The sequence below is a fragment of the Flavobacterium sp. genome (assembly GCF_024305175.1).
GTDB lineage: Bacteria > Bacteroidota > Bacteroidia > Flavobacteriales > Flavobacteriaceae > Flavobacterium.
The window spans coordinates 1-57,671 of sequence record NZ_JAMWYY010000006.1; the positions used below are offsets into that span (position 1 = coordinate 1).

62 protein-coding genes and 1 other RNA gene (1 of these 63 running past the window's edge) are annotated in these 57,671 nt (G+C 40.5%); 29 read left to right on the plus strand and 34 right to left on the minus strand.

The features are described from left to right. Positions 1-44 precede the first annotated feature (44 nt). Entirely contained in the window at positions 45-398 is a 354-nt protein-coding gene (locus Q0K96_RS02450) for a hypothetical protein (protein ID WP_297332424.1), read from the minus strand. Next, positions 398-883, minus strand: coding sequence for a DoxX family protein (locus Q0K96_RS02455; RefSeq protein WP_297332425.1), 486 nt, complete (start codon positions 881-883; stop codon positions 398-400). Before Q0K96_RS02455 ends, Q0K96_RS02450 begins: the two co-directional genes overlap by 1 nt. Positions 884-1,035: 152 nt before the next feature. Here Q0K96_RS02455 and Q0K96_RS02460 point away from each other — a divergent pair, with 152 nt between their 5' ends. Then, complete coding sequence (locus tag Q0K96_RS02460) at positions 1,036-2,274, plus strand: AraC family transcriptional regulator (protein WP_297332426.1); 1,239 nt, start codon at positions 1,036-1,038, stop codon at positions 2,272-2,274. A 34-nt stretch (positions 2,275-2,308) separates the two neighbouring features. On the opposite strand, the gene Q0K96_RS02465 is transcribed toward Q0K96_RS02460, so the two are convergent. The 13 genes from Q0K96_RS02465 to Q0K96_RS02525 all read right to left on the minus strand — a co-directional run bounded on the left by Q0K96_RS02465 (position 2,309) and on the right by Q0K96_RS02525 (position 10,313). Beyond that, positions 2,309-2,959, minus strand: coding sequence for a hypothetical protein (locus tag Q0K96_RS02465; protein WP_297332427.1), 651 nt, complete (start codon positions 2,957-2,959; stop codon positions 2,309-2,311). Further along, complete coding sequence (locus Q0K96_RS02470) at positions 2,956-3,990, minus strand: D-alanine--D-alanine ligase (protein WP_297332428.1); 1,035 nt, start codon at positions 3,988-3,990, stop codon at positions 2,956-2,958. Before Q0K96_RS02470 ends, Q0K96_RS02465 begins: the two co-directional genes overlap by 4 nt. A gap of 3 nt (positions 3,991-3,993) precedes the next feature. Next, complete coding sequence (locus Q0K96_RS02475; RefSeq protein ID WP_297332429.1) at positions 3,994-4,704, minus strand: NRDE family protein; 711 nt, start codon at positions 4,702-4,704, stop codon at positions 3,994-3,996. Next, complete coding sequence (locus tag Q0K96_RS02480; RefSeq protein WP_297332430.1) at positions 4,691-5,179, minus strand: DinB family protein; 489 nt, start codon at positions 5,177-5,179, stop codon at positions 4,691-4,693. The genes Q0K96_RS02475 and Q0K96_RS02480 overlap by 14 nt, the downstream gene beginning before the upstream one ends. A 3-nt stretch (positions 5,180-5,182) precedes the next feature. Continuing rightward, positions 5,183-5,569, minus strand: a complete 387-nt coding sequence (locus Q0K96_RS02485; RefSeq protein ID WP_297332431.1) for a DoxX family membrane protein — start codon at positions 5,567-5,569, stop codon at positions 5,183-5,185. A gap of 6 nt (positions 5,570-5,575) precedes the next feature. Beyond that, complete coding sequence (locus Q0K96_RS02490) at positions 5,576-6,034, minus strand: YHS domain-containing (seleno)protein (protein WP_297332432.1); 459 nt, start codon at positions 6,032-6,034, stop codon at positions 5,576-5,578. 26 nt (positions 6,035-6,060) lie between these two features. After that, complete coding sequence (locus tag Q0K96_RS02495; RefSeq protein ID WP_297332433.1) at positions 6,061-6,495, minus strand: YHS domain-containing (seleno)protein; 435 nt, start codon at positions 6,493-6,495, stop codon at positions 6,061-6,063. 6 nt (positions 6,496-6,501) lie between these two features. Continuing rightward, positions 6,502-7,395 carry a hypothetical protein gene (locus Q0K96_RS02500; protein WP_297332434.1) on the minus strand — a complete coding sequence of 298 codons (894 nt, stop codon included), beginning with the start codon at positions 7,393-7,395 and terminating at the stop codon, positions 6,502-6,504. A gap of 2 nt (positions 7,396-7,397) precedes the next feature. Continuing rightward, positions 7,398-7,817, minus strand: coding sequence for a DM13 domain-containing protein (locus Q0K96_RS02505; protein ID WP_297332435.1), 420 nt, complete (start codon positions 7,815-7,817; stop codon positions 7,398-7,400). 139 nt (positions 7,818-7,956) lie between these two features. After that, entirely contained in the window at positions 7,957-8,640 is a 684-nt protein-coding gene (locus Q0K96_RS02510; RefSeq protein ID WP_297332436.1) for a Crp/Fnr family transcriptional regulator, read from the minus strand. Positions 8,641-8,796: 156 nt separating this feature from the next. Continuing rightward, on the minus strand, positions 8,797-9,108 hold the full coding sequence (locus Q0K96_RS02515) for a rhodanese-like domain-containing protein (protein WP_223051963.1): 312 nt from the start codon (positions 9,106-9,108) through the stop codon (positions 8,797-8,799). A gap of 14 nt (positions 9,109-9,122) precedes the next feature. After that, positions 9,123-9,734 (minus strand): thioredoxin family protein, encoded by a 612-nt coding sequence (locus Q0K96_RS02520; protein WP_297332437.1) that lies wholly within the window; start codon positions 9,732-9,734, stop codon positions 9,123-9,125. Positions 9,735-9,767: 33 nt separating this feature from the next. After that, the gene (locus tag Q0K96_RS02525) at positions 9,768-10,313 is read right to left on the minus strand and encodes a TlpA disulfide reductase family protein (RefSeq protein WP_297332438.1); all 546 of its coding nucleotides are present in this window, start codon (positions 10,311-10,313) and stop codon (positions 9,768-9,770) included. 138 nt (positions 10,314-10,451) lie between these two features. On the opposite strand from Q0K96_RS02525, the gene Q0K96_RS02530 reads away from it, so the two are divergent. From Q0K96_RS02530 to Q0K96_RS02540, 3 genes are read left to right on the plus strand one after another with little or no spacing between them, the layout of a single operon-like run. Next, positions 10,452-10,904: a MarR family transcriptional regulator gene (locus Q0K96_RS02530; protein ID WP_297332439.1), complete on the plus strand. Its 453-nt coding sequence runs from the start codon at positions 10,452-10,454 to the stop codon at positions 10,902-10,904. Between the two features lie 16 nt (positions 10,905-10,920). Then, complete coding sequence (locus Q0K96_RS02535; protein ID WP_297332440.1) at positions 10,921-11,559, plus strand: NAD(P)H-dependent oxidoreductase; 639 nt, start codon at positions 10,921-10,923, stop codon at positions 11,557-11,559. Between the two features lie 36 nt (positions 11,560-11,595). Further along, the gene (locus tag Q0K96_RS02540) at positions 11,596-12,165 is read left to right on the plus strand and encodes a YceI family protein (protein WP_297332441.1); all 570 of its coding nucleotides are present in this window, start codon (positions 11,596-11,598) and stop codon (positions 12,163-12,165) included. Positions 12,166-12,235: 70 nt separating this feature from the next. Here Q0K96_RS02540 and cysK read toward each other — a convergent pair whose 3' ends face one another. Together cysK and epsC are read right to left on the minus strand one after the other, a co-directional pair. Further along, the gene (cysK, locus tag Q0K96_RS02545; RefSeq protein ID WP_297332442.1) at positions 12,236-13,144 is read right to left on the minus strand and encodes a cysteine synthase A; all 909 of its coding nucleotides are present in this window, start codon (positions 13,142-13,144) and stop codon (positions 12,236-12,238) included. 14 nt (positions 13,145-13,158) lie between these two features. Further along, entirely contained in the window at positions 13,159-13,977 is an 819-nt protein-coding gene (epsC, locus tag Q0K96_RS02550; RefSeq protein ID WP_297332443.1) for a serine O-acetyltransferase EpsC, read from the minus strand. A 294-nt stretch (positions 13,978-14,271) separates the two neighbouring features. Between epsC and Q0K96_RS02555 the strand changes: the two genes are divergently transcribed. Together Q0K96_RS02555 and Q0K96_RS02560 are read left to right on the plus strand one after the other, a co-directional pair. Further along, entirely contained in the window at positions 14,272-14,844 is a 573-nt protein-coding gene (locus Q0K96_RS02555; protein ID WP_297332444.1) for an aminodeoxychorismate/anthranilate synthase component II, read from the plus strand. Positions 14,845-15,029: 185 nt separating this feature from the next. Beyond that, positions 15,030-15,470, plus strand: coding sequence for a hypothetical protein (locus Q0K96_RS02560; RefSeq protein WP_297332445.1), 441 nt, complete (start codon positions 15,030-15,032; stop codon positions 15,468-15,470). 32 nt (positions 15,471-15,502) lie between these two features. Here the strand turns inward: Q0K96_RS02560 and yaaA are convergent, their stop codons facing one another. Continuing rightward, positions 15,503-16,261: a peroxide stress protein YaaA gene (gene yaaA, locus Q0K96_RS02565; RefSeq protein WP_297332446.1), complete on the minus strand. Its 759-nt coding sequence runs from the start codon at positions 16,259-16,261 to the stop codon at positions 15,503-15,505. Between the two features lie 102 nt (positions 16,262-16,363). Here yaaA and Q0K96_RS02570 point away from each other — a divergent pair, with 102 nt between their 5' ends. The 7 genes from Q0K96_RS02570 to Q0K96_RS02600 all read left to right on the plus strand — a co-directional run bounded on the left by Q0K96_RS02570 (position 16,364) and on the right by Q0K96_RS02600 (position 22,962). Next, entirely contained in the window at positions 16,364-17,269 is a 906-nt protein-coding gene (locus tag Q0K96_RS02570) for an ABC transporter ATP-binding protein (protein WP_297332447.1), read from the plus strand. A 25-nt stretch (positions 17,270-17,294) separates the two neighbouring features. After that, positions 17,295-19,502 carry a redoxin family protein gene (locus Q0K96_RS02575; protein ID WP_297332448.1) on the plus strand — a complete coding sequence of 736 codons (2,208 nt, stop codon included), beginning with the start codon at positions 17,295-17,297 and terminating at the stop codon, positions 19,500-19,502. A gap of 45 nt (positions 19,503-19,547) precedes the next feature. Further along, a complete protein-coding gene (locus Q0K96_RS02580) occupies positions 19,548-20,003 on the plus strand; it encodes a response regulator transcription factor (protein ID WP_297332449.1) in 456 nt (151 codons plus the stop codon). A gap of 107 nt (positions 20,004-20,110) precedes the next feature. Beyond that, on the plus strand, positions 20,111-20,638 hold the full coding sequence (locus Q0K96_RS02585) for a DUF4199 domain-containing protein (RefSeq protein ID WP_297332450.1): 528 nt from the start codon (positions 20,111-20,113) through the stop codon (positions 20,636-20,638). A gap of 62 nt (positions 20,639-20,700) precedes the next feature. Next, complete coding sequence (locus Q0K96_RS02590) at positions 20,701-21,291, plus strand: Crp/Fnr family transcriptional regulator (protein WP_297332451.1); 591 nt, start codon at positions 20,701-20,703, stop codon at positions 21,289-21,291. 374 nt (positions 21,292-21,665) lie between these two features. Then, a complete protein-coding gene (locus Q0K96_RS02595; protein WP_297332494.1) occupies positions 21,666-22,394 on the plus strand; it encodes a pirin family protein in 729 nt (242 codons plus the stop codon). 37 nt (positions 22,395-22,431) lie between these two features. Then, complete coding sequence (locus Q0K96_RS02600; RefSeq protein ID WP_297332452.1) at positions 22,432-22,962, plus strand: YceI family protein; 531 nt, start codon at positions 22,432-22,434, stop codon at positions 22,960-22,962. A gap of 129 nt (positions 22,963-23,091) precedes the next feature. Here Q0K96_RS02600 and Q0K96_RS02605 read toward each other — a convergent pair whose 3' ends face one another. The 3 genes from Q0K96_RS02605 to Q0K96_RS02615 are packed head-to-tail and all read right to left on the minus strand — an operon-like array spanning position 23,092 to position 25,931. After that, on the minus strand, positions 23,092-24,225 hold the full coding sequence (locus Q0K96_RS02605) for a M23 family metallopeptidase (protein WP_297332453.1): 1,134 nt from the start codon (positions 24,223-24,225) through the stop codon (positions 23,092-23,094). Positions 24,226-24,280: 55 nt separating this feature from the next. After that, on the minus strand, positions 24,281-25,327 hold the full coding sequence (locus Q0K96_RS02610; RefSeq protein WP_297332454.1) for an RluA family pseudouridine synthase: 1,047 nt from the start codon (positions 25,325-25,327) through the stop codon (positions 24,281-24,283). After that, positions 25,314-25,931: a PASTA domain-containing protein gene (locus tag Q0K96_RS02615; protein ID WP_297332455.1), complete on the minus strand. Its 618-nt coding sequence runs from the start codon at positions 25,929-25,931 to the stop codon at positions 25,314-25,316. Before Q0K96_RS02615 ends, Q0K96_RS02610 begins: the two co-directional genes overlap by 14 nt. A 101-nt stretch (positions 25,932-26,032) precedes the next feature. Between Q0K96_RS02615 and Q0K96_RS02620 the strand changes: the two genes are divergently transcribed. The 8 genes from Q0K96_RS02620 to Q0K96_RS02655 all read left to right on the plus strand — a co-directional run bounded on the left by Q0K96_RS02620 (position 26,033) and on the right by Q0K96_RS02655 (position 35,922). Beyond that, on the plus strand, positions 26,033-27,010 hold the full coding sequence (locus Q0K96_RS02620; protein WP_297332456.1) for a D-alanine--D-alanine ligase: 978 nt from the start codon (positions 26,033-26,035) through the stop codon (positions 27,008-27,010). Positions 27,011-27,024: 14 nt separating this feature from the next. Beyond that, a complete protein-coding gene (locus tag Q0K96_RS02625) occupies positions 27,025-27,246 on the plus strand; it encodes a DUF433 domain-containing protein (RefSeq protein ID WP_348677798.1) in 222 nt (73 codons plus the stop codon). Then, positions 27,243-27,584 (plus strand): DUF5615 family PIN-like protein, encoded by a 342-nt coding sequence (locus Q0K96_RS02630; RefSeq protein WP_297332458.1) that lies wholly within the window; start codon positions 27,243-27,245, stop codon positions 27,582-27,584. Before Q0K96_RS02625 ends, Q0K96_RS02630 begins: the two co-directional genes overlap by 4 nt. Next, positions 27,585-28,040 (plus strand): pantetheine-phosphate adenylyltransferase, encoded by a 456-nt coding sequence (coaD, locus tag Q0K96_RS02635; RefSeq protein WP_223051941.1) that lies wholly within the window; start codon positions 27,585-27,587, stop codon positions 28,038-28,040. Positions 28,041-28,047: 7 nt separating this feature from the next. Beyond that, on the plus strand, positions 28,048-29,778 hold the full coding sequence (locus Q0K96_RS02640; protein ID WP_297332459.1) for a M14 family metallopeptidase: 1,731 nt from the start codon (positions 28,048-28,050) through the stop codon (positions 29,776-29,778). Next, a complete protein-coding gene (locus Q0K96_RS02645) occupies positions 29,775-30,491 on the plus strand; it encodes a hypothetical protein (RefSeq protein WP_297332460.1) in 717 nt (238 codons plus the stop codon). Before Q0K96_RS02640 ends, Q0K96_RS02645 begins: the two co-directional genes overlap by 4 nt. A 120-nt stretch (positions 30,492-30,611) precedes the next feature. Continuing rightward, positions 30,612-35,099: a choice-of-anchor I family protein gene (locus tag Q0K96_RS02650; protein ID WP_297332461.1), complete on the plus strand. Its 4,488-nt coding sequence runs from the start codon at positions 30,612-30,614 to the stop codon at positions 35,097-35,099. 85 nt (positions 35,100-35,184) lie between these two features. Then, the gene (locus Q0K96_RS02655; protein WP_297332462.1) at positions 35,185-35,922 is read left to right on the plus strand and encodes an ElyC/SanA/YdcF family protein; all 738 of its coding nucleotides are present in this window, start codon (positions 35,185-35,187) and stop codon (positions 35,920-35,922) included. Between the two features lie 45 nt (positions 35,923-35,967). Here Q0K96_RS02655 and glmM read toward each other — a convergent pair whose 3' ends face one another. Then, positions 35,968-37,359: a phosphoglucosamine mutase gene (glmM, locus tag Q0K96_RS02660; RefSeq protein WP_297332463.1), complete on the minus strand. Its 1,392-nt coding sequence runs from the start codon at positions 37,357-37,359 to the stop codon at positions 35,968-35,970. Between the two features lie 135 nt (positions 37,360-37,494). Beyond that, a complete protein-coding gene (locus tag Q0K96_RS02665; protein WP_297332464.1) occupies positions 37,495-38,241 on the minus strand; it encodes a hypothetical protein in 747 nt (248 codons plus the stop codon). Between the two features lie 121 nt (positions 38,242-38,362). On the opposite strand from Q0K96_RS02665, the gene Q0K96_RS02670 reads away from it, so the two are divergent. The 4 genes from Q0K96_RS02670 (at position 38,363) to Q0K96_RS02685 (ending at position 42,523) form a co-directional block, all read left to right on the plus strand. Further along, the gene (locus Q0K96_RS02670) at positions 38,363-38,947 is read left to right on the plus strand and encodes an acyl carrier protein phosphodiesterase (protein ID WP_297332465.1); all 585 of its coding nucleotides are present in this window, start codon (positions 38,363-38,365) and stop codon (positions 38,945-38,947) included. Continuing rightward, positions 38,944-39,612: a DNA alkylation repair protein gene (locus Q0K96_RS02675; protein ID WP_297332466.1), complete on the plus strand. Its 669-nt coding sequence runs from the start codon at positions 38,944-38,946 to the stop codon at positions 39,610-39,612. The genes Q0K96_RS02670 and Q0K96_RS02675 overlap by 4 nt, the downstream gene beginning before the upstream one ends. Before the next feature lie 73 nt (positions 39,613-39,685). Continuing rightward, complete coding sequence (locus tag Q0K96_RS02680; protein ID WP_297332467.1) at positions 39,686-41,506, plus strand: chloride channel protein; 1,821 nt, start codon at positions 39,686-39,688, stop codon at positions 41,504-41,506. Between the two features lie 87 nt (positions 41,507-41,593). Then, positions 41,594-42,523, plus strand: a complete 930-nt coding sequence (locus Q0K96_RS02685; protein ID WP_297332468.1) for an NAD(P)/FAD-dependent oxidoreductase — start codon at positions 41,594-41,596, stop codon at positions 42,521-42,523. Positions 42,524-42,630: 107 nt separating this feature from the next. Here the strand turns inward: Q0K96_RS02685 and fsa are convergent, their stop codons facing one another. The 4 genes from fsa to ffs form a co-directional block, all read right to left on the minus strand. Continuing rightward, positions 42,631-43,287 carry a fructose-6-phosphate aldolase gene (gene fsa / locus Q0K96_RS02690; protein ID WP_297332469.1) on the minus strand — a complete coding sequence of 219 codons (657 nt, stop codon included), beginning with the start codon at positions 43,285-43,287 and terminating at the stop codon, positions 42,631-42,633. 25 nt (positions 43,288-43,312) lie between these two features. After that, positions 43,313-44,020 (minus strand): hypothetical protein, encoded by a 708-nt coding sequence (locus Q0K96_RS02695; protein ID WP_297332470.1) that lies wholly within the window; start codon positions 44,018-44,020, stop codon positions 43,313-43,315. A gap of 30 nt (positions 44,021-44,050) precedes the next feature. Then, on the minus strand, positions 44,051-44,857 hold the full coding sequence (locus Q0K96_RS02700; protein ID WP_297332471.1) for an SDR family oxidoreductase: 807 nt from the start codon (positions 44,855-44,857) through the stop codon (positions 44,051-44,053). Positions 44,858-44,926: 69 nt separating this feature from the next. Beyond that, an RNA gene (gene ffs, locus Q0K96_RS02705) (signal recognition particle sRNA small type) lies at positions 44,927-45,025 on the minus strand. 88 nt (positions 45,026-45,113) lie between these two features. Here ffs and Q0K96_RS02710 point away from each other — a divergent pair. Further along, positions 45,114-46,166: a glutaminyl-peptide cyclotransferase gene (locus Q0K96_RS02710; protein ID WP_297332472.1), complete on the plus strand. Its 1,053-nt coding sequence runs from the start codon at positions 45,114-45,116 to the stop codon at positions 46,164-46,166. 3 nt (positions 46,167-46,169) lie between these two features. Here the strand turns inward: Q0K96_RS02710 and Q0K96_RS02715 are convergent, their stop codons facing one another. From Q0K96_RS02715 to rpsA, 4 genes are all read right to left on the minus strand, one after another. Beyond that, positions 46,170-46,403 carry a hypothetical protein gene (locus tag Q0K96_RS02715; RefSeq protein ID WP_297332473.1) on the minus strand — a complete coding sequence of 78 codons (234 nt, stop codon included), beginning with the start codon at positions 46,401-46,403 and terminating at the stop codon, positions 46,170-46,172. 95 nt (positions 46,404-46,498) lie between these two features. Then, positions 46,499-47,056: a fasciclin domain-containing protein gene (locus Q0K96_RS02720; protein ID WP_297332474.1), complete on the minus strand. Its 558-nt coding sequence runs from the start codon at positions 47,054-47,056 to the stop codon at positions 46,499-46,501. 86 nt (positions 47,057-47,142) lie between these two features. Continuing rightward, positions 47,143-47,742 carry a hypothetical protein gene (locus Q0K96_RS02725; RefSeq protein ID WP_297332475.1) on the minus strand — a complete coding sequence of 200 codons (600 nt, stop codon included), beginning with the start codon at positions 47,740-47,742 and terminating at the stop codon, positions 47,143-47,145. A 79-nt stretch (positions 47,743-47,821) separates the two neighbouring features. After that, positions 47,822-49,588 carry a 30S ribosomal protein S1 gene (gene rpsA, locus Q0K96_RS02730; RefSeq protein ID WP_297332476.1) on the minus strand — a complete coding sequence of 589 codons (1,767 nt, stop codon included), beginning with the start codon at positions 49,586-49,588 and terminating at the stop codon, positions 47,822-47,824. Positions 49,589-49,918: 330 nt separating this feature from the next. Here rpsA and Q0K96_RS02735 point away from each other — a divergent pair, with 330 nt between their 5' ends. After that, on the plus strand, positions 49,919-53,224 hold the full coding sequence (locus tag Q0K96_RS02735) for a T9SS type B sorting domain-containing protein (RefSeq protein WP_297332477.1): 3,306 nt from the start codon (positions 49,919-49,921) through the stop codon (positions 53,222-53,224). 147 nt (positions 53,225-53,371) lie between these two features. Here the strand turns inward: Q0K96_RS02735 and Q0K96_RS02740 are convergent, their stop codons facing one another. Then, on the minus strand, positions 53,372-53,566 hold the full coding sequence (locus tag Q0K96_RS02740) for a hypothetical protein (RefSeq protein WP_297332478.1): 195 nt from the start codon (positions 53,564-53,566) through the stop codon (positions 53,372-53,374). A 294-nt stretch (positions 53,567-53,860) separates the two neighbouring features. On the opposite strand from Q0K96_RS02740, the gene Q0K96_RS02745 reads away from it, so the two are divergent. Continuing rightward, positions 53,861-54,103, plus strand: coding sequence for a hypothetical protein (locus Q0K96_RS02745; protein WP_297332479.1), 243 nt, complete (start codon positions 53,861-53,863; stop codon positions 54,101-54,103). Positions 54,104-54,172: 69 nt separating this feature from the next. Here Q0K96_RS02745 and clpB read toward each other — a convergent pair whose 3' ends face one another. Continuing rightward, a complete protein-coding gene (gene clpB / locus Q0K96_RS02750) occupies positions 54,173-56,779 on the minus strand; it encodes an ATP-dependent chaperone ClpB (protein WP_297332480.1) in 2,607 nt (868 codons plus the stop codon). 107 nt (positions 56,780-56,886) lie between these two features. Here clpB and ytxJ point away from each other — a divergent pair, with 107 nt between their 5' ends. Then, positions 56,887-57,300: a bacillithiol system redox-active protein YtxJ gene (ytxJ, locus tag Q0K96_RS02755; RefSeq protein ID WP_363317225.1), complete on the plus strand. Its 414-nt coding sequence runs from the start codon at positions 56,887-56,889 to the stop codon at positions 57,298-57,300. 33 nt (positions 57,301-57,333) lie between these two features. On the opposite strand, the gene Q0K96_RS02760 is transcribed toward ytxJ, so the two are convergent. Next, a protein-coding gene (locus Q0K96_RS02760) for a transglutaminase domain-containing protein (RefSeq protein WP_297332481.1) crosses the window boundary here: on the minus strand, positions 57,334-57,671 show its 3' end. It continues 3,406 nt past the right edge of the window; 338 of the gene's 3,744 nt are visible here — the last part of the coding sequence; its start codon lies off the right edge, out of view — the gene reads right to left on this strand; the stop codon is at positions 57,334-57,336.

Below are 57,671 nucleotides of genomic sequence, written 5' to 3' on the forward strand. Positions count from 1 at the left end.
GAGACAGCTGTTTCGATACTGAAACAGCACTGCTTTAAATTGTGTTATCTTTTATTAAAAACATCTGATACTACGGTGTTACCGCTTTCATTAAATATTACTTCCCTGTTTTCCTGCCCTTCAAGCTCATACACCCCATTAGCAGTATATTTATATTCAGTAAATAAATAGCCTGTATAAAAAGTCACTGTGGCGGTATAATAGCCAGATGTACTGTCATAAGGCATTACAACATCCTGCTCCCAGCTAAGAGGCTTATCTGTACCTTTTATGGCTACTCTACTCCCCTGTGTTATGCCTTCAGCACTTAAACGAAAGGTTACCGTATGCTTTTTTACTTCCTGTACGCATGATGCGGCTACTACAGCAAGCATCATTAAAATAATTATCCTTTTCATTATTTGGTTTTCTTAGTAATTAAGTAATCAACGCCAAGCCTGCCAGAGCCCAGCGCAAATGTATATATGCAGATAAAACCGAAACCAAGCGCAGGCAGCATGTTCCAGTAGCCGTTTTGCAATTGCTGGCAAAAGGCAGCCACCATCATAGTGCAAAAGATAAGAAGTGAAGCGATCCTTGTCTGGAAACCCAACATTAGCAAGAGGCCTCCTACAGCTTCGCTGAAAGCGCCCATCCATGCAAAGAAAGAAGGGAATTGCGCAAAGATGCCGCCAAATTCAGCTACATCAGACGGAAACCAATAGGCCACTTCAAAAAAACCGAGGTTCAGTTTACTGTCAGACCACGGCATACCAAACTTTGCAGCGCCAAAATTAAATGCCATGAAGTATCCGCAGATAAGCCTGGGGATACTAACCATAATATCCTGCCACAGCGCCGGCAACGCAACAGGCTTGGTAAGGCTAAGAATAAATGTTCTCATATTTGTTATTGTTTATGCAGCTAAATTAGCCCGGCACAATGTAAAGCAGGTAGCTAATTATAATATGAAACCAATTTGGCTTTACACAGCAATCAGATAATTTAATACCTTTATTACGAACAGGTTATCTTCGGTGCTTTAATAAGTAGCCTATGCAGTTTAATTTTAGCTTCTACAGCTCGCTGCTGTTAGTATTTCTTGTGCATCTGCTGGTATATAGCGGTATGTGCCTTAGGCGTTATTTAAAAGATGGATATGCATCAGATGGTTGGCTTGGTATTTTCCTGCTGCTATCCTTTTTATATGTATGCCCGTGGATGCTGGGTTTTGCAGGATGGTACAACCAACAGCCATACAGGGATATAATGTTTTACGTGCCATTTCAGCACCTTTTCTTTTTAGGGCCTGTAATGTTCTTTTATGTACTGAGCCTCCTTAACCCCGGTTTCAGGTTCAGGAAAAAGTATCACATCCACTTTCTCCCCGGGCTGTTGTATATAGCATATAGCCTTTTCATGTTTATATATGACAGGTTTATTTATAAAGGCTATTATTTTTTACAGGATGGGCAGGACCGTGATTTTGATGAATGGTATCAGGCTGCGGGGTTTATAAGCATGCTTGTTTACTTTATTACAGCGCTTAGATATTATAACGCTTACCGTAAAGTAACCCTTAACTACCTTAGCAACGCAGATGCTTTTTCATTTGTGTGGATACGCAATTTTTTAACAGCAGTGGTTTTTATCTTTTGCGCATGGTTGGTACTGGAGATATATTCCCTGATTTTTGATGCCAACTATATAGATAACTGGTGGTATTTTATAGTTTTTGCGTTGCTTAACTACTATATTGCTATTGAAGGCTACACGAATACTGAGAGGTCTGTATTACATTTTGAAGGGTGGACACTGGGCAGAATAAAAAATATTGGAGTGCTTAATAACAGGCAACCGGCTTTGCGAGGAGTTGTATCTTCTGCGTTATTGGATTATGTACCACACGAAAGCCAAGATGAAATTACAAAAGAGCATACTACCGAAGATTTTGATGAAGATATCATTATGCTGAACAAAATGATGAAACAGGAAAGGTGGTATGAAAACCCCGAACTGTCTCTACCAGAACTGGCGCACTGTATGAAACTGAATATTCATTACCTGAGCAGGTTAATTAATAAGGGGGTTAATTTAAACTTTAACGATTATATCAATAAATACAGGATTGAGGCTGTAATTGATAAGTTTAAAAACGGGGAGCATAAAGAGAGTACCTTTATAGGGATAGCTATAGACTGCGGTTTTAACAGCAAAGCCACATTTAACAGGGCTTTTAAAAAACATACCGGTACAACACCTAAAGAATATGTAACACGGCTGGTTTTAGTTTAGCAAATAAGGTTTCGTGTAAATAAACATACTTTATTCAGGCTGATATGCTTTTTTGCCTGTAATGCAACTTCAGGAGCTTAAATAACTGGTATGCCGCAAGCGCAATAAAAATAAACGGATAGATATATTGCAGTACCGAAGGGCTTATAATTTTTTCGGGAACTGCGCTTAGTAAAAAAACCAGCGTCAGCATACCCAAAAAGGTACCCGTAACTGCACCGGCAACAAAATAGTGTTTGAGCTTAGCCGTAAAATCTACCGATTTATTGCTTAAAAGATATAAGTTCCATCCTGCCCAAAACGGTATTTGTGTAAAATTAAGGGCGTTAAGCACTAAGCCTGTTAAAAAAGGTATTACAATTATTTTTGCAGGGGCATACTCATCATTTTGGTAGTTTTGCGATGAAGGCCAGTAAAAGAAAGCCAGTAACAAAAGGAATATTATACTTGCGATACTAAGCTTTTTAATGAGTCCGCTTTTTAAACCGACGTCTTTCAGCAGATACAAGATACCATAAAGGTAAACGGCCTCAGCCAAAAGGATACCGCCGAGGTATTCTGTAAGCGCAAGAGCCCCGTACTCTTTATATATCCCATAGCCAATAACATTAAGGTACCCTAATGGCACCGAGCCTATAAAACTAATTATAAATCCTGCTACAGTATTTTTAATTTGCGGCTTCATAGCTTTTCATACTGTTTTACAAGCCTCTTGTGCTGCCTGTATTGCTCCATCCCTTCAGAAAAAGAAAGGTAAGGTATGCCTCTACGATTGTTTTGTGAGCTTATTTTAAACATATAGCCAATATGCCTTATCAGTTCTTTCCATGCAAAAAAGATACTATGTTCAGGGTCGTAAATATGAGTCGGCTCGCTTGCGGCCCCGTTAACTTCTACAACATTAAAGTTTATACCACCTTCAAGCTCCTGCCAGCTATTAAACATTACATCAAACCTACCAAAGTAAAAATCGGGCATCTTAAGCGCGATAGCATTAATTACATCGTTCAGCTTATCTGAAATAAGGTGGCTTGCATCGGTAAATTTTGCGCCCCTGCAATGGTTGCCCAGCGGCACAAGGTTAACCTTCTCGCCTGTTTGTGGTATTTGGCTTAGCCTCCATCCCATTTCTTTTATAAGAGTACTCAACTGCATTTCAAACCGCGGGTCCTGCCTTACAAGCTGCATAATGGTAGATGTACCATCTCCCGTAACGGTAAGCAGCTCTTTGGCAACAATACCTGTAATCCTTCCCCTGTCCTCGCCCGGAAAACGCACAAAAAATATCCCTGCCTCGTTAGGATAAGGTATAAATTCCTGTACAAGATAATCAAACCTTGCTTTTTGGTGGTAGGCTTCTAATACCGCTTCACTGTCAGCTTTTTTTACAGCACTGCCCCTTAGCCCCATGTCGGGCTTTGCAATAACAGGATAAGCCATACTGTTCTCTTCGAGTAAGTCTTTTACCTTACCGAAAGCTGAATTAGCAGGTATAAGTATTGTTTTAGGATAGCAGCCCGCAGGCATTTGGTTGTATATCTGCATCTTGCTGTCCATAATAAAGCCGCCGTTACGCATGGACGGGTTGGCTGCATTAAAGAAAAACAAGTTACGTGCCTTTAGCGAATACCACGCCCAGATAAAAAAAACAGGAAAATACAGCGCCCAAAAAGGCCAATACTCCCAATGCCGTATTTTATGTATAAAGAGTCTCAAATTTTAAACTGATATAAATGTTTTACTAAAGCTTTGATCTTCAATCAGGTCTGCATATTCAAACTCTACCTTGTTGGCCTCTATAGCAGTTTGCGTTATACTCAGGGTAACAGGTCCTTCGACACGGTTTATAACAAGTCCGTTTTCTTTGTCCTCTGCATTTGTAAACTGGTGAAAATCTCTTACCAATGCCGGGGTTATATCTTTCACTGAAGAAAGAAATACCTGGAACCATGTTTCGCGTTGCTGCCTCACTTCATCATTATATAATGTAGCCGATGACCATATATAGCTTTTATCCGCATTTAAAACATGTACTTCTTTTATATGTCCGTCCCAACGCAGCTGAAATAAATCTCCTTTTTCATACAAAACAATGGTAAAAGGCTCGATATCTGCAAGGTTTAAAATTTTCCAATAAGCAAATGGCGAGGGTTTACTTATAATCTCTAAAACAATAAGCCCCCTGCTTTTGCGGTACTGTGCCTTTCGCTCATGTTTACCGGATGCCCCGTTCAGCAACACCACTACATTGGCAAACTCATCAATTGCATACCATGTGCCTCCTGACTGAGGGTCTTTTGGGAAAAATATTTTTTTGTTATTTATAACTGCGCTTTGTGGCGTTAACAACGGCTGGCGCTCCCGCCTTTCATCGCGGTTAGATGTAATTATTACTTTACTGTTTACTCTTACAAAACTAACTGTGCACATTTTTCCTGTATTCTAAAGTTGAAGGGGCAACACCAAAATCTTCAGATATGGCAATATCTTTTATATGTATAAGCGCTACCTTTATTAATGCCTGGTGGTGTATGGTATGCTCAAAATTATACAAAAGTTCTCTGTAGTAATTACTTTCAAACTCCATCATCGTGCTGCCTACCCTTTGCTGTAGTATCAGGTTTTTATTCTGTTTTAATAAAGCGGCAGATACTACTTCAATACGCGCTGTTGCGGCAGATTTATTGCTTTGCAGGATTTTATCACGTTTACGGTCGTCATAATTTACAACACCTTCATCATAGCGGCTCAGAAGGCATTCATACAGTTCTATAATATGCCTTATGTGTTCGCCTACAGATGCCCCTCCTAATTCTGTTACGGGCATGGTATAAAAATCATCGGTCATTTGCTTTAAAAGCACCGAAAGTTGCGAGAGATTGTGTGTAACAGACTGGAAAAGCATAAGCTATTTTTTTATTTTAAATATAATGAGTAATTTATTCTTATTTACGTAAATAAGTACTGCACAGCAAAAGAAAGTTATAAGCGCAAGTGCAAACAGCTCTCCGCCATCACCCTGCACCGATATTCCTAAGATAAACAAATGGGCCATTATAGCCCCTGCCATTGTGCCTGCCCCTGCAAGTGCGCCAAAAAGGGTATAACGTGGTATCAATATTAAAATAGCGGCTATAAGTTCTATTATGCCGGAACCTATCCTGCCGAAAGGCTCTGCACCAAGTGTACTGAAAATATAGATACTTTCGGGCGCGCCGGTAAACTTAAAGAAAAGGGTTTGCAACAGTATTATGGCTGCTGTGAGCCGTAACACCCAGATAAAAATATTTTTCATGGCAGGTTAATTATCGGTTAGTTTTTTCCAGTTGGCATCTGCCTTTTTCTTAAGGTTCTTTTCGTCTTTGTTCCAGCTTTTCAGCGTGTTATTAAAGTAGGCATTGTAAAACAGGTAAAGTTTACCCTCTATTATTTTAAAGGTTTCAGGATCTATCTCTACCTTTTCTCCGTTGCTGCCCATAGCATAGGCACACCATCCGCCATATTGCGGCTCATATTGGGCAGGATTCTTTACAAATGCTTCTTTATTAGCCTTTGTAGAGAAATAGTAAACTATACCATTGTGTGCGGCAGTAATTTCTTTTTTACCCTTCACGGCTTTGCCCGCAGTAAAATATGCCACAGGGTCGTAGCCCTGTATGGCTAACTTGTTTTCCAGGTTATAATGCTTAGCATCCTTGTTTTGTGCCTGAGAAGCACAGGCACATAAAAATGCCACGATTAAAAAGACATACTTTTTCATTTTATAAATAGTTTAAAGTGTGAGAATTATTCTTGTGATACCACAGGCCAGTTGGCTTCGGCTTTTTTAATACGGGCATCTTTATTTTTTTGCCATTCTTCCCTTACCCCAAGGCTGTAATTTAGGTAGAGCACGCCGTTATAAACGGTAAATGCTTTCGGGTCTGTAGATGCTTTATATCCTTCTGACATACCATAGGCACACCAGCCGCCAAAACGTGGCAGATACTTTTCAGGGTTTTCTGTAAACAGCTTGCGGTTGGCTTCTGTAGCAAAAAAATATGTTGCCCCTTCGTGTTTAAAAGAAATGTCTTTATTGCCTTTGCGTGCTGCATCTTCGGTAAAATAGGCTACAACATCATAACCCGAAACCGCTATACCCTGTTTATCTGTATTTACTTTTTGTTGGGCTGCAACCGGCAAGGCTGCCAGCAGAAGCATTAATACAATTAATTTTTTCATGTTTATTTAAAATTTATAGTTATATGAAATAGTGAGTACTAAACCCCTTGTAAGCCCGTCCGGGCGCTCTTCGCGTACTACAAATGGTGTAGCCGCTAAAAGCTCTATGCTGTTTCTATTATCAGCGCTGTATGTAATTTCCAAAGCCCCGTTTACGGTTAATCCCTCTGAGCCGTTTATCTCCTGCCTGTTACCAAAAATATCCTCATATGAGTCTTCATCTAAATGATATATAAACAATGCAGATGGCCTTATATTAAACCTGCCTATGCTATAGTTATATTCCCCTTTTAGCAGTGCATCGGGTTTTCGTTCAAACAAATTAGTAGTGGTAAAGTCGTCTGTTCCCGAAAATTCGGCTATATAAGAGTTTTTATTAATGTTTATAACCGGATATTGCACAGAGGCAGAAAGGCTTAGGGAAGCATACACATAATTTACACCCGCCAGCGCATCAAAAGTGCCGAGGCTTGCCTGATAGTCCATCGGTAAGGAGAATCCGTTTATTTTTAGGTTAGACTGTGTAAACGGAAACTTAGCTCCGAAATTTACTATCCAATGGCTCAGTTCTTTCTGTTTAACTATATAGGCAGCGGTTGCAAAAGCATCACCAAACTGTCCGCGGGTACCAAAGCTGCCCTCTGCCTGCGAGTATGTCACCCTGCCATTTAAAGTCCATTTAGGGTTTACAATCCTTGTGTAAGACAATGCTCCGGTTAAGTAAGTTACATCTGCATCTCCTACAGCATAACCCGGGCTTATAGAAATGATATTTTTAAATGTGTTGTTATCATGCACGTAACTGTCTAAAGAGCAGATACCGGCATCACTGCAACCCTGCGGGAAAACCGCTACCGATTGTAACACCATAAAAGCAAATAAAAGGAATAAGCGTTTCATAATTATTGTATTGGCTGTAATGGTGCATAAGCAAACAGATGGTTGTATTGCTGGCAGTGTATAAGCACATGGGAATAATCTGAAACATTTACAACCTGCGGGATGGTATAAACATTATTAGCATTAAAGTTACCGAGGTTTACAAACTGCTGCGGATACGCAGCGGTAGAAAGGTACACTTTAAGGTCGGGGCCGTTTGATACGGTTAAATCTTCAAAATCAAGCCTGTGGATACCGCTCTCAAGGTATATTTTTACCTTCCCCGTTGCATTGATACCCGAGGTAGGCTGAAAGCTGCCTTCAAACAACGGAGTGGCAGTTTCATCTATTACAACGGTTGGAAGCGACCTTGTGAGTTCGCCCTCTGCTTCACATGATATCAGGGTGAATATACATGCAAATAAAAAAATAGCTTTTTTCATATCATCGGGTTTAATGATACAAAGCTATTTCATCGGTAAGCAGCAATTTGTCGGCTACTTTACATCCAGTGTAAAAAAAGTCAATAAAATTGATTTATACGTTCCAGAGAGAAAATTTAGAAGCATAATAATTAACCTGCTATTTTTCAAAAGCGGTAAAGTCGTTTATTATAATTTGTTTGCGGGTATAGGTAATAAGCTGTTTTTCTTCCAGCTCATTAAGCAGTTGTGTGGCTGTCTGCCTTGAGGTGCATATAATCTGGGCAATATCATTTTGGGTAAGGTAGTTTTCTATATATACTTTCTCCCCTTCGGCCCTGCCCTCTTTTTTTGCCCAGTCTTTTAAGAACATCAGCAGCCTTGCCTTAGCATCTTTAGAGATAAGATTAGTATAGTTGTTTTTCCATTTAAGCATGCGCAGCCCCACAAATTTGGTGTAGGATAATGCAAGCTCAGGATGCTTAAGCAACAGGTTCTCAAAATCGGAAAGCAGGAAGCTGCAAATTATTATCTCGTCGGTAAGTGCCTGTGCATATTCATAGGTTTCACTGTCGGTTTCAAGGGTAAGTTCGCCAAAAAGATCGCCTTTCTGGATAATATCTTTAATCATTTCCTTACCTGATTTATCTACCGAAACAATTTTTATATTTCCTTTTTTCAGGAAAAAGATACGGGGTACATCTGTAGAAGAAAAATAGATGATATCGCCCTTACCGGCTTTTTTATATCCGGTTATTATGCATAACTGCTTTATCTGCGAAAAACTGAGTGTCCTGAACAATTTATGGTCTCTCAGGTACCAGAATTTTAAATCGGCTGACATAAAAATGCTTTTATCAAAAATAACAACAAATACATTTACTTGATATTAAATCTAAGATTTCCGAAAAAAAATGTGCTTACAGTTAGCGTTGATAGTTAAGTACTAAGTGGCTATAGCCAAAAATAAAAAAGCAACCCGTAAGGTTGCTTTTTTACATCAGGGCATGGTGACAGGCCCGCTCCACCGGGAAATACCACCGGCAAGATTATAAGTATTTTTAAAACCAAGCTCGTTCATTATGTTGCACGCCTGCCCGCTACGCGCGCCTGCAGCACAATACACATAATAGTTTTTGTCTTTATCAAGTTCTTCTACCTGATAAATAAAGCCCTGTCCCTTATAAATATCAATATTTATTGCACCGGGTATAATACCACGGTTCCATTCGTCTTCGGTGCGCACATCCAGTATAACGGCATTTTCATCCTGCTGTGCCTGTTCCCACCATTCGTTTTGAGATAAATCCATTTAAAAATTTTCGTTTATGCTTTAATAGAGCAGCCAATGGCCTTTGTTTCTTTTACCGGGACTTCTTTGCCTTTAAGTAGAGCATTAACAGCATCTTCTGTATACTTTACCTTTACGGCAGATGCATCTTCATAATTGTCATCAATAGCCCCAATATATTTTACTACATTGCCTTTTGTGGTTTTTTGCAATATGTAAACATGAGGTGTTTTGGTTGCGCCATATTGTGGGTATATTTTTTGCCCTTCATCTAATAGGTACGGAAATGTAAACTTCTTTTCTTTTGCACGCTCCTGCATTTTCTCAAAACTGTCATCTTTTTGCTTAACCGGGTTGTTAGGATTAATAGCCACTACCGGGTAACCCAGTTTTTTATATTTTTTGTCAAGTGCAATAATCCTGTCTTCATACGCCTGAGCATACGGGCAATGGTTACAGGTAAAAATAACGATGTAGCCTTTGGCATCTTTCATATCTTTTAATGATACTTTTTTACCATCAACGTTTTTAAGGCTGAAGTCGGTAGCCACATCGCCTACTTTATAACCTGCGGCAGGTTTAGCAATGGTAAAGGCTGCAAGCAGGCCGGCTGCTATAAAAAGTCCTAAAAATTTTACTGTCTTCATTTTATATACTTATGATTAATTGTTTATGATTTATTATTTAATAAGGCTTACTTCTTTTTCAAGCTCTTCATAACTAAAAGACTGTTCAAAAAACCTGCGGGTATCCCTGTTATAAATCAGTGTGGCGGGTATAGCCCCACTCCAGGTTGAATCAACTTTTGGTATCCAGGAATTGGCATCCGGGTCGCGCAGGTAAAGCACCTCACTCTTAAGCTGGTTCTCCTTAATAAATGGCAATAGCTTGTTCTCAACCATCTTAGGCATATCGAGGCTCACCAGTATTACCTTTACTTTATCATCTTTATACTTTGCATTAAGCTTTTCAAAATGCGGAAGCTCTTCTATACAGGGTACACACCATGTAGCCCAAAAGTTAACCACATAAGTTGTGTCATTCTCTTTTGTCAGGAAATATTCAAGTCCCGAGTAGTCATATGCTTTTACACTTATGCCATTTTTTTTATAAACCTTAATTGGTTTTGGCGCAGGTTCTTCAGTAGTTGATTCCTTCTCGCCTTTGCACGCAGTAAAGCCAATTAAAAGCAATACCAAGGCAATTTTTTTTAAATAATTCGTCATTTTATCTCTTATGTTCTGAATGATAAAATTAACCAAAAAATAAGCGCTAAAAAATTTTAAGCATTTTTTAACAACACATTTGTATATACAATAATAAAATATATTACATTTGTACATACAAATTTTGTATTTACAATTATGAAGATTGAAGATGCTATAAAATCAACAACGGAAATGCCACTTGGCAAAAAAACGCTGTTGAATATAACATACACACAAAACATATTGTCTGAAAGTTTTAATGAGCTGCTTAAGCCTTATGACCTTTCGCCGGAGCAGTTTAATGTACTGCGCATTTTGCGCGGGCAAAAAGGTAAGCCTGCCAACATGTGCGTAATACAAGAACGTATGATTGCCAAAACCAGCAATACAACAAGGCTCGTTGATAAGCTTTTACTTAAAAACCTTGTAATACGTGAAGTGTGTTCGGCAAACAGGCGTAAAATGGATATAACCATTACTGAAAAAGGCCTTGCCCTGCTAAAAGAGCTTGACCCTAAAGTTGAAGCGCATGAAAACAGCTATGCAGCTAATCTTGAAACTGACGAACTACATTTATTAAATAACCTCCTTGAAAAATACAGGGGATAATTAAAACAAAAAATTTATGACTGATTTTATTGAAAGCCTTAACTGGCGCTATGCCACCAAAAAATATGACGCTTCTAAAAAAGTAAGTAATAATGACCTTGAAACGCTAAAAGAAGCGGTTCAGCTAAGTGTGTCTTCTGCCGGGTTACAGCCATACAGGGTTGTGGTGGTAGAAAGTGACGAAGCTAAAAACAAGCTTGCCGAGGCTGCTATGGGCAATAATAAAAATGTATTTGCCGATGCCTCTCACCTGTTCATTTTTGCTGTGGAGAAAAACCTGGGCGATGAGCATGTTGAAGATTATATGGACAACATAAGCGAGACACGTAATGTAGAGAAAGAAAGCCTGAAAGATTTTGAAGGCATGATTAAAGGTTCTATCGACAGCCGGAATGAAAAAGAAAATCAATCATGGGCAGGCAAACAAGCTTATATCGCCCTTTCTAACCTTATAAATGCAGCCGCAGTGCTTAAAATAGACAGTACACCTATGGAGGGCTTTGATGCTAACAAGGTAGATGAAATTCTTAACCTTAATGACAAAGGGCTTACCACATCAGTAATTGCAGCGGTGGGTTACCGCCACAGCGATGATAACTTCCAAAACCTTAAAAAGGTAAGGAAACCTAAACAAGAACTATTTATCACTATTTAATTCAATACCTAATTTAATTTTAACAAGTAAAAACAAATGAAGAATTTAAAATCAATTGCACTTGCACTGGTAGTTGCCCTTGGCACTATAACCGCTTCGGCTCAGGACAAAAAGATCAACACTGCCAAAAGCGAAATCGAATGGGTAGGTAAAAAAGTTACCGGAGAGCACAGTGGTACGCTTGACTTTAAAGATGGCGTACTTAAGTTTAAAAACAACAAGCTTACAGGCGGCAGCTTTACCGTTAACATGAACTCTATTGAAGTAACCGACCTTAAAGCCGGTGAAGGTAAAGAAAAACTGGAAGGCCATCTTAAAGCAGCCGATTTCTTCGGTACTGACAAATATGGCACCTCTACCCTTGTGTTTACTTCTGTAAAACCTAAAAGCGGCAATGTTTATACCGTAACTGCCGACCTAACCATTAAAGGCATAACCAAACCTGTAACGTTTGACCTTACTGTAAACAAAAACTCTGCTACTACATCTTTTAAGGTAGACAGGACTAAGTATGGTATTGAGTATAAATCAGGCAGTATCTTTGACGGACTTGGTGACAATGTAATTTATGATGACTTTGAACTGACAGTAAACCTTCAGTTTTAATTTCCGAATTTTAAGTTGATATATAAAGCCCACCGCTTGCGGTGGGCTTTATTGTTATATATACCTGATTTTAAAATAAACCTTCTACCGAAAGGTAACGCTCACCTGTATCATAATTAAATGTAAGCACAGTTGCACCTTCGGGTATATCAGCTATTTTCTTGCTCACTGCCGCTAAAGATGCACCTGTAGATATACCGGCCAATATACCCTCTTTAGCAGCAAGTTGACGGGCATAATCAAAGGCTTCATCCCTGCTAACGGTTATAACACCATCTATCAGTACGCTCTCATATATTGAAGGTACAAACCCTGCACCAATACCCTGCAAAGGGTGCGGGCCCGGCGCTCCGCCACTCAATACGGGTGATGCTTCCGGCTCAACCGCAAATACCTTTAGGTTAGGGAACTTTTCTTTTAATACAGCAGCAACACCTGTTATGTGCCCCCCGGTACCCACAGCTGTTATCATATAATCTATCCCATCCGGAAAGTCAGCGAGAATTTCCTGTGCAGTTGTGCGTTTATGTACCTCAACGTTAGCATTGTTATCAAACTGGCTTGGCGACCATGCATTTGGTGTATTTGCGGTAAGCTCAGCAGCCTTTTCTATTGCGCCTTTCATACCTTTTTCGCGTGGTGTAAGTTCAAACTGTGCGCCGTATATAGACATCAGCTTTCTGCGCTCTACACTCATAGATTCGGGCATAACCAAAATGAGCTTGTAGCCTTTAACAGCAGCAACCAGCGCAAGGCCGATACCCGTATTACCCGATGTAGGCTCTATAATAACACTATCGGGCTTTAGCAATCCTTTAGCTTCGGCATCTTCTATCATTGCGAGTGCAATACGGTCTTTAATGCTGCTGCCGGGGTTGTTACGCTCCAGCTTAATCCATACATCATGATTACCAAAAAGTTTATTGATCTTTACATGCGGCGTTTTGCCTATGGCTTCTAAAATTGAATTTGCTTTCATATATATTCGGATAATTATATTACAAAGTTTAAAGGTTCAGGAAAAGTTTCACGCGTTTTAATGGCTACTTCACTTTTGTGATACACCAGCGAGTGCGGTGGTACCGAGTGGGTTATCCATACGTTGCCACCTAAAACCGAGCCGTCGCCAATAGTAGTATTGCCGCCCAGTATGGTGGCGTTGGCATATATGGTTACATTATTGCCAATAGTAGGGTGGCGCTTAACAGAAGCATCGGCTTTGCTAACGCTTAACGCACCAAGCGTTACGCCCTGGTACATTTTCACATCATTACCAATAACTGTTGTTTCGCCAACAACAATACCGGTGCCGTGATCTATAAAAAACCGCTCGCCAATTTGTGCTCCCGGGTGTATGTCTATGCCTGTTTTGCTGTGTACATATTCACTCATCATGCGCGGCAGTACCGGTACATTATTTAGCCATAGCTCATGGGCTATGCGGTAAACGGCAATGGCAAAAAAACCGGGGTAGGTAAGCAATACTTCTGTCCTGCTTTTTGCGGCGGGGTCAAACTCAAAAATAGCCTTAAGGTCGTCCTCAAGTTTTTGATGAAGTAAAATCGTTTTCTCATTCAGGAAGTGATTGAATGTGCTTATTTTATCTTTCGGATACCCTGAAAGCGCAAGCTGTTCCCTCAGTATACTTTCGAGGGCTTTTTGTTTCGCTTCAAAATAATTGTAGTCACAATACTCGCTGCCAATGCAAAAAAGCCATTCAAAGAAATCTTCTATCCAAACGGCTATTGCTTCTTTATCCGGAAGATTGGCCTGCTGTCTTTGGTTTGCGGTATAAACAGGATGTTGCTGCATATTGATATAAATAATTAATAAACAAAAAAAGCCTCTCATTACTGAGAAGCTTAGCTGTTAAAGTACCGGTTTTTAAACCCGATTTACATAACGGCAAAAGCCTCTCATTAGTAGAGGGCAACAGTTGCAGGCCATGTGCATAAGGTTTAAAAACATTTATTAAGTTATTAGTTCCTAACAAATTTAAAGAAAAAAATACTTGCACCGACACATTACTCTACTAAAATAGTAGATTTATAATTTTATTAATATCCGGCTTAAATGTTTTTTACTTTTGCATATAATTAAAATACTATGGCAAAAATTCTTGTTATTGATAATTACGACAGTTTCACCTATAATCTTGTACACTACCTTGAAGACCTTGATTGTGATGTAACGGTTTTACGCAATAACGAAGTTACTTTTGCCGATGTAGAACCCTTCTCTAAAATACTGCTTTCACCCGGCCCCGGTATACCTGATGAGGCAGGGTTACTAAAACCCATAATTAAAAAGTTTGCCGACACAAAAAGCATATTGGGCATCTGCCTGGGGCAGCAGGCTATTGCAGAAGTATTCGGCGGCTCTTTGATAAACCTTCAGCAGGTGCATCACGGGGTTGCTTCACAAATTGATTTTACTGTGAATGATGAGCCGCTGTATATGGGTTTAAGCAGCCCGCTAACGGTGGGAAGGTATCATTCGTGGTGTGCCGATACCTACACATTACCTGATGTTTTAGAAACCACTGCTGTAGATGAAAATGGCAATATCATGTCATTGCGACACCGTTTTTTAGATGTGCGTGGTGTACAGTTTCACCCTGAATCTGTGCTCACGCCTTTTGGTAAGCGCATATTACAAAACTGGATAAATATTATATAATAACTTTAATAAAAGCCCATTAAAATTCTGAAAGTTAAACAACTAAAATATCTGTATAGATTTTCATTATACTTATTCTTCCTGAAGTTTACGTATTGAAACTGTTTTTTAAGATTATTTTACAAAGTAATTAACCACATGTTAGTAATTCAGAAATTACCTTAGCAGTATCTAAAATATTTGACATGAAAAAGTTTATTATATTATTAATGGCCTTTACTGCTTTCAGTTGCAGTTCTGATGACAATGACCCTGTAGATAATAACGGCATACGCAATCCGTATACAGGAAGCGTAGTTGGCAGTTGGAAAACGGTAGGGCTGAGCTTAAATGACATGGCTTATGATGTAGATTGTGATGCTGATGAACCCGCTGACGATGTTTACACATTCACATTTTTTGAGGATGGCACATTTGATGTTTATGAAAACTGCTTTCCTGAAGTGCTGTATGCAGAAGGCACCTATCAAACCACAGGCAATGTACTTACACTAAACCTTAACGGGCAAACCGGCAAAGCACATATGGTTGACTACCTTAATGAGAACATGCTTGAATGGCGCTTTACAATAGGCAACGATGGCCTGTTTTACAACTACCACTATTTAGTTGAAAAACTTCCATAAAAAAAGGCTGTCTAAATATAGACAGCCTTTTTTTATCTTGTAAAAACAAGTGTTGTTTTATCCGATAGCTTAGGGTCATAACGATACCCTTCATAATCAAAACCTTTTATGCCTTTTAGTGAACGGATGTTCTTATCAAGTATGTAGCGCACCATCATCCCCCTTGCTTTCTTGGCAAAAAAACTAACCATGCGCAACTTGCCATCTTTATAATCTTTGAACTCGCAGGTTACAACCGGTACTTTAAGTGCTTTTTCGTCAACGGCATTAAAATATTCCTGGCTGGCAAGGTTAAGGAATAGCTCATCATCCTTCAGCTCGTTATTAAGCGCTTCGGTTACAGTGTTCTTCCAAAAATCATACAAATCTTTGTGCTCCCCTACTTCCAGTTTAGTGCCCATTTCCAAACGGTAAGGCTGTATCAGGTCTAATGGCTTAAGCAGCCCATATAACCCTGAAAGTATCCGTAAGGTATTCTGTAATTTATTCAGTTTAGATGTGGGTATAGTATAAGCATCAAGGCCTGTATAAACATCTCCGTTAAAGGCATAAACGGCGGGTCGGGCATTTTTGGTTGTAAACGGCGTTTCCCATTCCTGGTTGCGTTGCCAGTTCAGCTCCGCAAGCTTATCAGAAATATCCATAAGCTCCATAAGCTGCGGTTGCGACTTTTCCTTCAGGGTTTCCTGTATTGTTTCAGACTGCTCCAAAAAAGCGGGCACACTATGTTTGCGGGTGGGCAGCTTGCTTTCGTAATCAAGTGTTTTGGCGGGAGATATAACAATTTTCATTTTCTGCGTTTATACTTCAAATATAATACCGTAGGCTAACTATTACAAGATACGGCGGCAATTTATTATATTAGCAAACCTTTAACCACCAACTTAACTATTATGGCAGACTGCATAATACAAACACATGCACTTAACTTCCGCTTTTCTAAACATAAGAAAGTTTTAGACAATGTTTCGCTTAATATCCCAAAAGGTTCCATTTACGGGTTTTTAGGGCCTAACGGCGCGGGTAAATCTACTACTATGCGCCTCCTTACAGGTATTTTGCCTGAACAGGAAAACGCTATAACTATTTTCGGTAAGCCGCTTAAAGAACAGCTGCCACAGGTGTTTAATAATGTAGGCGCGCTTGTAGAAAGCCCTGCATTATACCTGCACCTTAGCGGTTATAATAACCTTAAATATATTGCAAAGCTGCGCAACGTACCCGAAAGCCGCATTGTAGAAGTATTACAACTGGTTGATCTTGTTACTGATGCAAAAAGAAAGGTAAAACAATACTCACTGGGTATGAAGCAAAGGCTGGCAATTGCCATAACCCTGCTTAACGAACCTGATATATTGCTGCTTGATGAGCCTGTAAACGGTTTAGACCCTAATGGTATGCGCGATATAAGGCAACTGCTGGTAAAACTGAACAAAGAAAAAGGCATTACCATTTTTGTATCGAGCCACCTGCTGGCAGAAATTGAAAAAATGTGCACTCATGTGGGTATTATAAGCCATGGCAAGCTAAAATTTGAAGGCACTATTGAAGAACTTTCAAAGTTTTCGGGTGTTTGCAAGATACAGCTAACCCTGAGCAATGCACCCGAATGGCACGAAAAGCTGTTAACGGAATACCCGGACGCAATGCTGGAAAATACTTCACAGGTTATTTTAGAGCTGCCAAACCGCGAAGAGATTCCGCAGTTTACCAAAAAGCTTGTAGAGTCGGGTGCGGGCATTTATGAAATTAAGATACTCAACGGTCTTGAAGAATGGTTTATGTCGCTCATCCGTTAATGTACAACCAACTAAAACAAAACCAATGCAAAACTTCATTACGGCATTAAAAGCCGAACACATAAAGAAAAAAGGCACAGGGCTGTATGTAACATCGGCAATTTTAGGTGTTATTTCACCTGTTATATTAACTATAGTAAACCTTACACAGCTAATGCAGGAGCGCAACCAGCTGCCTTATAACTATTATATAAAATTTATAGAAAACTGCCTCGACCCTTTTGCTACATTCTTTTTCCCGCTTATGATTATTATAACGGTAAGCAGGATAACACAGCTTGACCATAAGAACGGAGGATGGCAACTTATGGAAACCCAGCCTTTAACTAAGGCATCCATCTATTTTTCTAAGTTTACCGTGGTACTTACAGCAAACCTCATCACTATAATATCGCTTATTGCAGGCTGCTATCTTTTTGGGTGGATTACCTCAATGGTAAATGGAGTGCCTGAAAACGCTGCACTTACCCCTGCTCTTGCAGACGCGTTGCTTATTGCCGCAAGGCTGTTTATTGCCGGGTTGTACCTTACCGCATTCCAGTATATGATATCGGTAATAATGCCAAGTTTTATATGGTCTATACTTGTGGGGTTCTTCCTGCTGCTTGCTTATCTTTTCCTTACAGCGATGGGCATAGTACCGGAGTGGTACCCAATAGATTTGCTTGGCAAAGTTTCAACATATAAAAAGGGCAGCGAACTCGGATACTGGTTTACCTATTCGGCAATAGTGAGTTTATTATGCTCTGTTATTGTATTATATTTTGGTTTCCAGTGGTACAGGCACAAAACGCTTAAACTTGCATTTGGCACACCTAAAAGGGCAGCCATGCTTGTTGGGGTTCTTGCTGTATTTGGCGGATTACTGGCTTATACCCTTACGCCTGATGTAATGCAACCGTATGGTAAAACTATAATTGCCGGTACAATAGACTCTGATACGCCTATTAATAAGCTCTATGTTCGTGACGCATTTATTAACGACACTATTGCTGAAATAGATGTTAAAGATAATAAATTCCATTATGAGATAAAGAAGAATATGCCGCTGGATATATACCAGGTTGCGATAGGCGAAGCCGGAGCTATCAATGTTGCAATGTCAAGCAACGACAGCCTGCACATTGCTGTAACAAAACGTGGACAGGCAGCCGATGCGGAAGTAACGGGAACCCGCCTTGCTGAAAACCGCTACAAAAAAGATAATAAATACAGCTGGAGCAGCGTAAGCTATTATATTGAAGAAAACATTGGCCTGGATGATGAAGAGCGTATAATTGATGAACTGGTTAGCGAATGGAAGGATAAGATGAACGAGTCTGACAACTTTAAAACAGTTGATAATTATGTGCCGAGAGACGACTTTAAAACGCAGAACAAAAAGATACTAACACTCACCTATCTTAACCTCTGGGAAGATTTCCTGAAAAAGAGGGCAGCTTTATATCCTGATAAGGAAACGAAAGAAACCCCTGAAATTGCAGAAATGAAAAAAACCGTACCGCTTAATGAGCAGGGGCTTTTAAGTAACGAAGAGTATTTTAATTATGTTTCGTCTCAGATAACCAAAGCGGATACAGAGGATGTAAGTGAAAACGCTAAAGCATTACGTGCTATTGCAAAAATGCCCGAAGGCGACTTTAAAGACAAAATACTTTTTAAGCAACTGGAAAAAAGTATTAAAGAAGCCTCTGATAAAAAAGAGCGCGACAGCCTTGCAGGCCTGTATACGGCAATGTTTAAAAATGAGCGTTACAACAACATTATAAATTATAAAAAAGAAATTATAAACAAGCTATCCAAAGGAATGGAAGCGCCATTGTTTGATGCTGTAACAATGAATAACCAGCCTGTAAGCCTTGCCGACTTCCGTGGTAAATATGTAGCGATAGACGTTTGGGCAACCTGGTGCGGGCCATGTGTTTACCAGTCACCTTATTTTGAAAAAATGGCTGTTAAGTATAAAAACAATAACACACAGTTTATTGCAGCCAGTATAGATGCCAGGATTGATAAATGGCTGGTAGAGGCTAAAACAAAGTCAAAATCGGTATTGCAACTTCATATTAATAACGAAAAGCAGTTTAGTAAAGACTACAATGCCGAGAGTATACCGAGGTTTATCCTTATAGACCCCGAAGGTAATTTTGTTAATGCCGATATGCCTTACCCTTCAGAGCCTGTTTTTGAGCAATTGCTGCGGCAGACCCTGGGACTTGAAGAACAAAAATAATTTTATCTTTGCCCTAAACACCACCATATGTTCAGGGCATTTTTTTTGAAACATAAACTTGTAATTGTTTACGGCTGTGCGCTTGCCCTGCTGCTGTTTGTTATGCGCTGGCTCGAAATAAGGCTGCTTATTATGAGCCATGCACAGGATATATACTTTGGTATAATAGCAGTAATATTTACAGCGCTTGGCATATGGATAGCCCTTAAAGTTGCAACGCCAAAAAAAGAGGTGGTAGTGGTAGAAAAAACTGTTTATGTTAAACACACAAATGATTTTGTACGCAATAAAGAAGCGCTTGCATCTTTAAACCTCAGCCCACGCGAAACAGAAGTACTGGAACTTTTAGCCACCGGGCTGAGCAATGCTGAAATTGCGGGTAAACTGTTTTTATCGCTTAATACGGTTAAGACACATACCTCTAAACTGTATGAAAAGCTTGAAGTTAAACGCCGCACGCAGGCGGTGGAAAAGGCGAGGCAAATGGGTATTATAGCCTGATACTTTAGTATTAAAATACCTGTATGATAAAGAATCACCCAAAAGTATGAGTGCTGTAAACGGTAACTAAGGCAACTTTGCTGTTGTAAAACAAAAACAAAACTATTATGAAAAAAAATGTATGGGCCTTTGGCCTGGTTGCGGGCTTTATCAGTATTATTGGCTTTATCGTATTCACTATCTTTCCCGAAGCAATAGATATGCAAAGCGCCATGTATTATGGCTTCGCATCTATGCTGCTTGGTTTATCACTCATTTTTGTGGCGGTTAAAAATTACCGCGACAAATACAACAATGGGATAATCACATTTAAAAAGGCATTCCTGATGGGGTTATATATAAGCCTAATCGCTTCTACAATTTATGTAGTAACCTGGCTTATAGAGTATTATTTTATACTGGATAATTTCTGGGCTAAAATGGCCGAAATGCACGGGCAGTCGCTTGCTGCGGCTGGCGTACCCGCTGAGAAAATTGCCACCGAAGTTTCACAGATAAAAGAATATGAGCAGTTTTATGAGGATTATCCACTATTTGCTGCTTTGTACACCTATATAGAAATACTGCCCATTGGCATAGTAATATCGCTTTTAGTCGCGGCAATACTAAAAAAGAAAACAGCAGCAACTGTTTAGAAAGTGCCCCCGGGCACTTTTTTTATTGCCTTTTATTATATTTGTAGAAACCCCAACCTAGTATGGAAAGCTACAGCAGTATCAATAAAAGTATAAGCCGCTATGTTACGTTTAGCGATGCAGAACTTACTATTTTCAATTCGCTGCTGCAAGTCCGCACCGAGCCCAAAAAAACGATAATGCTACATGAAGGCGAGGTTTGCAATTTTGAGGCTTATGTAGTGAAAGGATGCGTGCGTAAATACTATATTGATGAAAACGGATCTGAAGTGATACTGCAATTTGCCGTAGAAGATTCATGGATAAGCGATATTTCGTTCAGTATTTATGAAAATGAGCCAAGCCGCGTATTTATAGAAACCCTTGAAGATTGCGAGTTCCTTATCTTTACCCCCGAAGCTAAAGAAACCCTTTTTGAAAAAGCGCCGCGCTTTGAAAGGGCTTTCCGTATACTGCTGCAACGCCACCTTGCCGTTACCCAGAACAGGCTTTTTAATACCATAGCAAAATCAGCAACCGAAAAGTATATCGAATTTTTAGAGCACTACCCCACCCTACCGCAACGTGTGGCACAACATTACATTGCTTCCTATCTTGGCATATCAGCCGAATTCTTAAGTAAAGTACGCGCCAAACTGGCAAAAAGCCATTAGCTTACAGCTATCAGTCCTCAGCTATCAGGTGTCATGCAAAAGTAATCAGGCAATCAATATAACTTTAATCTATAAAGAGGTGTAATTAATTCTCTTTCTATCCCTATTCAATATTTTCTGATAGCTAATTGCTGACAGCTGCTTTTCTTGTCCCAGTTCAATGCACAGGCTTTTTGTGCATGCTAACTTTGTACTGTTAATCTTAAAAAACCAACGGTATGAACAGGAAAGATTTTATAAAAAAAGGACTTATGGGTACAGGTATGTTTGTTGCCACTGCTGCGGCAGGCAGCGCCCTGAAGAACAGTATTGATGAAATTGAACCTTTGCAACCAATAGGTTATAATCATTTACCTAACACAAAATCTTTAATCATGGAAAATACAGTTTTGCATAAAGCGGCAACACGCGGCCATGCTAACCACGGCTGGCTCGATTCGTATCACACTTTTAGTTTTGCCAACTACCACAACCCCGAAAGGATGCATTTTGGCGTGCTTAGGGTATTAAATGACGACCGTGTAGAGGCCGGTATGGGTTTTGGCACCCACCCGCACGATAATATGGAGATTATCTCCATTCCGCTGGAAGGCGACCTTGAGCACCAGGACAGCATGGGTAATACTGCCGTAATTAAAAAAGGCGATATACAGGTTATGAGCGCCGGTACCGGAATTTCTCACAGCGAGTATAACCGTAATAAAGACAAGCTTACAAAATTCCTTCAGATATGGGTGTTTCCCAACAAACGTAATGTTGCACCACGGTATGACCAGATAGCACTTAATGAAGCCGACAGGCACAACAAGCTGCAACAAATACTATCGCCTAACGCTGATGATGAAGGTGTATGGATACACCAGGATGCGTGGTTCCATATGGGTAAGTTTGATAATGGCGTAAGCACTGATTATACTATTAAGAAAGAAGGCAATGGTGTGTATGCTTTTGTACTGGAAGGCGATTTTACCATAAATGGTATAAGCCTTAACCGCCGCGACGGTCTTGGGATTTGGGAAACCAAAAAGCTGGATATTACAGCAGCATCCCAAGATGCAGAAATTTTACTTATGGAAGTGCCAATGGCGCTAAGGCAGTTTTAATGAATTAATAAATTAACAAATCTTCAAAATAATAGTTATGAGCACAACAAAATGGGCGGTTGACCCTTCACATTCAGAAATAGGTTTTAAGGTAAAACACATGATGTTTACTAACCTGTCAGGCAATTTTACAGCATTTGAAGCCGCTGCCGAAACAAATGATGAAAACTTTGATAACGCTTCTTTTACTTTCAGCGCAAAGGCAGATTCGGTAAACACAGGTAATGCTGACAGGGACGGGCACTTAAAAAGCGGTGATTTTTTTGATGCAGAGAACTATCCGGATATTACCTTTACCTCTACAGGTTTCAGTAAAAACCAGGGCGATTATTACACCCTAACAGGGGATTTAACCATACACGGTGTAACTAAAAGCGTTACGCTTGATGCTGAATTTGGCGGTGTAGCAAAAGACCCGTGGGGTAATGTTAAGGCCGGGCTTTCTGTAACCGGAAAAATAAACCGTAAAGACTTTGGCCTAACCTGGAACTCGGCACTCGAAACAGGCGGTGTACTGGTAGGCGAAGAAGTAAAGCTGAATATTGAGCTGCAATTTGTTAAGCATTAATTAATAAGCTATTGACCATATAATGGGCTGTTTAAGTTTCCATTTCGACCTTGTGGAGAAATCTTTACACATTGAGATTTCTCAGCTTCACGTTGTTACACTCGAAATGGAAGCCTATACAGTCCTTTTTTATTTTATTTCACCGGCAAGGCTTTTGTGAAGAAAAGCCATTTTCCCGTTTCTCGTAATAATATGCAGCCAGTCTTGGTGCTGTCCTAAAAGCTGAACTGTATCATTAGCGGTAAGCTGCCCGATAGCATTAAATGAAGTTGAAGGCCCCTGTCTTAAATTGGCCGTTGCCTTTGCCTTTAATTGCGAAACATTGTAATTAAATGTAAATCCCGAAACTTCAGGTTTATCTGTCTTAAAAACAAATGGTAACGGGTTTACTGCACCCCGCCCGGTGTAAATACCAAAGTGAAGGTGCGGAGGCGTAAACCTGGCATTACCTGTGTTGCCCACAAAACCAAGTGTGTCGCCTGTTTTTACAGTTGCACTGCCATCCACGGCTATACTGTCTAAATGGGCATAGTATAAAGACTTACCGAGCAATCCGTCACGCAGCCATACCTGCTTGCCGCCAAGCCCCCGCTCGCCAGTATAAGTTATAAAACCATCGGTAACCGCTACAACAGGTGTACCCTTTTTGGCAAAAATATCAATACCCTCATGCCGCCGCTTTCCACCGTCACGCTCCATACCCCAAAAACTGCCTACATCGGAGTTGCCTTTTCCTGCTACGGGGAAATCATATTGCGGGCGTTTGTAAATACTAATAGTAAAAGGCGTATCGGCTGCAATTTCGGGCTGGATGATAACTTTATAAGTGCCTGAAGATTCAGGTATATATTCAAGCCTTGTATGGTTTATAGCCGCTTTTTCGGATTTGGTTCTGTTAGTGTTTAACACTTCCATAAATACCCGTTGTGCTGAAGAGTCTTTTATAATTTCGGCAATAAGCACTTCGCCTTCTTCGAGTGTAATGTCATACGTATAAACCTCATCAATATCCGCATTGAATTTCCCCTTTTCGACATAGGGGAGGTTTACCGAAATACTGTCGTTAAGTGCTGCCTGATAAGCATCATGCCAGTTGCTGTATGCCTGTTCGTTGTCTTTAAACTCCCTTTTATATATTTCACGTGCTGTTGGGTTAGTAATAGAGTCGGTTACTTTCTGAATACCGGAACAGCCTGAACATTGCAATACCAGAAAAATTAAAAGTATTGTGCCGGCTAAATATATGTATATCCTGTTTTTCACACTTAATTTTAAGCATGAATTGTGCCACTAAACGTTAAAAAAATTAACTGGGAAGCTACTCATCCCCCTCAAACTCACGCGATTTAGAATATACACGCCATTTTTCGATACACTCCTGCATATCGGCAGGTATCTCGGTATCAAAGCGTATAAACTCTTTTGTAACAGGGTGCTCAAAGCCAAGTGTTTTGGCGTGCAGTGCCTGGCGCGGCAATACTTTAAAGCAGTTCTCTATAAATTGTTTGTATTTAGTAAAGGTAGTACCTTTAAGGATGTTGTCGCCGCCATAGCGGGCATCATTAAAGAGTGTGTGCCCTATATACTTCATGTGCACACGTATCTGGTGGGTGCGCCCTGTTTCGAGCTTGCACGAAACAAGGGTAACATAACCAAAACGTTCTATAACTTTGTAGTGTGTAACAGCAGGCTTGCCTTCGCTGCCATCGGGGTAAACCGTATTTTGCATCCTGTCTTTAGGGTGGCGGCCTATATGGCCTTCTATTGTACCGCTATCCTGCTCTACATTGCCCCAAACAAGCGCTATATATTCCCTCTCGCTTGTTTTTTCAGAAAACTGGCGCGTAAGGTGTGCCATAGCCTGCTCGGTTTTTGCAATAACCAAAAGCCCTGACGTGTCTTTATCGATACGGTGCACCAGCCCCGGCCTTTCGCTGCTGTTCATGGGCAGGTTCTCAAAATGGTAGGCCAGTGCATTAACCAGCGTGCCGGAATAGTTGCCGTGCCCGGGATGCACAACCATACCTGCGGGTTTATTTACCACAAGCAACTGGTCGTCTTCATATTCAATATCCAACGGAATATTCTCCGGTTCAAGCAGGTATTCATAAGGCGGATGCGAAAGCAGCACGCGCACCACATCATTAGCCTTAACTTTGTAATTCGATTTTACAGGAACATCATTAACATAAATGTTACCTGCTGACGCAGCCTGCTGTATTTTATTGCGGGTGGCGTTCTCTACAAGGTTCATCAGGAATTTATCTACACGCAGGGGTGCCTGCCCCTTACCTGCTTCAAAACGGAAATGTTCGTACAGTTCGTCTTCTTCCTGCTGCTCTATAATGGTATTAATTTTCTTCAACGATTTCTGTGTCTTGTGCGTTACTGTCTGTATCCTCTTCTTCCTCGGTATAGCCGGTTTTACCATCGCCAAGCACAAGGTCTATTTTACTTGCTTTCTTTACCATGTCGCCTGCTTTTAGCTTTTTGCCGTTCTGCGACATTTCAAGCACCACATCTTTAGCAAGATAGGGCTTATAAGTTACTTTACCTTCATCAAGCCCGGCGGCTTTTAATGTTGGTAAAGCCTGCCTGTAAGTTTTCTGTACGAGGTCGGGCACACGTATGTCGTTATATCCACCTGCATTTACTTTTATATACACCTTCCTGTTTTCCTTTACATTTACGTTGGGCAGCGGGTCCTGCTGCACCACACTGTACGGCGGAAAGTCTTTATTAAAATCTACCGTATCAAGTACTACATACTCAAGATCTATCGCTTCAAGCGTTGTACCCACTTTCTCAACCGACATTTTAGCAAGGTTAGGCACGGGTATTTCCTGTCCGTGGTTGGTAGTGCTGTCCAGCCATTTAAGGGCTGCAAATACTACTATTATAATAATGCCTACGGCTATGCCAAGCTGTATGACAAAAGTTTTACTCTTCAGGAAATTCTTTAGGCTCATGTATCCACAATTTTGGCAAAGATATAAATAATACCAAACTTATAAGTTTGAATAAATAATGATATTTTTGTGTTTAACAAACCTAACACTAACGCAGGCCAATGAAAAATGTTGCCATTATTATGGGCGGGTACTCCAGCGAGTACCAAATATCAATTAAAAGCGGTAATGTTGTTTATAAATCGCTCGACAGGTCTAAATACCATCCATACAGGGTACATATATTACAAGAAAAATGGGTAATGGTGGATGATGATGAAAATGAATACCCTGTAAACAGGCACGACTTTTCGGTTGACCATGACGGACATAAGGTAACTTTTGATGTGGTTTTTAATGCCATACACGGCACACCGGGTGAAGACGGGCTTATACAAGCCTACCTGGAGCTGTTGGTCATACCGCAAACATCCTGCGGGTTTTACCAGGCGGGGCTTACTTTTAACAAGCGCGATTTGCTAAGCGTTTTAAAGCCTTATGGTATAAAAACTGCGGTTTCGCATTACATAAACCTGGGCGATGTAATAGATGTTGAGGGTATATTAAGTAAAATAGGGCTGCCCTGCTTTGTTAAGCCAAATAAGTCCGGTTCAAGTTTTGGTATTTCTAAAGTTAAGGAGCAGGAAGAATTTATGCCTGCCATAGAGAAAGCTTTTAAAGAGGATAGCGAGATATTAATTGAGAGTTTTCTTGACGGAACAGAAGTTTCGGTAGGTGTTATTAACTATAAGGGCGAAGTTAAGGTACTACCGATAACAGAAATTGTATCTGAAAATGAGTTTTTTGATTATGAGGCAAAGTACCTTGGGCAGTCGCAGGAAATAACCCCTGCAAGGATAGATGATGATATGAGCGCAAAAGTAGCTGCAATAGCAAAAAAGGTATACCAGATACTGAAAATGGAAGGCTTTTCGCGCAGCGAATATATAATTGTAAATGGCGATCCACACCTGTTAGAAGTAAACACCGTGCCGGGTTTAACCGAAGAAAGCATACTGCCGCAACAGGCGCGCGAGGCGGGTATTACACTGCCTGAATTATTTGATAATGCCATACAACTGGCTTTAAGGAATAAGTAAAAAAATGAGTTATGATAAATTATAAAGACTACATAACAATAGATGCGAATATCAGGTTTGGTAAGCCTGTTATTTTGGGTACGCGAATAGCTGTATATGATGTTTTAAGCTGGTTTGCAAGCGGCATGACTGTTGAAGAAATTATAGAAGATTATCCGGAACTAAATAAAGAGCAGATACAGGCATGTTTTGCCTATGCGGCAGACAAAGAACATAAAATAAGTATAGCTTCGTGAAACTTTTATTTGACCAGAATATTTCTTTTAGAGTTATTTCGCGCATACAACACAATTTTAACGAGGCACAACAGGTTAGGCAGCTTGCATTAGAAAATGCATGGGATACTACAATATGGCAGTATGCAAAAGATAATGACTATACAATTGTTACTTTTGATTCTGACTTTTTTGATTTATGCAGTATAAAAGGACATCCACCTAAAATAATATGGCTCAGGTTGGGTAATACCTCAACAAATTATATTGCAGAAATAATTAACCAAAAGGCTGAAATAATTTCTGATTTTATAGAAAAACCAGAATATGAAAATATAGCCTGCTTAGAAATAAGATAAATGAAAACAGCAGTATTCCCAGGGTCGTTTGACCCGATAACATTAGGCCACTATGACATTATAAAAAGAGGCGTTAAGCTCTTTGATAAGATAATTGTGGCCATAGGTGTAAATGCCGAAAAGAAATATATGTTCCCCATAGAAGAGCGCAAGCGTTTTATAGAGGAAGCCTTTAAGGATGAACCTAAAATTGAGGTTATTACTTATGAAGGCTTAACAATAGACCTTTGCCAGAAAGTAGGCGCTAAATTTATATTGCGCGGGCTGCGTAACCCTGCCGACTTCGAATTTGAAAAGGCTATTGCCCACACCAACCGGGAGCTTAGTAAAATAGAAACGGTATTCCTGCTTACGGCTGCGAGAACATCTTACATTAGTTCGAGCATAGTGCGCGATGTATTGCGTAACGGCGGTGATTATACCATACTGGTGCCTGACTCTGTCAGGGTAAAATAATATGTATATGAGAATCCTGCTCCTGTTGTTTATCTTTTCTGCTAATCTTTTTGCACAAAAAAATATGTATTTAACGCCATACGAAAAAGGCAATGGCAACCAAACTGCCACCTATAATGAGGTTATTGCTTATTTTAAGCAACTGGATAACAGTTTTGAAAGCATCAGTATGCAGGAAATGGGCCTTACCGATAGTGGCGAGCCATTACATATAGTTATTTATAATCCTGATAAGGTATTTGACTTTGATAAAATAGATAAAGAAAAAGCAGTACTTCTCATTAATAATGGCATTCACCCCGGCGAACCCGATGGTATAGATGCTACAATGATGCTGTACCGCGATTTGGCAACAGGCAAAATTGCAGCACCAAGAAACACGGTAATTGTAAATATACCTGTTTATAATATTGGCGGTGCGCTTAACCGCAACCCGCATACCCGCGCCAACCAGAACGGCCCCGAAAGTTATGGCTTTCGCGGTAATGCCCGTAATTATGACCTGAACCGTGATTTTGTTAAGTGCGATACCCGCAACGCGCGCAGCTTTGCAGCAATTTTTCATAAAGTACAGCCGGATATTTTTATAGATAACCACGTAAGCAATGGCGCCGACTACCAGTACACGCTCACCTATATTGAAACACATCATCAAAAGCTGGGCAGTAAACTCGGCGATTTTTTTACAGATGAAATGATGCCTGAAGTACTGGCTGCCCTTAAAAATAAAGGCATTGAGGCAACGCCTTATGTAAATGTACATGATGATATGCCGGATGGCGGTTTTGATAAGTTTATGGATCATCCGCGTTATTCTACCGGTTATGCCTCGCTGTTTAATGTGCCTGGCTCTATGCCCGAAACACATATGCTAAAGGAATATCCGGCACGGGTAAAGGTTACGTATGAGTATATGCTGGAATCGTTGCTGTACATAGACAAGAATAGTAAAAAGATAAAAACACTGCGCAACGAAAACCTCAATCAATTTAAACCTTCGCTAAACTATACATTGCAATGGCAACCAGACCGCGAAAAGGTAACACAATTCCCTTTCCTGGGTTATGAAGGCGGTTATAAAAAGAGCGAAGTTACAGGTGCAGACAGGCTGTATTATGACCGCAGCAAACCATTTAAAAAGGATGTTCCCTATTATACCGAATACAAACCGATTGTAAAAGTTGAAATTCCGGGAGAGTATATCATTCCGCAGCAATGGTGGGAAGTAATTGATCTTTTAAAACTGAACGGCATAAAAATGCAGCAATTAACCAAAGATGCCGAATTTAAAGTGGAGAGTTACCGCATTAAAAGTTATGAAACCTCATCTTATCCTTATGAAGGGCATTACCCGCACAGTAATGTTCAGGTAGAAAAAAGCTATGAAACAGTAAAGTTCAGGAAAGGAGATTATATAGTAAGTACCAGCCAGCCCGGTGTAAAATATATTGTTGAAATGCTGGAGCCGCAGGGCATTGATTCTTTCTTTAACTGGAACTTTTTTGATGCCATACTGCAACAGAAAGAATATTTTTCTGCTTATGTGTTTGAGGATACCGCAGCGCAACTGCTTAAAGATAATGCAGCCTTAAGAGCAGAATTCGAAAAAAAGAAAGCAGAGGATAATAAATTTGCAGCCAGTCCCGAAGCACAACTCGACTGGATATACCGCCACTCTGAATATTATGAGAAATCTCATATGCAATATCCTGTATATCGCAAAATGAAGATGCTGTGAAATTAGAATTCCATCCAAAATTATTCTTTTACTTAACGCTCGGTTTTGTACTCGCAACTGTTATCGGTACAGTAAGCCATGAAGGCGGGCATTATATTGTTGCCAAATCTTTAGGTTTTAATCCGCACTTAGGCTATGCATACGTAAACTATTCAGATAGCAAAAACATAGAGGCGGTTAAACAGTATTATAAAGACAACAAGAAGGCAATAAAAGACCAGGATTCGGACAAACGAAAACATTTTGACGAACTCAAAGATAAATATTATCCCAAACGATGGGAATCATTTTTAATAACATTAGGAGGCCCACTGCAAACTATGCTCACAGGAAGCATCGGTGCATTACTTTTATGGTTCAGGCGAAAAGACATCATAGCAACGGGGATTTCCTTTAAACAATGGATATTTGTATTCCTTGCCTTCTTTTGGTCGCGCGAAATATTTAACCTGCTTGGTTCAATTCCGGCTTATATAAGCGGCCGTGGCGCAAACCTTCGCGGAGACGAACCAAAACTTGCAAAAATGCTTGGTTGGCCTTCTTGGTCGGTAGCACTCCTTTTTGCATTTATGGGTGCCGTAATATTATTATGGGTAACTTTTTACATCATTCCTAAGAAAGAACGGCTCACCTTTATACTCGCGGGGCCGTTGGGTGCAGCAATAGGTTGGTGGTTTTGGCTGATAAAATTTGGCCCTGTATTACTACCTTAAGAATTCTTAACTTTTAGAAAACACATTACAGGAGATGTTAATACAGCATTCCTTTTTAGTTAATCTTTAATTAAAATACAACACTGATTTTTGTAGCTATTATTAACAAACTACTAAATCATGTTGAACAACTACCTAAAAAAAGCACTTATGTTACTGGCTTTCTGCTTAGTAACATTTGCTGCAACAGCGCAGGATCTGGTGCATTACTGGAACTTTAATTCCGTAAGCGGCACCCTTACAGATGTACCTGCCGATTATTCCCTTATCACAGGGGAAACATCTATTACCTATCCGGGCACAGGTGCCGGTTATATGGACGATGTTTCAGGTGATATCCTTAATGCGCAAATGGGAGCCGAAGCCGGATTCGGGCTAAGGGTAAGAAACCCAAGCAACACGCGCGACCTGCTTATTGCTTTCCCGACAACAGGGTACCAGAATGTTATGGTTACTTTTGCAGTAACAAGAACAGGCTCTGGCGCTACAGAACAATACTACAGCTACAGTATTGATGGCGGTGCTACATACAGTACCACAGGTTTAACCACAACCACATTTAACCCTACAGAAAGTTATACACTTTCAACCGTAGATTTTTCGGGTATTGCAGGCGTTGCCAACAACCCCGATTTTATCTTCAAGATTAACTTTGGCGGTGCAAACGCTGCTGGCGGAAGCGGTAACAACAGGTTTGATAACCTTGCGGTTATGGCAACACCGGTACCTTCTGAAATGCTTATCCATTACTGGAATTTCAACACATCTGTACAGGATGGTGTTACTACTACAGCAGTAGCTTCAGATCTTTCTCTTGTTGCCGGTACTGCACAGATAACCTATCCCGGTACAGGCGCAGGCTATATGGATGGTGTAGATGAAGGCTCGCTTTTAAACGCACAAAACGGCGATACAGAGGGTAATGCATTAAGACCGCGCAACCCAAGTGCCTCACGCGATTTTCTTATTGCATTTCCTACAACAGGTTATGAAAACATAGAGGTTAGCTTTGCCACTACAAGAACAAACTCGGGTGCTACAGAGCAATACTACTCGTATAGCTTAGATGGTGGTGTTACCTACACAAGTGCAGGTTTGGCAACAACTACCTTTAACCCTACAACAAGTTTCAGTATTGTAACGCTTGATTTTTCAGGAATTGAAGGCGCTGAAGACAATGCTGATTTTATCCTTAAGATAAACTTTGGAGGTGCTAATGCATCAGGCTCTGGCGGTAATAACAGGTTTGATAACATTACAGTTATCGGTACGCCAATGGAAGGTACTACAGATACTACAGCCCCTATGGTTACCATAACCCCGGCTAACCTTTCTAACTTTCTTCCGGTAGATGTTATGCCTACTTTTTCTTTCAATGAAAATGTAAGGATGGCGGATAACAGCCCTATAACTTCAGCAAACGCGGCTTCTTTAGTAGAGCTTCGCCTTGAAAATGCTTCGGGCGCTATAGTTCCGTTTACAACTACTTTTGCCAATAACACCATTACAATACTACCTGACGCAGATTTACTTAACGGGCAGCAGTATTATGTAGCCTTACTGCCTAACATGGTAGAAGATTTTAGTGATAATGTTGTTGCAACCGGGCAGTCTTCAGTTTTTACTACTATTGCGGTACAAACACAGTTTACTGCGGGCGATATGGCTGTTGTAGCATACAGGATGAATGCTTCTTCTACAGAAGATGAAGTGGCGCTTATTACTTTTGTAGATATTGCCCCGGGTACTTTTATTTACCTTACCGACTCTAAATATACCACAAATGCACAACCACAGTGTGCCGAAGCCATTATGTGGACTGCCACGCAGTGTGTGCCGGCAGGATCTGTTATTACAATACAAACAGATGCGTTACTTTCTAATACAGGTACGGTTACAGGTAACAGCTTCGGGCTTAGCTCGGGCGGAGACCAGGTAATTGTATATACAGGTTCGGCTGCCATGCCAAACTATATTACGGCAATGAGCTCTAATGCATGGCTAACTACTAATACTGAATGCAGCGGCAGCAACTCTATGCTTCCTGCAGGTTTAGCAGATGGCGTTAGTGCTGTTAACCTTAGCACAGCACCGGGTAATGATGCAGGAAATACTGCCAATGCTTATTATAACGGTACTACGGAAGGTACTCCTGCCGAGCTTAAAGCTGCCATACTTAATTCTGCTAACTGGGTGGGTGTTGCAGCAGGTACGCCGGCACAAACATGGCCTGTATGGAACTTCCCAAGCTCGCCAAATGTTCAGGATATAAGTGTACTAAACAACACTACTATAGCGATTACATTCAATAACGAACTGGAGGCAGCTTCAGCTTCTGATATTGCAAATTATACAGGTATAAATGGCCTTGCAAGTGCTGCTGTAAACGGTAATGTGGTAACACTTACTTATTCATCTGCATTTGAAGGTGGCAGCTCTTACGAACTTACCATCAATAATATTGAAGATGAAGCAGGCCTTACTATGGCTTGTGAGTACGTTTACGGCTTTACTTATAATACTGAAATTGCATTCGAATCTGAATTTATTGTAACAGATGAAGCGGCAGGAAGCGTAAACATAGTGCTAAACCTTGCAGGCCCATCAAATGCTTCGGTTGATTTAGTACTCAAGGCTGCACCTTTCAGTACTGCCGATAGTAATGACTTTACATATACTACCACTACCCTTACGTTTACAGGAACAAGCGAACTTACGCAAACTATAACCATACCTGTAATTGACGATACAGAGGAAGAGCAACATGCCGAATACTTTGTATTAAGCCTTGAAAACCCTGTAAATATCAATATTACGGGTGAAACATTTGCAACGGTTTATATTACAGATAACGACCGTATGGCACCAGAGCCAACTCAGGATATAGAGCTTCAGTATGTTGGCAGCTTCGACCCATCAGGCACTAACTCAAGTACCTGCGAGATCGTGGCTTATGACCCGGCTACAGAAAGGCTTTTCACTACAAGTGCTGTGGCAGGTTTCCTTGATGTGATAGACTTCTCTAACCCTGAGTCTCCGGAAGTAATCAACTCTGTTGACATGAACCCCTATGGTGGGGTTACCAGCGTAGCAGTTAAGAACGGTATGGTAGCCGTGGCTTCTCCAAATGCAGAAGAGTACCTTAATGGTTCAGTAGTATTCTTTAATGCAGATGGCGAGTTCCAGAGCCAGGTAACTGTTGGCGCACTGCCGGATAATATTACTTTTACTCCAGATGGTACTAAAGTAATTACAGCTAACGAAGGACAACCAAACAGCGACTATAGCATAGACCCTGAAGGCTCTGTAAGTGTAATAGATGTTACAGGCGGTATGGCTGGCCTAACCGATGCTAACGTTACCACACTTGATTTTAATGCTTACAATGCTCAGGAAGCTGCCCTTATAGCTTCGGGTGTAAGGAAACTGAAAGCCGAAAGCACTATGGCACAGGATTTTGAACCTGAATATGTTGCCGTAAGCGCCGACTCGCAAAAAGCATGGGTAACACTACAGGAAAATAACGCCATTGCAGAAATAGACTTAACCAACATAAGCATAGCCGATGTTTGGGCACTTGGCACTAAAGACATGAGCCTGCCGGGCAATGGTTTTGATATTTCTGATAATAACGGTGAAATACTTATAGCCAACTGGCCTATAAATGCTTATTATATTCCGGACGCTGTTGCTTCATACAGCGTTAATGGTGTAAACTATATTGTAACCGCTAACGAAGGTGACGAAAAAGAATATGACGGCTTTGAAGAAAGGACAACCATTGGCAACAACGGCTATGTACTTGATGCTGCTGAGTTCCCGCAGGCTGCAATGCTTAAAAAGAGCCACAACGCTGGCAGGATGAGGGTTACCAACCTTGACGGTGACACAGACAACGACACTCAGTTTGAAGAAATTTACTGTGTGGGTTCTCGTTCATTCTCTATATTCAATGCTGATACTAAACAAATAGTGTTTGACAGTGGCGATGATTTCGAGATGTACACTGCCATGACTCCTGCTTTCAATCCTATATTTAATGCTGATAGCGAGGATAACGAACAAAAAGGCCGTAGCCGTGCCAAAGGCCCTGAGCCGGAAGGTGTAACGGTAGCCACTATCCTGAACCGTACTTTTGCCTTTATAAGCCTGGAAAGGATTGGCGGCGTTATGGTATATGACGTTACCGACCCTGCAAATGCAGTATTTACCGACTATAAGAACAACAGGAGCACTACAGCCTATGAAGGCGACCACGGCCCGGAAGGCATCACTTTTATTAATGATACAGATAGCCCTGACGGTAAAAATTATATAATTGTAGCTAACGAAATAAGCGGTACGCTTACAATATATGAGGTAGATGTTACCAACTTAAACACAGATGATTTTACTGCCCTGCCTAAAACATTTAATGTATTCCCTAACCCATCAGTGCAGGGAGTGGCTTACTTTAACCGTGCTGCTGATATTGAAGTTTATGATATAAACGGCAAACTGCTTCACACTGAAAAGCAGGCGCTTAAGCTCGATACTTCTGCAATGGCATCGGGTATATACCTGATAAGGACACAAGAAGGAATTGTAAAGAAACTTATTGTAAAATAACGTTTTTTGTGACTTGTTTTTGATTTTTATATCCTGCCCGATACGGGCAGGATTTTTTTTAACTTTACAGACCATAACCCTAACTATGGAAAAGCTGATAAGCCCTATATACCTGTTTTGGATATTGCTGCTTTTTGCGCTGGTATTAAATGCCATAAAACGCAAGAAAACAGCGAGACTGTTGGTAATAGTTGCTATTACAGAGTTATTCGTCTTTTCTGTAAGCCCGTTGCCAATATGGCTTATGCGCAACCTTGAGCAGCAATATAAACCGCTTGATACGCCAAAAGTGCCAATGGGTACGCCTGTTATGGTGCTTGGCGGCGGCCACGTTAACGACAGCTCGCTAACTGCTATCCACAGGCTTTCGGGTACGGCCCGCTCCCGCCTGATGGAAGGCATACGCATTTATAATAAAATGGAAAGATGCAAATTTATAACTTCGGGTTATGCAGAAGATAATAAAGTATCCCAAGCAGAACTGATGGCACAGACAGCCATTGCCTTCGGCGTTAAAGCAGATGACATTATAATGCTCCTGCATCCCAAAACAACATGGGAAGAAGCAATGACTGTAAAAAAATATTCGGGGACAGATAAAAAAATAATAGTAGTTACAAGCGCTTCGCACATGCCGCGCGCCATACAAACATTTAAGCAGGCAGGGTTAAACCCTGTAGCGGCTCCTGCCGATTATTACATTAAGCACGATGCTGAAAGTATGCTTTACACATGGACGCCTTCGGCACAAAAAATTATTTATACAGAAAAAGCAATGCATGAATATCTGGGCATGCTGTATTATAAGTGGTTTAAAAAATAAACCTGCGGCAGTGCCGCAGGTTTATCATGTATTATAACGGAAAACTTATATTCCTGCTATTTCTTTTATTTCAGTAATAATACGCTCAGCAAGAGCATCTGCATTGGCCTGTGTTGGCGCTTCGGTATAGATTCGGATAATCGGCTCTGTGTTCGATTTACGCAGGTGTACCCATTCATCAGCAAAGTCTATTTTGACACCGTCAACAGTACTTACTTTTTCATTTATATACTTGCCCGCCATGCCTTCCAGAATGGCATCTACATTTATTTGCGGTGTAAGCTCTATCTTATTTTTACTCATGTAGTACTGCGGGTAAGACGCCCTTAGCGCTGCAACCGATTGTATGTTATTTTGGGCAAGATAGGTTAAGAACAAAGCAACACCCACAAGCGCATCGCGCCCGTAGTGAAGTTCAGGATAAATGATACCGCCGTTACCTTCGCCGCCTATTATGGCATTATTCTTTTTCATCAGTTCAACCACATTTACCTCGCCTACGGCACTGGCCTCATAGCTACCGCCATGCTTTTCGGTTATGTCGCGCAGCGCGCGCGATGATGACATATTGCTTACCGTGTTACCCGGTGTTTTGCTGAGTACATAATCGGCACAGGCCACAAGCGTATATTCTTCACCAAACATTTCGCCGTCGTCAGATATAAATGCAAGCCTGTCAACATCAGGGTCTACCACAATACCAAAGTTAGCTTTCTCCTCTGTTACCAGCTTGCATATATCGCCCAGGTGCTCTTTTAAAGGCTCCGGGTTGTGCGGAAAATGTCCGTTTGGTTCGCAGTACAGCTTTACCACCTCTACCCCCATCTGCTCCAGCAGTTTCGGGATGATAATACCTCCCGATGAATTTACGCCATCTACCACTACTTTAAAACCGGCAGCTTTAACAGCCTCAGCATCAACAAGCGGCAGGTTAAGCACCTCATCAATATGAATATCCATATAGGCATCATTTTGTGTTACTTCGCCTAAATTGTCCACATCGCTAAAGTCAAAAGCTTCGGCTTCGGCTATTTTAAGTATTTCGGCACCATCGGCACCACTCAAAAATTCGCCTTTTTCATTCAGCAGCTTTAGTGCATTCCACTGTTTAGGGTTGTGGCTGGCAGTAAGTATAATACCACCGTCGGCTTTTTCAAGCGGTACGGCAACTTCAACGGTTGGCGTTGTAGAAAGCCCTAAATCCACCACATTTATGCCAAGGCCCACCAAGGTATTCATTACAAGGTTGTGTATCATGGGACCCGAAATACGGGCATCGCGGCCTATAACAACGGTTACTTTATCTTTTCCTGAATGTTTTTTTAGCCAGGTACCATATGCAGATGCAAATTTTACAGCATCTACGGGTGTAAGGTTATCGCCGGTCTTACCGCCAATTGTTCCCCTGATACCTGAAATAGATTTGATTAACGTCATAATTCTGTTGGTTTTTCGGTTAACGCAAATATAAGCTTTACACCAGCTTCTGTTTTAACTATAAATTATTTTTATTTTAGTTTATACACTTATTAAGTTAATTTCAACTAAATATACTTTCCTAATTATTATATTTTATAATAGATACTGATACCCTATCTCTTCTAAATCAGATTTTAGTTTTTCAAAATCATTCAATTCAGGATTTATTTTATTAACCAAATCTCTTGTAATAATTGTTCCACTAAACACCTCCTCTATCATTTCCAGTTTAAGCTCATTCTCTTTAAAATTATCTTGATAATATGCTTCTGCCCAATTTTTATACGAAACAGGATTACCGTCTAACAATTCAAGTAAATGACTTGACCCATCCTTGTATTCATCGTTAGGTAAATCAACTTTTCCGGTTTTCCAATCTGTATCAGTCATAGTTTGCCAAATACAAAAGGTTGTACCTATGCTTTTTACAGGCTCCCCGAATATGAATTCATCAAATAGTTTTGGTAATTCGTCAACCAAACCATTTGGCATATCCTGAATTAATTTAGTTTTAGGTTCCTTTTTTAAGAAAAACAATTTTTCTACAAATGTCTTTTTTACTTCTACAGAAACACTCTTCCATCCATTCATTTCACTCTCATTTGCAAATCCGTTTATGCAAGTCCCCTCTTCACAAAAAAGTATTAACATATGATCGCCCTGACCATTCCTCATTTCGCAAATCTCTTCAGTTTCGCTCCAGCTACTCTGGTAAGAATAGTATCTGTATTCCCAATCAGGGCAAATAATTGCTTCTAAAGCAGAGATAGATTTGCAAATCTTTTTTAGTTCAATCGGACTCGGCAGAAGGTTTAAATTTTCTGTTGAAAGTTTTTTCATTGTTTTTTTGTCAAATATATTTAACGAATATAAAAAAACTAACAATGGTTTTAGCAAACTTGTCGATCCTAAAGACAAATTTGCATTTTGCAGCCATAAAACAATTCACTACATTGGGAGTATGAATTTCCTCGCACATATTTACCTTTCAGGAGACAATAACCTGCTTAAAATTGGCAACTTTATTGCCGATGGCATACACGGGCAACCGCCTGAAGATTTGCCTGAAGAGGTAAAAAAAGGCATTGTGCTGCACAGGTTTATAGATACTTACACTGATGCACACCCCGTTTTCAGGCAGAGTACCAAAAGGCTGCACCCCTATTACCACCACTATTCGGGAGTTATAATTGATATATTTTATGATCATTTCCTGGCAAAGAACTGGAATGAGTATCATAGTGAATCGTTGCAGGACTATACAAATGGTTTCTATACGCTTTTACAGGAAAACGAAACTATACTGCCTGAAAAAACAAAAGGCATGGTACCTTATATGATTAAGCAAGACTGGTTGGGCAGTTATGCCACTACAGAGGGTATTGGGGGAATCTTAAAACAGATGGACAGGCGCACCGCAAATAAATCGGGTATGGGGAATGCTGTTGAGCAACTTACAGAATTTTATGAGGATTTTGAAGAAGAGTTCAGGGTATTCTTTGAAGACCTGCGACAATATGTCAGAGAAAAAACCAGCGAAATATGACAGGCTTTACAAACAGGCTGCAATCAGTTTTTCAGGAAAATGCATCGTGTCAAAATGCAGGAGCAATGCAAAAATATATGAAAGATAATTTTCCTTTTCTGGGCATAAAGACTGATTTGCGAAGAGCTTTACTGAAGCAGGTTTGGCAAGAGCATAAAGATGAAGTGTCTCAACATCCGCGTAAACTGGCAAAACAGCTTTATGCACTACCGCAACGTGAATACCATTACTGCACTATTGAAATACTGTTAAAAGAACTCAAAAAGAAATATCGTAAAGAAGACATAACACTAATTGAATTTATGCTGGTAAAGCACTCATGGTGGGATAGTGTGGATGTACTTGCAAAATATATGCTTGGTGACTATTTAAAGCAATACCCGGATGAAACACATATGGTGATACAAAGGTTCTCAGATTCAGAAAATATGTGGCTTAACCGTAGTGCTATACTATTTCAGCTTGGTTATAAAAAAACTACTGATATGCATATCCTTTTCAGCGAATGTTTAAAGCACAAACATTCTAAAGAGTTTTTTATTCAGAAAGCTATTGGCTGGGCGCTGCGCGAATATGGTAAAACCAATCCTGAAGCTGTACGTGATTTTGTAAACGGAGCCGGATTAAAACCTTTAAGTGAACGGGAAGCTTTAAAAAATCTGTAAAACCTGCTGTATTTTTTTTAAATGAAGTAACTTCGCAGTCTATACATTTTTTTCTAATTTTTCACCATAACAGATGCTTAACCGTAACGTTTCAAAAGTCCGCTTGTTCTTCCGGAACAATGTCCGCCGCGTTGAAACTTTATTTTTTATTATTAAGAGCCTCCTTAGCGAAAGGCAGTTTATCTATGTTTCTGCCGTACTGGTATCTGTATCTACTGCTTTTGCTGTTATTGTGCTTAAGGGCTTTGCCCATAACGTGTTTCTTTTTGCCAATTATATAAACGGCTATTTAAAGCTGCCCTATATTAACAGTTTGCTGCCCATTGTTGGTATTATACTTACTGTATTTGTAGTGCGTAAGGTTTTAGGTGGTAAAATAGAAAAAGGCAGCTCCCGCATACTATATGCTGTTGCAAAACGTGGCGGTATTATGCCCAGAAAGCAAATGTATGCGCAGATTGTAACAAGCTCATTAACGGTTGGCCTTGGCGGTTCGGCAGGATTAGAGTCGCCTATTACCATTACCGGGGCAGCGTTCGGCTCTAACTTTGCCCAAAAATACAAGCTAAGCAAGAAAGACAGAATATTACTTTTAGCATGTGGTGTGGCTGCCGGTATAGCGGCTGCATTTAACGCACCTATAGCCGGTGTACTTTTTGCCATAGAGGTTGTCCTTGCCGATGTTAGCATAACCGCATTTATACCCATAATGATATCGGCTGCTACGGGTGCCATAGTATCTACTGTAGTGCTTAATGAAGAAGTATTGCTCTCGTTCCGCCAACAGCATTCTTTTGATTACCATAACATTCCCTACTACATTATTTTAGGCATACTGGGTGGGTTGGTATCGGTTTACCATGCACGTAAATTCCAGAAGATAGAAGCCCATTTTGCTAAAATGCGCAACGGCGACTACCGTAAAGCACTTTATGGTGCTTTGCCGCTTGCAGCACTGATATTTTTACTGCCCACACTGTTTGGTGAAGGTTATGAAAGCATAAAAGTTTTGGCAAACCCCAACCCGGAAGCATTACTTAATAACACCGTTTTAGAAGAATTTAAACACAACGGCTGGGTTTTACTCGCTTTTGTAGGCGTTACCATGCTGGTGAAGGTATATGCAACGGGGCTTACACTCTCAAGCGGGGGTAACGGTGGTAACTTTGCACCATCATTATTTGTAGGCAGCTATCTCGGTTTTTTTGTAGCTAAGTTTGTACACCTGATAGGGCTTGACAGAGATTTACCAGTAGGCAATTTTACCATAGTAGGTATGGCGGGTATACTAAGCGGACTGTTTCATGCACCGCTTACAGCTATCTTCCTCATCGGGGAAATTACAGGTGGCTATAACCTGATGCTGCCGCTTATGATAGTATCATCTGTAAGCTTTGCTGTATCGAAACAGTTTGAAAAACACTCTATGGATATTAAGCACCTTGCCGAAGAAGGCCAGGTATTTACCAGCGATAAAGACCGTAACATACTTTCGAGCATAGACCTGCTGGGCGTGGTAACAACCGATATAAAAACGATACAGACAACGCATAAGCCGGATGATGTTATTAACCTGCTCTCTACCACCAGCCAAAACATTTTTGCCGTTACAGACGAAAAAAACAGGCTTATAGGCATTGTAGATTTTAACTCGATAAGACATTTGGTTTTTAGTCCCTTTAAAATTAAGTACAGTAAGCTGGAAGAAATGATAGCCGCACCGCGGGAGGTTGTTTCTTTAGAAGACTCTGTAGAGAGTATTATGGAAAAATTTGATGCTTCGGGAACTGATTACCTGCCCATACTTAAAGATGAGCGTTATTACGGCTTTGTATTTAAATCTAAAATACTGGAAGCCTATCGCCAAAAGCTGAAGGAAATAGTTATTGAATAAACCTGCTGCAAAACAAACGTTTAAGTTACGTTAAACTGCACCGCGCTGCCATAATGGTTTAATACTTTTACAGTACAACTTATGGCTATGGAAAACCAACAGACTTTTGATGTAATTATTATAGGCGGAAGCTACGCGGGGCTTTCTGCAGCACTTGCATTGGGGCGCTCCCTGCGCAACGTACTGGTGATAGATAATGGTAACCCCTGCAACGCTCAGGCACCCGAATCGCATAATTTTATCACACAGGATGGCGAAACGCCATTTGCCATACGCGAAAAAGCTAAAGCACAACTTAAAAATTATTCTACCGTTCATTTTCTGGAAGAAACAGTAACTGATGCTTTTGAAGAGGGTAATAGTTTTACTGTATCGACAAAAGCAAACAGCAGCTTTACTGCTAAAAAACTATTATTTACTACCGGGGTTACAGATACCCTACCCAATATAGAGGGCTTTGCCGAATGCTGGGGCAAAAGCATACTGCACTGCCCCTACTGCCACGGATATGAGGTGGCGGGCAAAAGGCTTGGCGTAATAGGCAATGGCGATATGGGCTTTGAAATGGCTAAAACCATTTGCCACTGGGCCGGCGAACTTACGCTATTTACCAACGGCACCAGCACATTAAGCGATGAAGAAGTTTTACTGCTTAATAACCGTAATATTAAAGTGGTTGAAAATGAAATATGCGCTATTGAGCATAATAACGGATATGTAAGCCAGCTTACATTTGATGATACCGAGCCTGAGTATATGGATGCACTCTTCACCCAACTGCCATTTGTGCAGCAATGTTCTATCCCTGAGAAAATGGGCTGCGAGTTTACTGAGCATGGTTTTATACAGGTAAGCAAAACTATGGAAACATCGGTGCCGGGAGTATATGCGGCAGGCGACTGCCTCACGCTGTTCCGTTCTGTGGCTAATGCTGTTGCAGCGGGTAACAAAGCAGGGGCAACCATCAATAAACAGTTTATTGCAGAAGCATTTAAATTGGAAAAAATAAAGGCATAAAAAAACCGCCTCTTGTGTTGAGGCGGTTTGTATATAGTTTAGATTTCTCCATTTCAGTCGAAATGGAAATGCATTTCTATATTGATCTTTGATTTGTTCAGTATTTATTACTTGTTACCCTTTTCGTAATCAGCAATAAACTGGGCAAGGCCAGAGTCGGTAAGCGGGTGCTTTAAAAGCCCTGTAATGGCGCTAAGCGGCCCGGTCATAACATCGGCACCAATCTTGGCACAGTTCACTATATGCATAGTATGGCGAACCGAAGCAGCAAGTATCTGCGTTTCGAATGCGTAGTTATCATATATCTGGCGTATCTCGTCTATCAGGTTAAGACCGTCTGTAGAGATATCATCCAAACGCCCTATAAAAGGAGAAACATAGGTTGCTCCCGCTTTTGCTGCCAACAATGCCTGCCCTGCACTAAACACAAGGGTTACATTGGTTTTTATCCCACGGTCTGCAAAATATTTGGCTGCTTTTACACCATCCTGTGTCATTGGTAGTTTAACTACTATCTGCTCGTGCAGTTCGGCAAGCTCCTCGCCTTCTTTAATCATGCCTTCAAAATCTACAGCATTTACTTCGGCACTTACATCGCCTTCCACTATATTGCAGATGTCTACATAGTGCTTAAGGATGTTATTTTTACCTGTTATACCCTCTTTTGCCATAAGCGAAGGGTTTGTGGTAACGCCATCTAAAACGCCAAGTGCCTGTGCTTCCCTTATCTGGTCGAGGTTAGCTGTATCAATAAAAAATTTCATATTATAAAAATTATGTTGTTTCTGTTTAAAAACGGTAACATGCCGATATACCGGCATCAAACCTGTTTACGGAACGCATATCATCATCCAGTAAATCTATATTGGCATCATAGTTACCCGGGCCTGTTACATTTAACCCGAACACGATACCTGTTGTATAGCTTATTTTAGGCCCTATTACAAAATTATCAATAATTTCATACCTGTAGCTTAATGAGCTCAAAAAGCCTATACCGCCTCCCCTTATTTCATAAAGTTCAGGATAATAGGCATCCTCCTTATATCGGATGTACCCAATAGCCTGCTCCAGGTTAAGCTCATGGCGGGTATTTTCAGGCAATCTGAAGTTAACCATGTAAGATGGTGCATACAATGAAACGCTTACCTCATTCCTTACATCAGTTATGCCGATAGGTTCATAATCATTGCCCGGTGCATAAGCATATACATTACTCGTTTCCATATCGGTTGAATAGTTGGTATATACAAAACCGATACAATTGTAATTATCCAGTTTGTAATACAGGCTAACATCTAATGTAAGCCCCCTGTTATTTTCACGTCGATAATCCCTCTCCCAGTCATTGTAGTATTCATAACTCCCTGAAAAGCCAATGCCGTAATGCACACCAACATTTAACAGGAAGCCTTCCTGGCTTTCTGTATAATCCTGTGCCGTAGCCGTAAATACACCTGCTGCCAAAAGCACCAGCGATAGTAAAATTTTTCTCATTTGTGTTTTAATTGGTTGACGGCCGCAAAACTACAATTTATAATGATTCATCAGCAATTTTTCGTAAACCTTGTCCGGCAATACTCTTTTAAGGACAATAGAAAACTTTTGCATAAAGGCGCCTACCTTATAATGCACTTTTGGGTTGGGGTCTTTCATAATGGCATAAACCGCTTCTGCCATTTCATCGGGGTTGCTGCCGGAAGTTACATGCTCGTTCATCATTTGCAGGGTGCGCCCGTAGCTTTCTTCATAAGCCGAACCCTTAACAAGCGACGCATGGTAACGCCTGTCGGCAATATTAGTGGCAAAATCGCCCGGCGCAACATTGGTAATGGTAATGCCAAAACCTTTAACCTCCATGCGCAGTGCCTCGGTTATCAGTTCAAGCGCGCCCTTAGAAGCCGAATATACACTGCGGTAGGGCAATCCCATATATCCGGCAATAGAAGTTACATTGATTATAAGCCCAAACTTTTGGCTGCGCATGTGCGGCAAAACAGCCTTCATTACTTCTATCGGGCCAAAAAGGTTGGTTTCAAAGTTATTTTTTATTTCAGAAGCGGGTATTTCTTCAAGTGGCCCTGTTATGCCTACACCTGCATTGTTTATAAGTACATCTACCCTGCCTTCAAGTTGTATCAGCTCTGCAATGGCTGCCTTTATACTTTCGGCATCACGAACATCCAGTTTTATGAGCGGAAACGGGGAACCTGCTACATTTTCAGGGTTACGGCTTGTGCCATATACGGTATAACCTTTCTCTTTAAGGAAAACACCTATAGATTTTCCCAAACCGGAAGAGCCACCTGTAATCAGTACCACTTTTTTTTCCATTGCTGTGCTTTTTGTAATGTCCAAAAATAAAAAAATCTCCGCGTGGGAGACCTCATCAAATAAAACAAAAAATGGCAAGCGACCTACATCGCACCGCTACAACCGCATACCTTTGCTGTGTTCCCACCCTGGAGGATTCTGCAGGAGCTGGTCGTGTAGGACTTGCCGGTGCAAAGATACTATATTTTTATATTTTTGCAAGGCAATTGGCGTTTTAAGAATACAATTGTATATTGCTTTAACTATAAATACAAACATGAAAACACTTAAAGTATTAGCTTTCATTTCGTTGGCAGCAGCACTAAATTCGTGTAAAGATGACGAAACGGTAAAAAATAATTTATTCAGCATAGATACTTCTGCCATGAAGCAGCAATACCAGCCGCAGGAAAGACTTTCTTTAAAGCTGGTAAACAGCAAAAATAAAGAAATTGACTCTATAGCCTATTTTATAAATGATACAAGGGCTGGCTCTGTAAAAGGAAATGCACCGCTTGACATTGCGCTTAACGGAAAAAAGTTTGGTTACCAGAATATAAAAGCGGTTGTGTATTATGATGGCGATAATGCTGAAACAACAGGGCGTATTGAACTTGTGAGTGATGTAAAGCCTGAATTGCTGGAATATGAAATTGTAAATGTATATCCGCATGATATACAAGCCTACACACAGGGGCTTGAGTTTTACCGTGACACACTTTATGAAGGGACAGGCCGCTACCAGCACTCCAGCCTGCGTAAAGTAAATTATAAAACCGGAGAGGTTTACAAGAAGGTTGAGCAGGAAGGCAGGTATTTTGGCGAAGGTATAACCGTACTTAACAACAAGGTGTACCAACTTACCTGGCGCGAAAAAACCGGCTTTATATATAATGCCGATACTTTTGAGAAGATTAAAGAGTTCAACTATTTTAAAGATATTGAGGGCTGGGGGTTAACAAATGATGGTACACACCTGTACCAAAGCGACGGCACCGAGAAAATATGGAAGCTGGACCCTGAAACGCTTAAGGAGGTTGACTATATAAATGTATATACCAACAACAGCAAAATTAAGGCAGTTAACGAACTGGAGTGGATTGACGGCAAGATATACGGCAACGTTTACCAACAGGATGCTATTGCCATTATAAACCCTGCTACCGGCGCGGTAGAGCACATCATCAACTTTACAGGGTTAAAACAGCAGGTTACCAAACATCCTGACCTTGATGTACTTAATGGTATTGCCTACAACCCAAAAACCAAAACTATTTTTGTAACCGGTAAAAACTGGGATAAAATGTTTGAAATAAAAATCAAGCAGTAATAGTTAATCCGCGCTTCGCATTTGTTTTATCCTGTGGATAATTATAAACATTAAAAAAACTGCAAGGGGCATATATTTAAAGAAGCTGCTAAGTAAACGTTGTGTATCTGAAGAGAATGTAAAGTTGTTCATAACAAGATACTCTATCAGCACAAAGGCGGCAATGAGAAGCATAAACTGAAGCAGCCTTGTAAAGAAATAGCCTATTGCCCTGATGATTGCTTTAATTATTTCCATAGTTTTAGCTTTTCATCAAAATTAATAAAAAAAGCCTCCCGCACAAACAGGGAGGCTTTCGGCTAAAATAATATATATAAAAACGGGGGGATACACTATTTGTGCATTAACACAGTGTCAACAACATGAATTACGCCATTGCTTTGGTTTACATCTGCAATGGTTATTTTAGCTTTACCGCCTTTTTCATCTATTACCACAAGGTCTTTGCCTTCCATTTTAAATACCAGTTTACCTCCCTGTACAGTTTTGGCTTCATAAGTACCACCGTTCTTTTTAATTGCAGCCATAATATCGGCAGCACTCCAGTTACCTGCTACAACATGATACGTAAGCACACCCTGAAGCATAGCCTTGTTTTCAGGTTTTAAAAGTGTCTGCACAGTACCGGCCGGCAGTTTATCGAAAGCGGCATTAACAGGTGCAAAAACAGTAAAAGGGCCTTTACCCTGCAGTGTTTCTACCAGCCCGGCTGCTTTTACGGCTGCAACAAGCGTAGTGTGGTCTTTAGAGTTTACTGCATTTTCTATAATGTTTTTAGAAGGATACATGGGCGCACCGCCCACTGTTTTTGCTTTTTGTGCAAAAGTAGTTGTGCCGCACATTAGCGTGAATGCAAAGATTGCCGCAGATAAAAATTTCAGAGTTTTCATAATTGATTGCTTTTAAGTTATAGCATCATATACGTTGACTGAAACAGTGCAGTTTTAAGCTTAAAACAGATTTTGGAAAATATTAACTATTGTAATGTAAAGAACAGAGAATCCTTAATTATCTCATTTTGTAAAAAAGTAGCTTTTGGTGTAGTTCCATACCTTACACTCCCACTGTTTAAATTTATATGCTTACTTAAAATAAGACCTAAATCTTCATTTAAATAGTAATTCGTAAAACCAGATTCTACAGTAGTTTGTCTTTTGTATTTACATTTCCTTATTTCGTATATAGTGTCATTATAACGGATAAACTTTGATGCTGAAGGTTTAAATATATATCGGTTAAAAAGGATTGAATCTTTTTTAAATTGTAACGTATCATGAAAACTTGCCTGCGCATCATAGATAAACATAACACCGTTTCTATAATAATATTTATCAACTGTAAAGTCTAACAATTCAGCTTCGTTATCGTTTAAAATATTATGTTCCAATTCGTAATTATCCTGTCTGTATAATTTGAATCTATCGCTAAATGTTATTCTTCTTAAAGGATTTGTTTGAACAAAAAATGGTATTTCCTTAACTAAATAGGTATCAACATCATTGGAAACGTTTTTTTCGTTATTACCACAATTAGCAAATATCAATGACATTATGATAGATGAAAATATTTTTTTCATATTTGATAAGTTAAATTCAAATATAACAAAAAGCCCCTCCGTTACCGGAAGGGCTTTTATTTATCAGGTTAAGAAAAGATTACTTCTCTCCTTTTTCCATTCTTTCTTTAAGTTCAGCAAGTGCATCAATATCACCAAGGGTGGTTTTCTCTGCATTGTTGTTAGAAGAGTTAGACTCTTGTGCAGTCCTTACATTTTTCTCTTCTTCATCTTTAAAAGTAGCAGTGTGCGATGCAACTACCCTTTTAAATTCTTTGTTGAACTCAATTACTTTAAAGTCGGCAGATTCTCCTTTTTTAAGTTTCTTTCCGTCTTCTTTCTCAAGGTGGCGAGATGGTATAAAGGCAACGATATCATCGTTAAACTCTACAGTAGCGCCTTTATCAACAATTTCAGATATCTCACCTGTGTGTATAGTACCTACAGCGAAAGAATCCTCATATTTATCCCAAGGGTTAGCCTGGGTTTGTTTGTGGCCAAGAGAAAGCTTGCGGCCTTCAACATCAAGCTCAAGAACTACAACATCGAGCTTATCGCCAACGTTTACAAACTCACTTGGGTGCTTAATCTTCTTAGTCCATGAAAGGTCTGAGATGTAGATTAGGCCGTCGATACCTTCTTCAAGCTCAACGAATATACCAAAGTTTGTAAAGTTCCTAACAATACCTGTGTGCTTAGAGCCAACAGGATATTTAGAAGTAATGTCAGTCCAAGGATCCTGAGAAAGTTGCTTAATGCCAAGAGACATTTTACGGTCATCCCTGTCAAGGGTAAGGATAACAGCCTCAACTTCGTCACCCACTTTTACGAAATCCTGGGCAGAACGCAGGTGCGTAGACCAAGACATTTCGCTTACGTGGATAAGGCCTTCCACACCTTCGGCAACTTCGATAAACGCACCGTAGTCAGCAATAACCACTACTTTACCTTTAACTTTATCACCTACAGAAAGGTTTGCGTCAAGCGCATCCCACGGATGCGGGTGAAGCTGCTTAAGACCAAGCTGGATACGTGTTTTCTCATCATCAAAGTCAAGGATAACAACGTTAAGCTTCTGGTCAAGCTCAAGCACTTCGCTCGGGTGGTTGATACGGCTCCAGGAAAGGTCGGTGATGTGGATAAGACCATCAACACCTCCAAGGTCGATGAATACACCGTATGAAGTAATGTTTTTAACAACACCTTCAAGTACCTGGCCTTTTTCAAGCTGCCCGATGATCTCTTTTTTCTGGATCTCGATATCAGCTTCGATAAGCGCTTTGTGAGATACTACTACGTTTTTGAATTCGTGGTTGATTTTAACAACTTTGAACTCCATAGTTTTATTTACATACTGATCGTAATCCCTGATTGGTTTTACGTCTATCTGAGAACCCGGAAGGAATGCTTCAATACCAAAAACGTCTACAATCATACCGCCTTTAGTCCTGCACTTAACAAAACCATTAACGATTTCTCCTGTTTCGTTAGCATTGATAACCCTGTCCCAAGCCTTAATTGTACGTGCTTTTTTGTGAGAAAGTACAAGCTGTCCTGATTTATCTTCACGAACATCTATAAGTACCTCTACTTTGTCCCCAACTTTAAGGTTAGGGTTGTAACGGAATTCGTTAAGTGATATAACACCTTCCGATTTTGCGTTGATATCAACAATAGCATCCCTGTCAGTGATTCTTACTACAGTACCTTCAACCACCTCATCACTGTCGGTATCTATAAAGGTTTTTGCAACTAAATCTTCAAACTCCTTCAGGTTGTTTTCATCTACCGGGTCTATACCTTCTTCAAAGTTGTGCCAGTTAAACTCCTGCAGAAATTCTTCTTTTGTTTTTGTTTGTTCAGACATGTCTGATTCTTAAATATTTGTATCCTGTGTTAACCGGGGTTTCATACGGCAGTAAACAACAGAAGTGTTTTACATTTTATAAGTTACACCTTAAGGAAACCCATATCCGCCAAAAGGTGTGCAAAAGTACAACTATTTTTTTGATATACAAACAAATAGTATGCCTTAAGCGCCACTAATACCCTCACAAAGCAGAACGTAATTACAAAATTGTTTTATATATAACTTTTAACTACAAAAAAATTAACAATGTTTTATACAGAATATTTTAATTATCTTAGTCAACGGAAAAAAACCTGAAAAATTAAGAGGGAAACTTAATTTTTTGCTATGAAACTACTTTATGACATGACAGGCACCGCCAATTGTCGTGCACATACTCTTTGTAAGATTTGTGTCCTGATACTTGTATGGTTTTTTCCGCTAACACTACAGGCACAAGAGCTTGAGCTTTCTGTTGCTGTAACCAACGAAACCTGCCCCGGTAATGGCTCGCTTTCATTTACGGTTACCAATGCCGCACCTGCACCCCCTGTAAATTTCCAGGTTTTTGCACTACCCAATACTACAACACCCATTTATAACAATACCGGTACTACCGTTAGCAACCTCACCGATGGTGACTATCTTGTAATAGCTACGCAAACTGTTAACGGCAATACAAGTACCGCAGAGCAGGAAGTTACAGTTTTAAACGAAATTGAAGCACTAGATTATCAGGTAACAAGCTCTGCCAGCATCTGTAACGACGGGGTTATATATATACAGGTAAGCCAGGGTAACCCGGTTAGCTACGAAATACTTACAGGCCCGGTTACCGTGGCACCCCAGCAATCTGATAATTTTGAAGGGCTTCCCGCAGGGGTATATTCCGTAAGGGTAATAGATGCGTGCGGAGAGGGTATTGTAAAGACGGTCACCGTACTTTCGGCGGCATCAGTACTATCTATAAGCAACGGCATCTTTCCTGATACGGCACTGCCAGCGTGCGACTTGATAACATTGAGGCATACTATAGATCCGGAAGACCCCGATACCCCAATGGTTTTACCCATTACGGCAGTTTTTACCCTATACCCGCCTGACGGAAGCGACCCTATAACCTATACTGCGACTGCGGTGGGTGCTCAGTCACCCCCACAAATGCTTGTACAAATTGAAATCCCCTTCTATTACGATACCAATTATTATTATGATGTAGTGTTTACCGACGGTTGCGGCACAACCTATAACATGCCTAATAACCTGGTACGGCAAAAACTAACTGTTGTAGGGGGCTTTGATAATGCCGGGTGCGGGTATAAATTTTTACTGCTTAACATTTTTAAGTATGTTGCCCCCTATACTATAGAGTTTACAGAATTTCCCGATGGCTTTAACCCTGAAGAGCTAAACACTGAACATCCTGATTTCTCGGGAAACCTAGTTCAGTATGGAGGTGATGGGGTACCTGTACCATATGGCATATATGAGTTTACTGTTACAGATGCCTGCGGACGCTCTGAAGATATAAGTATTGAACTGGAAGAATTTGAACCCGAGGCTGAGGCCGGCGTATTTAACAGTGATTGCGAAAACAACCTGGGCCGCACCATAATTACTGTACCTGGATTTGTATTAATTGGCGGATTAATTGTAGATGCTCCTGCAGAGTTTACAGAGAATAATGAAATGCCGTTTGATTTATCAGGTTATGTAAACCCGGATGATGCTGTAGAAATTGGCGGTTTGCCACCCGGCACCTATATGTTTGAAGTGGAAGATGATTGCGGAAACATTTATCCTAAAGAAGTTATTATACCTGATTTTTCGGCCGGTGGGATAAGCCCGATAGCGCGGCCGGATTGTACCGAGGGTTTAGGCACACTTAGGGTTGGCGGTAATTATGCGCTCACTTCTGCCATTGTTACGGTAGCGCCGCCGGAGTTTGGTACAACACCTTTTGATGCAGCCGCATATATATCCAATCTCGGCACATTATATATGGACAACCTGCCGCCAGGTCAGTATAAAGTTAAGGTTACTACTAATTGTACTGCCGAAACAGAGGTATCATCTAATGTTCCGGCATATACCGTAACAGAATCTGCGGTTGAAGTAACGCGATATTGCGGTTCATTCGATGTCGGCCTGCAACACACCAGTAATGCCAGTGTTTCGCTTTCCTTCTGGTTTCAGAAATTAATTAATCCCGAAACGGGAGAATGGGGGCATCCTACAACTAATAACATTTATACCGAAGGCATTGAGCCTACCGATCTGGACTCAAAAGAAATGATTAATGGTGAAACTTTATACACCAACATTACTACCGGTAAATTTCGTGTAATTAAAGTGTTCCAGACCTTTGGCAGCGGTGAACCTACCAAAACCTGCATTGAAGTACTTGAAGAATTTGAGTTTTATGACAATCTTGAAATTTTAGGGGTAAGCAGCCTGACCTGTGCGGGCGATATTGCCGACATAGAGGTTAATGCAGTTGGAGCCGAGCCTATGCAATACCGTATTATAGAAAAAAATGGTGATACTTCCTTTATCATAGATAACGGCAACAACAATATATTTACAGGATTAGAGTCGGCGTCCTACAAGGTAAGGGTTGACGACCCCTGCGGCAATTTTGATACATGGTCTTTTAATGTTGCCGATTTGCCATCGCTTGTGTATGCATCTACCCCGCCCGACCTTGAGCGTTGCGATGATGGGGATGATGACACTGAAACTTTTGATCTTTCTGTACAGGATGACCTTGTTATTGACGGGCAGGATATAAATAATGTAACGCTTACCTACCACAGCTCCCTTACTGATGCAGAAAATGGTACTAATGCCCTGGCTGATAATTATGCAGCAACTACAGGCACAACTACACTATATGCGAGGATAACCAGCAATGCAGATGCAGATTGTATTGCAATTACGGCTTTTGATATTATTGTGAGGCAGTTACCACAGTTTAATATGGATAATGAATGGACAATTTGTGAAGGAGAAAGTATACTTATTGTTTCTGATGCCGGCTTTGAAAGTTATTTATGGTCTACCGGGGCCACCACACGGAATATTATTGTAAGTGAAGGAGGTACTTATACTTTAACCGTAGAAAATCAATATGGATGCGAAGCTACAAATGAAATAATTGTTACAGAGTCTTCTGCACCTGAGATAGTGAGCATAAAAATAGAAGACTGGACTGATGAAGATAATGTTATAACCGTCCTTTTAGAAGATAATGCTAACATTCAAAACTTCGAGTATTCTTTAGATGGTATAAACTATCAGGATAGTAATACTTTCACGGGGCTGCCACCCGGCCCGTATAATGTGCATGTAAGAGATAAATATAATTGCGGGGGTGATGTTGGAGAGACTTTCCTGCTTACTTACCCTAAGTTCTTTACACCCAACGGAGATAACATTAATGATACCTGGAGGATAGCCTATGCTATAAAGGAGCCAAACATGAAGGTGTTTATTTTTGACCGCTATGGTAAGGTTATAACATCATTTGGTGCGAACAGCCAGGGTTGGGATGGTACCTTTAACGGCAACAAACTGCCCAGCACAGACTACTGGTTTGTAGTAGTCCGCGAAAACGGAAAAGAATATAAAGGCCATTTCTCTATGGTAAGATAATGACATAAAACTACTTATATAAAGTTTACGTATATAAATACAGCCGCAAGAACAAAATTGCATTGCGCCGTAATTAAATTTGTGTTAGACGCAAAACGGGCTGCCATTAAGGCAGCCCGTTTTCGGTTTAATATGCTGTTTTGTTATTTATGCTCTTGAATCGTCTCTTGTACGCTTTACAAGCCCTATACCAGCAATAAAAAAGATAAGGCCAACAATACCATATACAGCAGTTGTTTTTATACTGTATTCTCCTGTAGAAGTGTTGGCAAATATATATGCGGCATAAATTAAGGCTCCGGCTCCCAACACGGTAAGTAAAGCCCCGAATATTCTTTTCATGTTCATAATAATAAGGTTTTTAGGTTTGTCATACAAATTTCATCCTAAGAAAACAGAAGTCATACTTAATTTTTAAAACTTTAACTCATAAAGATTATTTAATGCTGTGAACACCTTATTATTTTGCACATATCTAAAAACCTTTATTTACTGGTATTACGTATAATATTGTAAGTCTTGTATTGCAAAATAATACTTAATTAAAAGTTATTTATTCATAAAGTACTAAGATATAAGCGTTTAAATACTGAAATTGCATACCTGTTTAAGAAACACTTTTAAATATTATTGATTATGAAACTATTATACATCTTCCTGACATTTATTGCTGCTATAGTGGGTGGTTACCTTATAATCAACGATTTTAATTTTGATAACACCTCATTCAGCAACTACCTGATAAATGCCTTATTCATTGTTTTACTATCCTGCCTTGTGCTGATAGGCATTGTATATAGTATCTCTGTAAAGAGAAGGAAAAACAGCAAGGATATCATGACAATACGGCAATATTACCAGTACAAAAGCATACGATAAAAACCTGCTCACAAAGTAAAAAAATACCTGCCGGATGGCAGGTATTTTTTGTTATATGCAACTCAATGTTCAGTTTGCTGCAATATCGCTCTGGTTACGAAATACAAGTTCGCCGTCAAAACTGTCAAGCAGTATGATACTGTCTGTAGTTACTTTACCTGAAAGTATTTCTTTAGAAAGTTGGTTCATAACCTCTTTCTGAATAACACGCTTTACAGGGCGTGCGCCAAAATCAGGGTCATAACCTTTTTTGGAAAGATAATCTATAGCTTCCGGTGTGGCATCAAGCGTAATGCTTTGCTTTGCCAGCAGTTTGGTAACCGATTTAAGCTGAAGCCTTACAATCTCCCTGATGTTTTCCTGGTTTAGCGGGGTAAACATAACAATATCATCAATACGGTTGATGAACTCCGGCCTTACTGTTTGTTTAAGCAAGCCCAGTACTTCTGTTTTGGCTGCTTCTGTGGCTGCTTCAATATCACCTTTCAGGTTCTCAAATTTCTCCTGTATAATGCCGCTGCCCATGTTACTGGTCATTATTATGATGCTGTTCTTAAAGTCAGCAAGGCGGCCTTTATTATCAGTCAGGCGGCCTTCATCAAGTACCTGTAGCAGTATGTTGAATGTATCAGGGTGCGCTTTTTCAATTTCGTCGAGCAGTACTACACTATATGGTTTTCTCCTTACAGCCTCCGTTAGCTGACCGCCTTCCTCATAGCCCACATACCCCGGGGGCGCACCCACAAGGCGGCTCACGCTGTGGCGTTCCTGGTACTCGCTCATGTCTATACGGGTCATGGCATTTTCATCATCAAACAGGTAAGAGGCCAAGGCTTTGGCAAGCTCAGTTTTACCTACACCCGTTGTACCCAGAAACAGGAACGAGCCTATGGGTTTCTTCTGGTCCTGAAGCCCTGCACGGCTGCGCCTAACGGCATCACTAACGGCTTGTATGGCTTCCTCCTGCCCTACCACGCGCCTGTGCAGCTCATCTTCAAGGTTAAGCAGCTTTTCGCGCTCGCTTTGCAGCATTTTTGTTACAGGTATCCCTGTCCATTTGGCTACAACCTCGGCTATATCCTCATGCGTTACCTCCTCTTTTATAAGGCTCTGCCCTTTCTGGCTTTCCTGTAGCTGCTGTTGCAGTTTGTCAAGCTGTTCCTGTGCCTCTTTTATTTTACCATAGCGCAGCTCTGCTACTTTGCCGTAATCGCCTTCACGTTCGGCTCTTTCGGCTTCCAGCTTATAGTTTTCTATATCCGTTTTGGTAGCCTGTATGTTATCTACCACATCTTTTTCACTTTTCCAGCGGGCATAAACCTCATTGCGTTCTTCTTTAAGATTGGCAAGCTCAAGCCCTAATGATTTCAGCTTCGCCTCATCATTTTCGCGTTTAATAGCTTCAATCTCAATTTCAAGCTGCATGATCTTGCGGTCTAAAACATCAAGCTCTTCCGGCTTAGAGTTTATCTCCATACGAAGTTTACTGGCAGCCTCGTCCATAAGGTCGATAGCTTTATCCGGCAGGAAACGATTGGTTATATACCGTTGCGAAAGCTCTACCGCGGCTATAATGGCATCGTCTTTTATGCGTACCTGGTGGTGTGCTTCATATTTTTCCTTAATGCCTCGCAGTATAGAAATGGCACTCTCTGTATCAGGTTCATCTACCAAAACTTTCTGGAAACGCCTTTCTAACGCTTTATCCTTTTCAAAATACTTCTGGTACTCATCAAGTGTAGTGGCTCCTATAGCACGTAACTCTCCGCGGGCAAGGGCCGGTTTTAATATATTAGCGGCATCCATAGCGCCCTCGCCACCGCCTGCACCTACAAGCGTGTGTATCTCATCTATAAACAGTACAATATCGCCCTCGGCAGATGTTACTTCTTTTACTACCGATTTAAGCCTTTCCTCAAATTCGCCTTTGTATTTGGCACCTGCTATAAGTGCACCCATATCAAGCGAATACACAACCTTGTTTTTAAGATTTTCAGGCACATCACCCTGAATAATACGGTGTGCAAGGCCCTCGGCTATGGCGGTTTTACCAACACCCGGCTCGCCTACCAGCATCGGGTTGTTCTTTGTGCGGCGGGACAGAATCTGCAACACACGGCGTATTTCTTCATCACGGCCTATTACCGGATCAAGTTTACCGTCATTTGCAAGTTGATTCAGATTTTTGGCATATTTGTTTAGTGCATTATAGGTTTCCTCGGCACTGGCCGATGTTACACGCTCACCCTTGCGCAGCTCGTCTATGGCTGCTTTAAGTCCTTTTTCGGTTACGCCCTGGTCTTTAAGTATTTGTGCTACCTTGCTCCTGCTGTTAAATATAGCAAGCAAAAGGTGCTCTACCGATACAAACTCATCATTCATTTTACGGGCAATGTTGCTTGCCTCGTTAAGCGCTGTGCCTGCATCGCGCGAAAGCGACATGTCGCCCCCCTGAACTTTTGGGAAGCTTTGCAGGGTACTGTCTAAAACCTGGCTGAAAAGGCTTACATTTACATTCAGTTTTTTAAGCAAAAACGGCGTTACGTTTTCATCAACTTCAAGAATAGCTTTTATTATGTGTTCATTTTCTATCTGTTGATGCCCATAGCTTTGCGCTATTTGCTGTGTACGCTGTATTGCTTCCTGTGATTTTATAGTAAAATTGGCAAAATTCATATTCTGATTGTTTAAATTTGATATGAGAATTTCAATTAATATTCCAATAAGTAAAATCTGACTTTTTGACTGTAAAATAGCTGTATTTTAGCAACTTAGCAGTCAAAATGTCGCGTCAACACTATAATATGGGCTTTTTAGATAATATTTTCGGAAATAATGACAGTAAAGTTACTTCATCTGAAACGGTAAAGTGGAATGAATTAACAGAAATACAACAACTGGAAGCTATAGTGGCAGAGTCTTTTGATGTGCCTGTGCTGGTATTTAAGCATAGCACACGTTGCAGCATAAGCCGCATGGCATTGCGCAATTTTGAACGCGAATATGCCATTGAGGATGATAAGCTGAAACCTTACTTCCTTGACCTTTTAGAGCACAGGGACATCAGTAATGTAATTGCAGCTACGTTTGGCGTGACCCATCAGTCGCCGCAGGTTGTACTCATAAAAGACGGAAAAGCAGTTTATGATGCTTCGCACAGTGATATTGAAGCCGAAGATATTAAGAGCAGGTTATAAAAGAAACGGGCACCAATGGCGCCCGTTCTTTTTCTATTTAAAACCGATAATCTCTTCTTCTGTTGCCAGCACATCTTCCACATACTTTTTATATTCCGGATAGTCGGCTGCTTTTATGTTATCCCATGACAGCTTAACGCTTCGGTTAATTTTAAGGGTGTTAGGCCCTGTAAGGTTATAGCTTATTGTGTACATATGCCCTTTAAATTTAAGCTCTTTGCCCTGAGGTACTTCGGTAAATTTCTTGCCCTGCGGGATATTGATAATTACCTCAGTATTATACTCATTAGCATTTTCATAAGCAGTATAATCAATATCATAGTTACGTTTTTCATTGGCTATAATATCGCGTGTATAAACCTTGTCGATGT

Coding starts and splice junctions, on each gene's coding strand:
- Q0K96_RS02680 (WP_297332467.1), top strand. CDS start 39,686: ATGCTTAACCGTAACGTTTCAAAAGTCCGCTTGTTCTTCCGGAACAAT.
- Q0K96_RS02525 (WP_297332438.1), bottom strand. CDS start 10,313: ATGACGAATTATTTAAAAAAAATTGCCTTGGTATTGCTTTTAATTGGC.
- cysK (WP_297332442.1), bottom strand. CDS start 13,144: ATGAAAGCAAATTCAATTTTAGAAGCCATAGGCAAAACGCCGCATGTA.
- Q0K96_RS02675 (WP_297332466.1), top strand. CDS start 38,944: ATGACAGGCTTTACAAACAGGCTGCAATCAGTTTTTCAGGAAAATGCA.
- yaaA (WP_297332446.1), bottom strand. CDS start 16,261: ATGAAAATTGTTATATCTCCCGCCAAAACACTTGATTACGAAAGCAAG.
- Q0K96_RS02500 (WP_297332434.1), bottom strand. CDS start 7,395: ATGAAACGCTTATTCCTTTTATTTGCTTTTATGGTGTTACAATCGGTA.
- Q0K96_RS02560 (WP_297332445.1), top strand. CDS start 15,030: ATGAAAAAGTTTATTATATTATTAATGGCCTTTACTGCTTTCAGTTGC.
- Q0K96_RS02655 (WP_297332462.1), top strand. CDS start 35,185: ATGGAAAAGCTGATAAGCCCTATATACCTGTTTTGGATATTGCTGCTT.
- Q0K96_RS02530 (WP_297332439.1), top strand. CDS start 10,452: ATGAAGATTGAAGATGCTATAAAATCAACAACGGAAATGCCACTTGGC.
- Q0K96_RS02515 (WP_223051963.1), bottom strand. CDS start 9,108: ATGGATTTATCTCAAAACGAATGGTGGGAACAGGCACAGCAGGATGAA.
- Q0K96_RS02490 (WP_297332432.1), bottom strand. CDS start 6,034: ATGAAAAAGTATGTCTTTTTAATCGTGGCATTTTTATGTGCCTGTGCT.
- Q0K96_RS02670 (WP_297332465.1), top strand. CDS start 38,363: ATGAATTTCCTCGCACATATTTACCTTTCAGGAGACAATAACCTGCTT.
- Q0K96_RS02590 (WP_297332451.1), top strand. CDS start 20,701: ATGGAAAGCTACAGCAGTATCAATAAAAGTATAAGCCGCTATGTTACG.
- clpB (WP_297332480.1), bottom strand. CDS start 56,779: ATGAATTTTGCCAATTTTACTATAAAATCACAGGAAGCAATACAGCGT.
- Q0K96_RS02600 (WP_297332452.1), top strand. CDS start 22,432: ATGAGCACAACAAAATGGGCGGTTGACCCTTCACATTCAGAAATAGGT.
- Q0K96_RS02715 (WP_297332473.1), bottom strand. CDS start 46,403: ATGGAAATAATTAAAGCAATCATCAGGGCAATAGGCTATTTCTTTACA.
- Q0K96_RS02455 (WP_297332425.1), bottom strand. CDS start 883: ATGAGAACATTTATTCTTAGCCTTACCAAGCCTGTTGCGTTGCCGGCG.
- ytxJ (WP_363317225.1), top strand. CDS start 56,887: ATGTCGCGTCAACACTATAATATGGGCTTTTTAGATAATATTTTCGGA.
- Q0K96_RS02505 (WP_297332435.1), bottom strand. CDS start 7,817: ATGAAAAAAGCTATTTTTTTATTTGCATGTATATTCACCCTGATATCA.
- Q0K96_RS02480 (WP_297332430.1), bottom strand. CDS start 5,179: ATGCTTTTCCAGTCTGTTACACACAATCTCTCGCAACTTTCGGTGCTT.
- Q0K96_RS02740 (WP_297332478.1), bottom strand. CDS start 53,566: ATGAAAAGAATATTCGGGGCTTTACTTACCGTGTTGGGAGCCGGAGCC.
- Q0K96_RS02620 (WP_297332456.1), top strand. CDS start 26,033: ATGAAAAATGTTGCCATTATTATGGGCGGGTACTCCAGCGAGTACCAA.
- Q0K96_RS02710 (WP_297332472.1), top strand. CDS start 45,114: ATGAAAACACTTAAAGTATTAGCTTTCATTTCGTTGGCAGCAGCACTA.
- Q0K96_RS02640 (WP_297332459.1), top strand. CDS start 28,048: ATGAGAATCCTGCTCCTGTTGTTTATCTTTTCTGCTAATCTTTTTGCA.
- Q0K96_RS02650 (WP_297332461.1), top strand. CDS start 30,612: ATGTTGAACAACTACCTAAAAAAAGCACTTATGTTACTGGCTTTCTGC.
- Q0K96_RS02520 (WP_297332437.1), bottom strand. CDS start 9,734: ATGAAGACAGTAAAATTTTTAGGACTTTTTATAGCAGCCGGCCTGCTT.
- Q0K96_RS02540 (WP_297332441.1), top strand. CDS start 11,596: ATGAAGAATTTAAAATCAATTGCACTTGCACTGGTAGTTGCCCTTGGC.
- Q0K96_RS02460 (WP_297332426.1), top strand. CDS start 1,036: ATGCAGTTTAATTTTAGCTTCTACAGCTCGCTGCTGTTAGTATTTCTT.
- Q0K96_RS02720 (WP_297332474.1), bottom strand. CDS start 47,056: ATGAAAACTCTGAAATTTTTATCTGCGGCAATCTTTGCATTCACGCTA.
- Q0K96_RS02510 (WP_297332436.1), bottom strand. CDS start 8,640: ATGTCAGCCGATTTAAAATTCTGGTACCTGAGAGACCATAAATTGTTC.
- Q0K96_RS02570 (WP_297332447.1), top strand. CDS start 16,364: ATGGCAGACTGCATAATACAAACACATGCACTTAACTTCCGCTTTTCT.
- Q0K96_RS02585 (WP_297332450.1), top strand. CDS start 20,111: ATGAAAAAAAATGTATGGGCCTTTGGCCTGGTTGCGGGCTTTATCAGT.
- Q0K96_RS02555 (WP_297332444.1), top strand. CDS start 14,272: ATGGCAAAAATTCTTGTTATTGATAATTACGACAGTTTCACCTATAAT.
- Q0K96_RS02595 (WP_297332494.1), top strand. CDS start 21,666: ATGGAAAATACAGTTTTGCATAAAGCGGCAACACGCGGCCATGCTAAC.
- Q0K96_RS02700 (WP_297332471.1), bottom strand. CDS start 44,857: ATGGAAAAAAAAGTGGTACTGATTACAGGTGGCTCTTCCGGTTTGGGA.
- rpsA (WP_297332476.1), bottom strand. CDS start 49,588: ATGTCTGAACAAACAAAAACAAAAGAAGAATTTCTGCAGGAGTTTAAC.
- Q0K96_RS02465 (WP_297332427.1), bottom strand. CDS start 2,959: ATGAAGCCGCAAATTAAAAATACTGTAGCAGGATTTATAATTAGTTTT.
- Q0K96_RS02495 (WP_297332433.1), bottom strand. CDS start 6,495: ATGAAAAAATTAATTGTATTAATGCTTCTGCTGGCAGCCTTGCCGGTT.
- Q0K96_RS02725 (WP_297332475.1), bottom strand. CDS start 47,742: ATGAAAAAAATATTTTCATCTATCATAATGTCATTGATATTTGCTAAT.
- epsC (WP_297332443.1), bottom strand. CDS start 13,977: ATGCAGCAACATCCTGTTTATACCGCAAACCAAAGACAGCAGGCCAAT.
- Q0K96_RS02745 (WP_297332479.1), top strand. CDS start 53,861: ATGAAACTATTATACATCTTCCTGACATTTATTGCTGCTATAGTGGGT.
- Q0K96_RS02695 (WP_297332470.1), bottom strand. CDS start 44,020: ATGAGAAAAATTTTACTATCGCTGGTGCTTTTGGCAGCAGGTGTATTT.
- Q0K96_RS02575 (WP_297332448.1), top strand. CDS start 17,295: ATGCAAAACTTCATTACGGCATTAAAAGCCGAACACATAAAGAAAAAA.
- Q0K96_RS02685 (WP_297332468.1), top strand. CDS start 41,594: ATGGAAAACCAACAGACTTTTGATGTAATTATTATAGGCGGAAGCTAC.
- Q0K96_RS02665 (WP_297332464.1), bottom strand. CDS start 38,241: ATGAAAAAACTTTCAACAGAAAATTTAAACCTTCTGCCGAGTCCGATT.
- Q0K96_RS02535 (WP_297332440.1), top strand. CDS start 10,921: ATGACTGATTTTATTGAAAGCCTTAACTGGCGCTATGCCACCAAAAAA.
- Q0K96_RS02485 (WP_297332431.1), bottom strand. CDS start 5,569: ATGAAAAATATTTTTATCTGGGTGTTACGGCTCACAGCAGCCATAATA.
- Q0K96_RS02615 (WP_297332455.1), bottom strand. CDS start 25,931: ATGAGCCTAAAGAATTTCCTGAAGAGTAAAACTTTTGTCATACAGCTT.
- Q0K96_RS02735 (WP_297332477.1), top strand. CDS start 49,919: ATGAAACTACTTTATGACATGACAGGCACCGCCAATTGTCGTGCACAT.
- Q0K96_RS02450 (WP_297332424.1), bottom strand. CDS start 398: ATGAAAAGGATAATTATTTTAATGATGCTTGCTGTAGTAGCCGCATCA.
- coaD (WP_223051941.1), top strand. CDS start 27,585: ATGAAAACAGCAGTATTCCCAGGGTCGTTTGACCCGATAACATTAGGC.
- glmM (WP_297332463.1), bottom strand. CDS start 37,359: ATGACGTTAATCAAATCTATTTCAGGTATCAGGGGAACAATTGGCGGT.
- fsa (WP_297332469.1), bottom strand. CDS start 43,287: ATGAAATTTTTTATTGATACAGCTAACCTCGACCAGATAAGGGAAGCA.
- Q0K96_RS02475 (WP_297332429.1), bottom strand. CDS start 4,704: ATGTGCACAGTTAGTTTTGTAAGAGTAAACAGTAAAGTAATAATTACA.